Source organism: Clostridium drakei (genome assembly GCF_000633595.2).
Taxonomy (GTDB): domain Bacteria; phylum Bacillota; class Clostridia; order Clostridiales; family Clostridiaceae; genus Clostridium_AM; species Clostridium_AM drakei.
Genome location: NZ_JIBU02000034.1, coordinates 1 through 57,671, shown reverse-complemented (window position 1 = coordinate 57,671; position 57,671 = coordinate 1). Strand labels below are relative to the sequence as shown.

Sequence of the window (57,671 nt, the reverse complement as noted above, 5' to 3'; positions counted from 1 at the left end):
CAACTTTAAACAACCCATTCTTTGTTACAATGAAAGATGGAGCAACTAAAAAGGCAAAAGAATTAGGCTATGATTTAGTAGTTGTTGATTCACAAAATGATGCAACAAAAGAAAGATCAAATGTAGATGATCTTGTACAACAAGGTGTTTCAGCATTAATTATAAATGCTACAGATAGTGATGCAGTTGGAAATTCAATTAAAGTAGCAAATGATAAGAAAATACCAGTTATAACTGTAGATAGACAAGCAAATAGTGGAACAGTTGTTACACATATAGCTTCAGACAATGTTAAGGGTGGAAAAATGGCAGCAGAATTTATACTACAACAATTAGGAGGAAAAGCAAACATAGTTGAACTTCAAGGAGTTCCGGGAGCATCAGCTACAAGAGATAGAGGTAAGGGATTCCATGAAGGTGTTGATGGTAAAGCTAACGTTAAGGTAGTTGCAAGTCAATCAGCAGATTTTGATAGACAAAAGGGATTGAATGTAATGCAAAACATAATGCAGTCTACACCACAGTTTGATGCTGTTTTTGCTCATAATGATGAAATGGCATTAGGTGCAGTTAAAGCATTACAAGGTAAAAAAGTTATAATAGTAGGTTTTGATGGTACTGATGATGCTAAAAAGGCAGTTACAAATGGTGAAATGACAGCTACAGTTGCTCAGCAACCAGATTTAATGGGAAGCTTAGCTATTGAGAATGCAGTAAAAGTTATAAAAGGTGAAAGCGTTCCAAAACAAATACCTGTAGATTTAAAACTTATAAAAAAATAATAAATTAAAATTGAAAATCCAGGATGTAAATCCTGGATTTTATTAACTAAAACTTACTGTCAATTATTAAGTATTAATTGGATTAAAATTGTTTTCTAAATAAAATACAGTTATAATAAAATACAAATTAGTTTTGCAAGGGGTAATTATGAAAAAAGTAACAATGTTGGACATTGCTCAAAAGGCAGGAGTATCTAAGGCAACTGTTTCTATGGTTTTGAATAAAAGAGATGGAAACATAAGTGAGGAAACTAAAAGTAGAATATTAGCTTTAGCCAAAGAAATGAAATATATTCCTAATCATTTAGCGAGAAGTTTAAGTACTAAAAAAACAGATACTATAGGAATAGTTTTACCGGATATAACAAATCCATTTTTTGCATCTATCGCAAGAGCTATTGAAGATAGAGCAAGCTATTTGGGGTATAATGTTATTTTTTGTAATACAGACAATGAAATTAATAAAGAACAAAAATATATAAAGGTTCTCATAAGTAAATTAGTTGATGGAGTTATTTTTATATCTGGAGGAGAAAGTAGTGTCAGTATAGAAATGTTGAAAAATAACAATATACCTTTTGTGCTTGTAGATAGATATATAGATAGTTACAGAGAAGCTTATGGAGTATATTGCTTAAACAAGAATGGAGTTATTCAAGGAATAGATTATTTATATAGTAAGGGGAAAAGAAATATAGCATTTGTAAAAGGACCGGATACATTAGAAATTTCAAATCAGAGATTAGAAGGCTATAAAAATGCTATGAATAAATATAACATATATAATGAAAACCTTATTTTTAAAGGAGCTTTTAATATAGAAGGTGGAATGAAATCTACAAAATTAATGTTAGAAAGTAATGAAAAGATAGATGCTGTATTTTATAGTAATGACATAATGGCTCTAGGTGGAATAAAGGTATTGAAAAGAAGAGGTATTAGCATACCTGAGGAGATAAGTATCATTGGTTTTGATAATATACATATATCACAGGTAATTGAGCCAGAATTAACTACTATAGCTCAGCCTATTTATGAAATGGGAAGAGAGTCTTGTAATTTGTTAATAGATATAATAAACAGCAAATTTATACCAAATAAACAAATTTATTTTGAAACACATTTAATAATAAGAGGTACAACTTAAAGAACCCTACATAAAATTTATGTAGGGTTCTATTTTAGATATCTAATAAATTTTTCTTATAATTAGAATATAATTCTCTTAATTCTTTTATTTTTTCATCAAGCTCTATTTGAAGATTCGAAACTTCATCATATTTCTTTATATCAGTAGCAATCTTTATTCTTGTAAATAAGCTTTGCTTTGAGTATGAATCCTTCATTAAATAGTGTCTCAATTCGTTTATCTTCATCCAATTAGCTACATCAAGGTCTAAAGCTTTATCTATAGAATGAAGAGGCTTACAAGCTCTTATTTCATCTGAATAATTTGATATGATTCTATTATTTATTTCCACGATCCATCTTTTAGTAGTACCAAGCACAAAGCTGTTTATAAGTTTTTCGTTTAAAACACCGCCTTGCATAAGAACTGCTTTTTTATCTGGATATTTGTCAAATGCAGAAAGATTTTCATAAACAGTAGTAGGAGCTTTACCAAAGAATTTCTCTCTTTCTTCATCGGAGAAGTCTTCGAATACATCTTCTTCACTTCTATAAGCTCTTCCTAATTCTAGATATTCAGCGTTATCTTCTGGTTTCTTTGAAAGTTCAGATAAAAGTTCATCTTCAGTTTTTTCACCAGTTACTGCATATCTAATACCATCTAACATAGACATATAAAGTGCAGTTACAGCTAAGTAAGTGTTTGTATGTGGATTTGGAGCTCTAAGCTCAAATCTTGTTGATAATGAGTTTTGTAAGTCTCTTATAACACCTATAAGTACTGTTCTATTTCTAGAAGGAACTTCTACAGAATTACCTATAGAGGTTACGATACAAATTGGAGCTTCAAATCCAGGTTTTAATCGTCTTAAAGAATCGTTAGTAGAAGATACAAATGGATTTACTACTTCATAATTTTTAAGTATTCCCATTATAGAAGCATATCCAAAAATGCTTAAGAAATGTTTCTTTGGTGATGAAAATAAGTTAATTCTCTTTCCATTTTTAAGTTTTAGAGCTATTCCAATATGAGTATGTTCACCACTACCTGCAACACCGTCTATAGGTTTAGCAAGGAATGTAACATCTAATCCATTTTTTCTAAAAGTTTCTTTAACTAGGCTTTTGACTAAAAGTTCATTATCAGCAGCTTGTACCGCAGTAGAATATTTCCAATCTATTTCAAGTTGTTCCATTATGTGAGTAAGTTTTCCTGATTCATCTATTTTTGCTTTTACTCCACCAACTTCTTTATGACCCATTTCAGGTTCCAAACCATATGCATCCATAATAAGCAAAGATTCTTCAAGACATGTTCTTACAACACCTTTTGTCCTAGTCCAATATTGTTCTTTCAATACTTGAGAAGTAGAAAGTTCTTCAACTTCGGCTTTATCGTTAGGTGTTTTAACCCAAAATTCTAATTCCGTAGCACAAGTGGCAACTATGTCTTCTATGTCATCATATTTTATGTCAAAAGCTGCAAGTGAGTTTGGGTGTGTTTTAAATAGGTCTAAAAGAGTTGATTTGAAGTATTCTATAGAATGTTTTAAAATGTGTCTGGAGTCTACAGCAACATTTTCATGATATAAGAAGCAAGGAATTCTTAAAGTTCCAATAGGTTTATTGGTTTCAGCATCTATATGCTCATAGTTATATTCCACATACCAATTTACATCAACATCAGCTAGCATATCTACTTTAGCGTTATTTAAACTTGCTATTCCAGGGAGAACAACAGATGAACCATCAGTTTGAATTGCTCCTTTTAGGAATGTGTCTATATCGTCTAAAAAGACTTTCATGGGAATTTTTTCGTCAGTATCATTTCCTGATAAATCTATGCCTATAAGAGACACAAATTTTATTTCAGGATGAGAAGTTAAGATTGCCTTTAATTCTTTTTCTGAATGATTTTCTTTTGAAATGGTGTAGATTAAATCTTTTATCATATAATTTCCTCCTATAAAAATAAAAAAAGAGTTTTTTTTTACTCTTTTACCTTGTGATTTAAGAAAATGATATTAATAATGTGTTTTTGTGAATTTTTTCATATTCAAGATTTTATAATTAATATGACCAGATGTCAATAGGAAAAATGAAAGTTTATTAAAAAAAAACTTCACTTATTAATTAAAAATTTTTATTCTGTAAAAAATATTACAGTATTTTTTAAAAAAAATCAATTTTATACTAAATTATTGCGAAAATATTAAATGCAATGTATATTTATGCAATGAACTTTCATAATTTGTATAGTTTAATTCTATATTATATAATATTAAGCATATATATTAACTAACTATAATGAAGGTGGTAGAGTGAAAGTGGAATGTAGACCAATAGGTTTTTTTGATTCTGGAGTTGGAGGAATTAGTGTATTAAAAGAAGCAGTAAAACTTTTACCAGGAGAAGATTTTGTTTATTTTGGAGATTCTAATAATGCACCATATGGTATAAAAACTGTAGAGGAAGCTAGTAGATTAACCTTTGAAGCTGTAGAATTTTTAATAAGTAAAAATATTAAGGCAGTAGTAATTGCTTGTAATACAGCAACCAGTGCCGCTATAATAGATTTAAGAAAGAAATATAGTAGTGTAATGCCTGTAATAGGTATAGAGCCAGCATTAAAGCCGGCTGTGGAATTGAGAAGAAAAGGACAAATAGTTGTAATGGCGACACCTATGACTTTGGCTGAGAGAAAATTTAATAATTTAATGAACAGATATAAAAATCAGGTACAAATGTATCCTATGCCATGTCCTGGTCTTGTAGAATTAATAGAACAAGGCATGGTGGAAGGAGAAAATGTAGAGAAATATCTAAGAGATAAAATAGAACCATTAAAAGAAGAAGGAATAGCAGCTATAGTTCTTGGATGTACCCATTATCCTTTTATAAAAAAGATTTTATCTAAGTTACTTAATAATGAAGTTCCAATTATAGATGGAAGCTTAGGAACTGTAAAACAATTGAAAAGAGAACTCATAAAAAACAATTTGACAAGTGAAAAAAAGGAAGGTGGAAAGGTAATTGTGTATAATTCATTAGATAGTGATGAAATTATAAAGTTAAGTTATAAACTATTGGAATGTGAGTAGATAATGTAATATTAATGATAGTTAATATTAATAGTTTTTAAATAAAGTTTTTTATGTGAATAATATTTATGTATTATGATATAATTCAAATAGATGATATATGAAAATCGAAGGGAGATTGCTAAATATGAATCCATCAGTTACGATTAAAATGAAAAATGGGGGAATAATTAAAGCTGAATTATATCCCGAAATTGCACCTAATACTGTAAATAATTTTATAAGTCTTATAAAGAAAGGTTTTTACAATGGAATAGTATTTCATAGAGTTATTCCAGGATTTATGATACAAGGAGGATGTCCATTAGGAGATGGAACAGGAGGTCCAGGATATTCTATAAAAGGCGAATTTGCAAATAATGGATTTAAAAATAATTTAAAACATATCACTGGAGTGCTATCTATGGCTAGAACAATGCAGCCTGATTCAGCAGGAAGCCAATTTTTCCTAATGACAGAAAATGCACCTCATTTAGATGGCCAATATGCTGCATTTGGAAAGGTTACAGAGGGTATGGATGTAGCTCAAGAAATAGTAAATAGCAAAAGAGATTTTAGGGATAAACCTTATGAGGATCAAGTCATTGAGGAAATGACTGTAGAAACTTATGGAGAAGAATATCCAGAACCAGAAAAACTTTAAGTAGTATTATAACATTAATATAATAAGTATGTAAAATCGTGAAAAATATAATACATAAAAGCGGGGTTATAGTATGAGTAGAGTGGGCGAAAAAATAAAGAATATAAGAGATAGTATTGGAATGAGCCAAAAACAATTAGGCAAAAAGTTAGGTGTAAATGAGAGCTTTATTAATGAAGTTGAGAATGGTAGAAAAATTATAAATCAAAATTTAATAGATAGAATTTCTAAAGTATTAGGAAAAGATATAAATGATATTACTATGTCTTTTGAGGAACAGGTATTTCAAGAAGAAAAAGATAAAAAATATCCTGTAACACCTAAGAAAGAAGCCGTAAAAGATGTTTGGAATGAGGCATTTGGATCAGTGTTGAAAAACATACCTATTTATAGGTATGATTTACAAAAAGCCATATCATTTAAACAATTACCTTTAATAAATAATAAAGTAGAGGGATATTCTCAGGATAAGGTATTCTATGTGCAAATAGAAGATGATGATATGTTAGGATTTAGAATATCCAAAGGAGACTTAGCTTTTGCTCATACTACACATGAAGTTGAAAACAATAGTATATGTTTAGTAGAACATGGAAGTAAAAGAGTAATAAGGCAAATAAAAAGATTAGATAATAATAAAGTTCTACTTATTAGTAATAAAGGTAGTTTTAGAAGTGAAACTGCAGAAATAAAGGAAATTAATATAATAGCTAAGTTGGATAGTGTTGAAATAAGGCTTTAGAAAACTGCACTGCATTAGAAAATGCAGTGCAGTTTTTAATTAATAGCCTTTGTAAAAACAATACTGATGTTGTATAATATTTATAATCTTGTTGAAGTGATAAATTTATTTGAAAATTAGCTTTTCATTAGTAATGTAATATGAAACTTTGGTGAATACAAGAAGGAGGATTAAAAATGAAAGGAACAGTAATAGCTACATGGATGAAAACTTGCAGAAAATTATATGGCGATGATAGTGTGAATAAAGCCATGGAGCATGTAGGGTGGAGAGCGTCAAAAATTTTTTTGCCAGCAGAAAATGTAGAGGATACAAAAGTTAAAGAAGTTATTGCTGATATAGCTAAAAGCAATAATATAGATGTTAAGCATTTATGGCGTGAAATAGGGTTAGATAATATAAACGCTTTTTATAAGGATTTTCCAGCATTTTTTCAGCATGAAAATTTATATTCATTTTTGAAATCTATGTTTGATGTACATGTGGTTATGACAAAAAGATTACCAGGTGCTAAACCTCCTCTATTATCAATAAAACCAATATCACAAAGAGAGGCTATATTTGAATATAAATCAGAAAGAGGCATGTTTGACTATCTTAAAGGAATGATAGAAGGTAGTGCTAAATTTTTTAATGAAAAAGTTAAAGTAGATGAGCTTGAAAAGAGTAATAATTATGTAAAATTCAAGTTTACCTTTGAGAAAGATATATACTTTAAAAAAGTATATAAGTTTAATAAAATACTTTCTCTCGGAGTCATGAAAAGTTTAGAATCAAAAACAGCAGTATTTACATTAATAGTTTCTTTAATAACATCTATACCAGTTCTAGGACTTGATAATGTATTTAAGGCTATTATTATTTCAATTATATCTTCTATAGCAGCATATATAGCTGTGTCACTTCTTATGAGGCCAGCTTTAATTATAGAACAAGATATTAAAAATGTTATAAGTAATAATTATATAGAAGAAGGAGATATAGAAACTAATGATCTATTTGAAGATATTTATAAACTTTTAAAAGAGAATAAAAAGGATATAAGTGCAGATTTTGTGGGATTCAAAGGTGTTACTGATGAGATGAATACTTTTATGAATAATATAAGTGTTATATCAGATTCTATGAATCAAGCGTCTAATGAAATATCAGATGTGGTAGAGCAGGTAGCAAGTTCTTCAGTGGATCAAGCAACTAATACAGAAAAAGCTGTTTCTATATTAAATGATAATATACAAGGATTGAAAAATATAGTAACTAGTGAAAATAGTAATAAGTTAGAATTAGAAAAAGCTTTGAATAAAATTAATAATAGTTATGAAAATATTGATGGAACAAGTAAGAATATAATGAGTACTCTTGAAAAATTTCAAGAAGTTAAGGATAAAGGATTTGAACTTGAGGGACGAGCAAAGGATATTACCAACATAGTTTCCATAGTATCTGATATTTCTGAACAAACTAATTTATTAGCATTAAATGCTTCTATTGAGGCTGCGCGTGCTGGAGAATTAGGAAAAGGCTTTGCTGTTGTAGCAGAGGAAGTTGGTGATTTGGCAGAACAATCTAAAAATGCTGTTGAAGAAATAAACTCCAACTTGGTTAGTTTTTCAGAAGAAATAAAAACTTTAGCAGAAAAAATAGGATCTCAGTATAATGTATTACAAGTAGAAACTAAAAACTTGCAAAATGTAAGAGATATAAGTTATGAAGCTACTACTTCGGTACAAACAGTGTCATCGTCTATGATAGAAACTATAGATCGCCTTAATAAGGAAACTGATTCCATAGCAACTATATATGATACAATAGAATCTTTGGCTGCTATTGCTGAAGAAAATTCGGCTTCGTCTCAAGAAGTAAGTGCTAATGTGGCAAATTATACTAATGAAATTAAAAAACTTATATACAATATTCAGCAGTTTAGAACAATTACAGAGCATTTTAAAGTAGAATTAAGCAAATATAAAATTTAAAAGACTTAAACATATTAGAAAGTGGTTGTTTTAATATATAATTATGAATTTCTATACAATTAATAAGATGGACAGCTTTTATATTTTATAAAGCTGTCCATTAAATTTACACGCCGTTTAAATCAAAATCTGGAATGAAACTTTTAGAAGCAGTGTCTTCCTCTTGAATAAATGCATTTTTTATACCTAAGCTTAAGCAATAGTCTATCATGCTATCATAGTGCTTGTAGTTTAAAGACTTATTAATTTCAGGAAATTTATAAGCATTATGCATAGGAACATATTGATTCATTAGGCTTAAATAGACAGAATCTCCAAAGGTACTATATATATAATCTATAATTTTTTTAGAATCAAATAAAAGTCCAGGTAGCATTAAATGTCTTATGATGACTCCTTTTTCAATTAAACCGTCCTTGTTAAATTTTATGTTCCCAACTTGAGAGAACATTTCTTTTACTGCATTTGAAGCATATGCAAAATAGTTTTCAGCGTTAGAATATTTTTGGGAATATTTGTTGTTAAAGTATTTGATATCAGGAAGATACACATCAATATATCCTTCTAGCAATTTTATTGTTTCTATATTTTCATATCCACTAGTATTAAATAAAATAGGAATATTAAGACCTGATGCTTTTGATATTTTTAAAGATTCTATTATTTGAGGAACATAATGTGTTGGAGTAACTAGATTTATATTATGAGCTCCTCTTTTTTGTTGTTCTAAAAATATTTCACTTAACCTTTTTATAGATACTTCTTTACCTATATTTTCAGAACTTATTTCGTGATTCTGGCAAAAGACACATTTTAAACTGCAGTTTGAAAAAAATATAGTACCAGAACCGTTTTTTCCTGATATGCAAGGTTCCTCCCAATTATGCAATGATACTTTTGCAATTTTTATATTTTTTCCTGAATTACAGTATCCTAATTCACCTTTTAATCTATTTATACCACAGTTCCTGGGACATAATTTACAACTTTCAAGAACTTCTAACATTTTATAACACCTCTATAATTAAAGTAATTAATATAAAAACTATTATACTTTATATTTTGTTTTATGTGTATATCTAATGTATAGATTTATTTTTATTTCCCAGGTAAAAAATCAAACATTGAATTGTAAATATAAAACTTACTACTGCAAAAGCAGGGTATAAAATAGATATAAGTTTTACGAATCCAATTTGAGATATAGGTATGGATATAGCAATTATTAAAATTATAGCTTTTTTATAAGAAATATTGAATAATTCTTCAAGGTTTTTGCTTACGCTATAGATATTAGAAACTTCAGTAGAAAACATTTCCAACCAAATTATGATTAATAGCATAATTTGAATAATATTTCCAAAACGATTAGCAATGTACAATAGTGGTATTTCATATTTGAAAATATATGGTATGTTTAAAATTAGTAAGGCATTAATTAAAAATGATAATATTGTGAGCCCTATAGAACCTAGAGCAACACCCAATATTAAAGTTTTTTTGTTTCTTATTTCGGTGCTTAGAGGTACAAGTACTCCACAACAGCATAGAATGTTAAAACCTCCATATATAAGAGAAGATAGTAGCCAATTGTGTTTGTAAGCAGAAATATTTTTTAAATAAGATACATTAATGTCTTTGTAAAATGATACATATAAAATAAATATAGTCACTATAACAATAATTAGAGAAGGTACTATAAAAGAATTTATTTCAATTAATCCCTTAGTTCCTCTTAAAAGGATAACTACTGATATAAATATCATTATAATTATTCCTACCCATTTTGATACATTAAAGTATTGGTTTAGAAGAGAACCACTGCCAGCTAAGATTACAGCAGAGGTGCTTATAAGAAATATAGTTGTAAATAGGTTAGTAACTTGTCCTAGAAAACCTGGACTAACTAATGAAATAAGCCCATCATAAGAGGTTAATTTGTACTTTAAACTTAGCTGAATAACTATGTAACCCATTATTATGTAAATGATACAGCATATAAGTATGCCTAAAAAGCTTTTGTAACCATAAACTGTAAAAAATTGGGTTATTTCTTGCCCGGAAGCTAAACCAGCACCAACAATAGTACCTATAAAAACAGCACTTATTTGTAATACTAAAAATAAGTTTTTCATAAATTATTTAAATCCTCCTGTATAATTGATTAATGTATAAAAAATAAATATTATTTAAGCAAGCTAAAGAGTCTAGATATAATAGTATATAAGTAAATTTTTAAAATAATGATTTATAAATTAAATTTTTATTTTCAGGAAAAACTAAAGATAAATCAGTATCTTATAAAAGATAAGGAGGAGAAAAGATGAAAAGAAGAAATTTCAAAATTATTAGTAAAATTTTAATAATAATTATATTTTCAGTTGTTCCAAATACATTGATTGGATGTTCAAAGAGTAAAAAAAATGAGAATACAGAAAGCAGTAGTAATTTTGACATAAAAGCAGCAGGAAATGTGGCAGATACATACATGAAGTATCTAATGAAGGATGATTTAGAAAATAGCAAAAAGCTTTATTCTAAAGATCTTTCCAAAAGTCCTTCGCCAAAGGAAAATAAAAATTTAAAAATATTAGGTTATAATATATCAGAAACTAATGAGGTAGGTAAAGCTGGCTTATTTAAAGTAAAAGTATCAAGATCAGATTTAACTAGTAGTTATGCTTCTTTAGATGAGTACTCAATAAGAATAGCTAAGGAAGGTAATGATTATAAAATAAAAGAGACAAATAATGTGGTTCAAAAGGAAGTGTTTAGCGAACATAGACAGCTAAGAGTGAAAAATAAAAATAATGCCAATACAAATTTAGTTATAAATATGGATGGACTTCCTAGTTATGTATTTTCCAAAGATGATAAAAGAAATGTAGATAAGATAGAAGTACCTAAAACTAAATTTGGAGTTATCAATTTAGGATATAGTGGAGAAAGTTTAGCAATATCTAGTTATGATAAAGATGCTTATGTGGGTGTAATAAAAATGGATGAAAGCTTGGCAGTGCAAGGTGGAGATAATAAAGATGAAGATCAAAAAGGAGGTGGGAGTGATAAGCAAAATCAAGGTACTAGTGCTATAGGAAGAGAAAAACCTATAGGAAAAGAAATTACATCAATAGATATATTAAAGAATTGTAAAGTGGAATTTATAAATTTTTCACCAGAAGAAAAGTTTATAACGGTACAGTATGCAAAATCACCTTCAGGTAGATGCATAAGAGTTTATAAAATAGATGGAGGAGATATTATACCTTTTAAATTTGAAGAAAAATATCCATTAGATAAAGTAGATGTAGTATTTTCTTCTTATGATAAGGAAAGTTTAAATTTTGATGTTGTACCAAAAGTAGAAGGAGATAAATCAGCTTTAGATGTAATGGGCAAATGGCAACTAAGTTTGAAAGATTTTAAAGCTAAAAAAATGTGATATAATTAAATAAAAAATACTTATGGAGAAAAAATATGCAGTGGGGAGATAAAAGATATTATAGTTTAAATTATTTTTTAAGAAATAAATTTCATTCAAAGGTTTTTAAAATATCATTGGATGCGGGGTTTTCTTGTCCAAATAGAGATGGAAAAATAAGTACTGGAGGATGTGCATTTTGCAGCGAAAGAGGCTCTGGAGATTTTGCAGGAGATAGGCATTTTTCAATAAAAAGTCAGTTTGAAAATATAAAGCAAGTTATGAGCAAAAAGTGGAAAAATGGAAAGTATATAGCTTATTTTCAGGCTTATACTAATACTTATGCACCTATAGAAGTACTAAAAGAAAAGTATTATGAGGCTTTGGATGAAGAAAATGTAGTAGGATTAGCAATAGCAACAAGACCTGACTGTCTTGATGAAGAAGTTTTAGATCTTTTACAGGAATTGAATAAGAAGATTTATACATGGGTTGAGCTAGGACTTCAAACTTCAAAAGAAGATACTGCTCAAAAAATAAATAGAGGATATGAGCTTAAGGTTTTTGAAGAAGCCGTTAAAAATTTAAGGGAAAGAAATATTGATGTAGTGACTCATATTATATTTGGTCTACCAGGAGAAACCAGAAATGATATGTTGCAGACAGTAAATTATGTAAGTTCACAAGATATACAGGGTGTTAAATACCATCTTTTACATCTAATGAAGAATACACCTCTTGTAGACTTTTATAATAGAAGAGAACTTAGATTTTTAGAATATGAAGAATATATAGATATAATATGTTCTGCTATATCAATTACACGACCTGATATAGTTATTCATAGACTTACAGGTGATGCTCCGAGAAATTTACTAATAGGTCCTATGTGGAGTTTGAAAAAGTGGGAAGTTTTAAATGCTATAGATAAAACATTAGAGGAGAGAAATATATATCAAGGATGTCAATACTATTAAATTATTGATTTTTTTACCTACATGATATAGTTTAATTGTGTAGGTAATTTTTTATTAATTTAAAGAAGATAAAATTTCAATGGAGGAATTTAAAATGAAAATTGATTTAATAATTTCTGCAGATGATATAAAAAAAGATAAAGTACTGGGAAAAGCTGTAGTAGTTATAGATATGCTAAGAGCTACATCAGTAATAACAACTGCAATAAATAATGGATGCAAAAGTGTGATACCTGTGCTTACAATAGAAGAAGCTCTAAAAGTAAGCAATGAAGACAGAGATAACTATATACTTGGAGGAGAAAGAAAGGCACTTAAAATAAAGGGTTTTGATTGTGCTAATTCACCTTTAGAATATAAAGAAGACTTAGTTAAAAACAAAATTTTAGTTATGACTACTAGTAATGGGACAAGAGCAATTAAAGGAAGCATAGGTGCTAAAAAAATTCTAATAGGTGCGTTAATAAATGCTAGAGCTGTAGCAAATAAGCTTTTTCAGCTGGATACTGACGTGCAGATAGTGAATGCAGGAACTTATGGTCAGTTTTCTATAGATGATTTTATATGTTCCGGATACATTATAGATTGCTTATTAAAAGCCTCAACAGATATACAACTTACAGATATAGCAAAAACTGCTCATTATGTTTATACTGAAAATAAGGATGTAACTAGTTTTATACATTATGCAAGTCATTATAAAAGAATTAAGGAGTTAAATTTAGAAGATGATTTAAAATATTGCTGCACCAAAGATATAGTTGATATTGTACCTGAATATAGAAATGGTATTATAAAAGTTTACGATGAAATATATAAGGAAAAAACTGTGGTTTAAGAAAAACGCTGCTTCACAATTTAAAAATTATATGATGCTAATGCATTTAAGCAAAATAACTTTAAACTGTATTCGAATAATAATGTAATTAAGTGTGTACATTTGAAGTTACTAGTTTGAATTTTAACTTTTATGCAGTGATATATGATAAGGGTGTCCTCACATTTAGCCATGAGGACACCCTTATCATATATTACGGAATAAAAGTTAAAATCCAAACTTCTACTGTATACTTATTGTATGAACTTATTTTTATACAACTTGAAATATATAAAATTTTAAATAATAAGATTCGTCGGAATTCCAGAGTATTGGATGGTCTGAGGCTTGAGTCCTAAATTCAACTTGTCTTAACATTCTCCTTGCATCTTTTGCCGCATTTGCAATAGTATCTTTAAAAAGTTCAGGAGCCATAAAATGAGAACATGAACAAGTAACTAAAAAGCCACCTGATTTTACCATTTTGATACCCCTTAAATTAATTTCTTTATATCCTCTAACAGCGCTTTTTATAGTTGATCTTGATTTTGTGAAAGCAGGGGGATCAAGTATAACTACATCATATTGTCTTCCTTCATTTGCCCATTGGTGAAGAACATCAAAAGCGTTGTGACATTCGAATCTAACTGTGTCAGATAACTTATTAAGTGCAGCATTTTTAGATGCATCGTCTATAGCAAGTTGTGATATATCAATTCCTAAGACACTTTTAGCACCAGCAATACCTGCATTTAGAGCAAAAGAACCAGTATGAGTAAAGCAATCTAAAACATCAGCATCTTTACAAATTTTATGTATAGCCTGTCGATTTTCTTTTTGATCTAAAAAGAAACCTGTTTTTTGACCATTTTCGATATCAACATAATATTTAACGCCATTTTCAATAATTTTCAATGTAGTATCAAAAGGTTCTGTTAGGAATCCTTTTATTTGTTCCATGCCTTCAAGTTCACGAACTTTTACGTCACTTCTTTCGTAAACACCCTTTGCATCAAAATCTTCTTTGAGCAATTCAACTATAATAGATTTATATTTATCGATTCCAAGAGCTAAAGATTGAATAACATAATAATCTTTATATTTATCAATTATAAGACCAGGTACAAAGTCAGCTTCTCCAAATAGAAATCTGCAGCTTGAAGTGTCTATAATTTTTTTTCTATAAATCCAAGCATTGAATAGCTTTTTTCTAAAAAAGTCTTTATCTATTTCTTCATTTATGTCTCTAGTCATAATTCTTATTGTGATTTTTGATACATCATTTATATAACCTTTACCTATAAAGTTCCCCTTAAAATTGTATACTTCTACAATATCACCATTTTCATAGGTGCCTTCGTAACCTTCTATTTCTGTAGTATATATCCATGGGTGACCATTTTCGGCTTTTCTACCCATACCTTTATATAAATAAAACTTACAAGCCATCAACTTTTTACCTCCCTGATTTTGTTCCTTATGTAGTATACCACAACTGAAAAATTAATAATATACAAAAATGTAACTAAAAATCTTTTGACATAATACACAAGAATAAATTAAACTATTTCTATATGTTTAAATTCGAAAGATTTGAGGAGATGAAAAATGAGTATATTAACTGTTAAAAATTTAAGTCATGGTTTTGGAGATAGAGCCATATTTGAAGATGTATCATTTAGATTATTAAAGGGAGAACATGTAGGACTTATAGGAGCTAATGGAGAAGGTAAGTCAACATTTATGAATATAATTACAGGAAAGCTTATGCCTGATGAGGGAAATATAGAATGGTCCAATAGAGTTAGAGTTGGATATATGGACCAACATGTACAATTACAAAAAGGACACACAATAAGAGATGTATTAAAGCAAGCATTTGACTATCTTTTTGATCTTGAAAAAGAAATGATAGATATAACGGATAAGATGGGAGAAGCATCATCAGAAGAGTTGGAAAAACTTTTAGATCAAATGGGTACTATTCAGGACTTACTTGATAACAACGGATTTTATGTTATAGATGTAAAAGTTGAGGAAGTAGCAGGAGGACTTGGACTTAAAGATGTAGGTCTTGATAAAGATGTATCAGATTTAAGTGGTGGACAAAGAACAAAAGTATTACTTGCAAAATTACTACTTGAAAATCCAGATATATTGCTTTTAGACGAGCCTACAAATTACTTGGATGAACAGCATGTAGAATGGTTGAAAATATACTTACAAAATTATGAGAATGCATTTATTCTTATATCTCATGATATTCCTTTCTTAAACAGTGTAATAAATTTAATATATCATATGGAAAATAAGCAGCTTACAAGATATGTAGGAGATTATGATAATTTCATGAGAGTATATGAAGCAAATAAAAAACAATTGGAAGCAGCTTATGAAAGGCAGCAAAAGGAAATAGCAAAACTTGAAGATTTCGTAGCTAGAAATAAAGCAAGGGTAGCTACTACTGGAATGGCTAGAGCAAGGCAGAAAAAGTTAGATAAAATAGATAGAATAGAAATTGCTAAAGAAAAAGTAAAACCTGAATTTAACTTTAAAGCAGCTAGGGCTTCTGGAAAAGTTATATTTGAAACTACAGATTTAGTAATAGGTTATGAGGAACCTCTTTCAAAACCTTTAAATTTAAGAATGGAGAGAGGAGATAAGATAGCTTTAGTTGGAGCGAATGGATTAGGTAAAAGTACTTTGCTAAAAAGTTTATTAGGGCAGATAAAGTCTATATCAGGAGAAGCTGAGTTAGGAGATTATCAGTATATAGGATATTTTGAACAAGAGAGCAAGGAAGCAAATTATAATACTTGTATAGAAGAATTGTGGCAGGATTTTCCTTCATTCAGTCAATATGAGGTTAGAGCAGCTTTAGCTAAATGCGGACTTACAACTAAACATATAGAAAGTAAGATAATGGTTTTAAGTGGTGGAGAACAAGCAAAGGTAAGATTATGTAAAATTATAAACAGAGAAACTAATATATTAATATTAGACGAGCCTACAAACCATTTGGATGTAGATGCAAAGGAAGAATTAAAAAGAGCGCTAAAAGAATATAAAGGAAGTATTTTATTAGTATGTCATGAGCCAGAATTTTATAGAGATGTGGTTACTGATATATGGAATTGTGAAGAGTGGACAACTAAGATATATTAATTAGTAAATAGGTTAATTTTATGTAAATTTATAGATGCAGTGAGGAGTGTGTGGAATACTCCTCACTTATTTTTATCTTCAAGTCAGTTTACAGAAATGCTAATAAATCTGTCTTTTATCCAGCCTCTATTATTAATATTTCTATTACTTGCAATAGAAATTTCATACCACAATTCATTTTTAATTTTTACACTACATAGTATTTTTACGCTAGTATTTTTCGATAATGAGTTAAGTGTTGCTGAATTATCCATTGGACAAATGTATAATTCACAATTATCGTTAAGGAATGCTTCAGTAAAATTAGGGGTTATATATTGCACAATTAAGTTTGAATCTTTATTCAATTTTGCTTTTTTTGTTAAATTATTATTTTGTTGTTTTAGTAATATTATTTGTTTTTTCTGATTGTATATTTGATTAGTGAAATAATATGCCATAAATAAAGCTCCACCTACAAGAAGTATAAATAGTAAAAGTAACATGAAAAATACTCCTTTCAAAATTTATATACTAATATTATATTCAAAGGTTTAGTAAATCTGTACATAATATTTATTAGTAAAATCCATTCATTACATTTTTATGACTTCTTGATACAATTTGGTAAAATTTATGGAATATTTTATGATATAAATAAGTGAAATAAAATATCATTGTTGTTTAAATTTATAGTAAAGGAGTGATATTATGCAAATAGGTTTTTCAGCACAAAAGGGCACATCAGTTACCAATTTATACAATACTAGTGATAGAAGTAAAGAGCGTAATGCTGATATTGGAAAAACAAAAAAGAAAAGTGCCTTGGAACTACTAATGGAACAAAAATCAAAGTTACAAGATAGTAAAAATGCTATTATGGCAGAAGGAGTAAAAAATGGTGAAGATTCATTATCTATAAAACAAAAAACTGCAGATATTGATAAACAAATTGAAGAAGTTGATAAGCAAATCAGCAAGATTCAGATAGATGATAAGCAAAAAGCTCTTGGTAAAGATAAAATGATCATATAGGGAGTATTTTTATAAAAAAACTGTCGCACTAATTTTTTTGTGTGACAGTCGCTTAATTTTAGACAACTTTATTTAATTCATCATATTTACAAATATAAATATCTGCAGATTTAATTATATCTTTTTTCTGATATTCTGAATAAAGGTCATGGACACCTACTACTTTCATTCCTGCACTTTTAGCACCTTTCACAGCAGGTAGTATGTCTTCAAATACTACACATTGATCAGGTTTTAAGTTTAACTTTTGAGCAGCTAATAAGTATATATCAGGAAAATCTTTACCACGCTGAACTTCATCTGTAGTTATTATACAATCAAAAAAATTATAGATATTATTTTTTTTAAGAGCAGCATCTATAAGAAGAGTACAATTACTTGTAGCTAAAGCTATTTTTACATTTTTTGACTTTAATAATGACAAAAATTCTTTTGCGCCAGGTTTTAAAGTAACATCATGAGAATAATGATATAATGCCATATCATTCCATTCTTTTTGTATTTCCTCTATAGAGTTTGAAATATTAAACTTTTTTTGGAAATAACAAGCGACCTCTGCAAATCCCATATGTTCAATATCTTGCTTTAAATTTTTAGGAACAGTTAAATTTCTTTTAGCTAAATATTCCTCGTCAATTTTACTCCAAACCCACATAGAATCAATAAGTGTACCATCCATATCAAAAATAGCACCTTTAATATTTTTTAGCATACAATCACCTCGTATTTTAGTATAGCATACAGCATAATGAAAATACTATGAAATAAAAAAGGTTAAACTCATATTTTATTACAAGTTTAACCTTTTGATACAAATATTTTAATAGAATATTAAATTAATCAAAGTTTCTTTCAAATATTTCAATTTTATTTTTAGATTTAAAATCTTCAGCAGAATCAATTCCTATTTTTCTTAGTATATCTTTCATACAAGAACTGTCTACAGCTACTTTTATAGCAGAATTTTCAGCAAAAGAATTTACATGTTCTGTGCCTTTATCTTTAGGAATAATAGCCTTAGGGCCACCAACACAGCCACCTATACAGCCCATACCTTCTATAAAATTAGCATTTATTTGTCCAGATTGAGCTTTTTGGAGCATATCTTTACATTCTCTTACGCCATTAGATTGAACAGATTTAAATAATTTATATTTTTCAGGAAATAATCGTTCAGTAGCATCTGATACAGCAATTGAAACACCACCTGTACGCGCATAAAGTCTACCACCTTTTGATGCATATTCAGAAGATAGATCTTCTTCCATAGTTGAAGGATCTATATTTAATGCTTCAAAAATATCCTTTACTTCGGCAAAGGTAAGTACAAAATCTATATCTCCTAATAAGTCTTTTTCCTTGGCTTCGGCTTTTTTTGCTATACAAGGACCTATGAATACAACTTTGCAGTTTGAATTTAGCTTCTTTAAGACTCTACCAGAAGCGATCATAGGTGAAACAGAAGGAGAAACGTGCTTTACCAAGCTGCTATAGACACGTTTAAGCATACCTACCCACATAGGACAACAACAAGAAGTTATCATTAAGTCTTTTTCATTTTTTACATGATGGTTGAATTCTACAGCTTCTTTTAATGTAAGCATATCAGCGAAAAAAGCAACTTCTATCATATCTGTAAAACCAATTTTTTTAAAAGCAGCTCGTAATTGATTTATAGTAACATTTTCTCCAAATTGTCCAGAAATAGCAGGAGCCACTGCAGCTATAACAGGTGAATCACTTTTTAACAAATTTATCAAAGGAATAAATTCCACTTTGTCAAGGATTCCACCTGTAGGACAGGCTTCTACACAAAAACCACAATCTGTGCATCTATCTTTATCTATGTAAGTGCTTTTACTTTCTTTATCAACAAAAATAGCATTGAAAGGACATGAAGCTTGACAGAGAGGTTTTTCAGATGTTTTCACACAATCCATAGAACAATGTTTAATTTTATTAACTACTTTATGAGAGATTTCATAAGATACAATAGCCTTTTTTAAATCGCTAATAAAATCAGCACTATATGACACACTTGTTCCACAAAGTGAAGAAATAACTTTGCAAAGCTCTTCTTTATCTATCTCCTCTTCTGATAAAAGCTCTTTTACCTTTTCCTCAAAAGTATCATCATAGTAAGTGTTTACTATGGTTTTGAATAAGTTGCTATATTTTGCTTTCATATTATCATCTCCTTATAGATTCAATAAATAATATTCTAAGCAATATTATAACATATAATGTAAGTAATACTACAATTACTTACATTATACGACTAATAACTAAGATCAAATTAAAAATTTTTTTTACTATCTCCTTCACCTCTCGTTGGTACAGTAGACATAAAGAAGCCAACTAGTATTGATACTGCAGCAGGAGCTATTATATTTAGATAAGATATGAAACGGGTTTTATAGGATATATAAGCAACAATTGAAGTTAAAACCACTGTTGCGACAAAGATGTATATAACAAATTTAGCAAATGAACTAAAAATTTTTTCATATAATCTATGTCTTACAGGTCCGCTTATTAGACTCCTAAACAAAAAATAAGAAGCAAAAATCAAAATAATATCTACTGAAGCTGATATTAAAAAATTTTTCATATAAAAACACCTCCAACAGGTTATAAGTGTATTATTACCATGTTGAAGGATTTTACACATAATAAAAATTATTTAAGGTATATTTCGCCTATTTTAAATACATCTCCAGCACCAACAGTCAAAATAATATCTCCATTTTTTGCATTTTTATTTAAATAAGAAACGATTTCTTCAAAGCTGTGAAAATTAAAACATGCAGATTTTGTTTCTTTAATTTTATCTGCAAGCATAGAAGAACTTACTGCACCTGTATCTTTTTCCCTAGCAGCATATATGTCTGCTAAAATTAATTCATCAGTATCATTAAAAGCTTCAGTAAACTCTTTAAATAAGCTCAATGTTCTTGAATAAGTATGTGGTTGAAATACACAAAAAATTTTGTTATGTGGGTAATTTTTTGCAGCACTTAAGGTGGCTTTTATCTCAGTTGGATGATGTGCATAGTCATCTATAACTGTAATTCCATTCTTAACTCCTTTAATTTCAAATCTTCTGTGGGTTCCTTTAAAGCTTTCTAATCCTTTAGATATAAATTTTCTTGGGATATCAAGGCTTAATGATACACATATGCTTGCTAGTGCATTTAGAATGTTATGCTTACCAGGAACATTTAAGTTAACGGAAGTTATCATTTCATTTGCAGCATAAACATCAAAAGAAGCACAACCCTTTTCATCAAATTTTACATTTTTAGCTAAAACATTTCCGCTATTCAATCCATAGGTTAATACATTGCAGTCACATTCAGAAATTACCTTACTCATCCTTGGATCTTCGTCATAACATATCAGATAGCCGTTTCTAGGAATTAGTTTGGCAAATTTTATAAATGCATTTTGTATGTCATCTATATCTTTATAAAAATCTAAGTGATCTGCATCTATATTTAAAATTACCCCTATATAAGGGAAAAATTTAAGAAAAGATCCTTTATATTCGCAAGCTTCAGTTAAAAAATACTCGCTGTTGCCAGTGCGAACATTACCATTTATAGCATCTAATTGACCACCTACAAGTATAGTAGGGTCAAGATCTGCATTTAAAAATATATGTGATACCATAGAAGTTGTAGTAGTTTTGCCATGAGTTCCAGCTATAGCTACGTTGAATTTATGTCCTTTCATTAAGTGACCTAAAAATTCAGCACGACTCATTATTGGTATATTTAATTCTTTAGCCTTTAGTAATTCAGGATTATCTTTAGAAACAGCAGCAGTATAAACTACTAGATCTATATCTTCAGATATATTTTCTTTAACCTGTCCTATATTAATTAAACATCCGTTATTTGCTAATTTATTTGTTACTGGGGAAGCTTTTATATCAGAACCAGCTACTTTAAAGTTCTTTTCTAAAAGTATTTCGGCTAATCCGCTCATGCTTATTCCGCCTATACCTATAAAATATATTTTCTTATCTTTGTCTTTTATGAAATCAAATGACAATATAATCATCTCCTTAATAATTAACCTTATTTATTAATTATATACAAAAATAATAAGAAAAAACACAGTTAGTAAATTTTATTTTATGGAATTAATAAATAATTTATATAAAATAAAATTTTCTGTTGTATATCACTAAATATAATGGCATAGTATTGATTAAGTATAGCTTTTAGAATAAAATATGAATAATAGAATATATTTTTTAAAAAATATTCGTAAAATTTATATAGATAATAGGTGATATGATGGAAAAATTTAGTAGGAATCAAAGAGTTGCGGCTATAACTAAAGTGCTAATAGAAAATCCAAACAAGATAATAAACTTAAATCATTTTACAGAAATGTTTAATGCGGCTAAGTCAACAATAAGTGAAGATTTGGTAGTAGTAAAAGATACCTTAAATAAGCTTTCGATGGGTAGAATAGAGACTATATCTGGTGCAGCAGGTGGAGTAAAATATGTATGTGGATTATCTTATGAAAAAAGTAAGGAATTTGCTGAAAAACTATGTATTATTTTGAAAAATAGAGAAAGAATAATACCAGGGAATTTCTTGTATGTAACAGATATAATGTTTAATCCACAGATAATACATACAGCAGCTATAATACTTGCATCAGCCTTTAATGATAGGTGCGTAGACTATGTTGTTACAGTTGAAACTAAAGGAATACCGTTAGCCTACCAGGTAGCAAAAATGCTTGGGGTTCAGTTAGTTGTGGTTAGAAGAGAAACTAAGCTCACAGAGGGATCTACTTTAAGTATAAATTTTGTTTCAGGTTCAAGTGGTAGAATACAAAATATGTCATTATCCAAAAAAGCAATGAAGAAAGGAAGCAAGTGTGTATTTATAGATGATTTTATGAAGGCTGGAGGAACTGCTATGGGTATAGTTGATTTACTTAAGGAATTTGAGAGTGAGCTTTTAGGAATTGGAGTATTAATAGATAATGTAGAAACTCCTAAGAAATTAATTCATGATTACGTATCCATAGTAGATTTTGAGGGAAGTGATGAAAAAGGAGAAGCATTACTATTTCCTTCTAAAATGTTTAAATAGAAATTTGAAAAAATTTATTGATTTTTCAAAAAATAAGAAGGAAAATTATAAGTTATAGAGAATACTATATAAATAAGCATCTTGGAGGTGGATTTTATATGCAAATTACAGACGTTAGAGTAAGAAAAATTGCTGCTGAGGGTAAAATGAAAGCTATTGTTTCAGTAACCTTTGATAATGAATTCGTTGTTCACGATATAAAGGTTATAGAAGGTCAAAATGGGCTTTTTATAGCAATGCCAAGCAGAAAAACTCCTGATGGAGAATTTAAAGACATTGCACATCCAATCAATACTCAAACAAGAGAAAAAATACAAAAATCAATTTTAGACGAATACGAAAAAGTAAAAAGTGAAGAAACAGTTTCTGCCGAAAAAGCAGAAGAATAGTAAAAAGGAGTAGTTACTACTCCTTTTTATTATTGTAAATTTTACATAAAAATTCTGTATAAGGTTGAAAATAAATTTTATATAAAATATAATATTAGAGGATGTTTTATAATTATAAAGTAGAAAAATGTAATTTTATGACCATAAAGAGGTGTTAAAATGTATAAATGTGCTATAATATTAGCAGCTGGAGAAGGAAAAAGGATGAAATCTTCTTTTCCAAAGGTTATTCATAAAGTATGTGGAACAGAAATGGTAAATGTAGTAATAGATGTTATGAGAAATTCAGAAATAAATGAAGTAAATGTAGTAGTTGGAAAAGGTGCGGATAAGGTAAAAGAAGCTACTTCATCAAAAAATGTTATATATTCTTTTCAAGATAAGCAATTAGGTACAGGTCACGCAGTAATGTGTGCTGAGAAATTTTTGGAAGGAAAGAAAGGGACAGTGGCTATATTTACTGGAGATGCTCCTTTAATTACAGAAGATACTGTTAAGAAACTAGTTAGTTTTCATGAAGGTGGAAATTATAAAGCTACTATTTTAACATCTATAGTAGATGATCCTACTGGATATGGCAGAATAGTAAGAGAAAGAAATAATGACGTTTCTAAGATAGTAGAACATAAAGATTGTAATGAAGAAGAACTTAAAATTAATGAAATAAATTCAGCTATGTATTGCTTTGATATACAAGAATTACTCGAAAGTATTAAAAAGTTAAATAATAATAATGCACAAGGAGAATACTATTTAACAGATGTAATTGGAATTTTAAAGAATCAAGGAAAAAAGATAGGTGCGCTTCCTGTGCCGTTTGAAGAAACTATGGGAGTTAACTCTAGAATACAACTTGCAGATGCAGAAAAAGTTATGCGAAGACGAATAAATAGAAAACATATGGAAAATGGAGTTACTTTAATTGATCCTGATAATACATACATAGGTAAAGAAGTGCAAATAGGAAATGATACAATTATATATCCTGGTAATGTTTTACAAGGAAAAACAATTGTAAAAGAAGAATGTATATTATATTCAAATTCAAGAATAGAAGATAGTATTATAGAAAAAGGTGTAACTATTCAAAGCTCCGTAATATTAGAGAGTAAAGTTGGTGAGAGTACCACAGTTGGACCATTTGCATATATAAGACCGCTAACTGTTATAGGTAAATCAGCAAGAATAGGAGATTTTGTTGAAATTAAAAAATCTACTATAGGAGATAATACGAAGGTTTCACATTTAACTTATATTGGAGATGCAGAAGTTGGCAGTGGATGTAATTTTGGATGTGGAACTGTTGTAGTTAACTACGATGGAACAGCTAAGTATAAAACTATAATTGGAGATAATGCATTTATAGGTTGTAACACAAATTTAGTTTCTCCAGTTACAGTAAAAGATAACTCATATATAGCAGCAGGATCTACCATAACAAAAGAAGTTCCTGAGGGTGCTTTGGCAGTTGCAAGAGCTAGACAAAAGAACATAGAAGGTTGGGTAGAGAAAAAAGGGCTAAAGAAATAAATTTTAGGAGGATTATATAATGATAACCCATGGTAAGAACATTAAAATTTTTACAGGTACTTCTCATCCTGAATTAGCTAAAGACATTGCTAATATATTAGGACTATCTGTTGGAAGCGCAAAGGTTTCAACTTTTAGTGATGGTGAAATATCAGTAGATATTAACGAGACAGTAAGAGGAACAGACGTATTTGTAGTACAATCAACTAATAATCCAGTAAACAGTAACTTAATGGAACTTTTAATCATGATTGATGCATTTAAAAGAGCGTCTGCAGGAAGAATAACTGCAGTAGTGCCTTATTATGGTTATGCAAGACAAGATAGAAAAGCAAAGGCAAGAGATCCAATTACAGCAAAATTAGTAGCAGATATTTTAACTGCTGCAGGAGCTGACAGAGTATTAACTATGGATTTACATGCATCTCAAATCCAAGGATATTTTAATATACCACTAGATCATTTATTAGGAGCACCTATTCTAGCAAAATATTTTATACAAAAAGGATTTGCAGATAGAGAAGACATAGTTGTGGTTTCTCCAGACCTTGGAAGTGTAACAAGAGCTAGAAAATTTGCAGATAAATTACATGCACCAATAGCTATAATAGATAAAAGAAGACCAAAGGCTAACGTATCAGAAATAATGAACGTTATTGGTGATATAAAGGATAAAACTGTGATATTAATTGATGACATGATAGATACTGCAGGGACTATAACTAATGGAGCAAATGCCTTAGTAAAATTAGGAGCGAAAGAAGTATATGCTTGCTGTACACATGCTGTTTTATCAGGACCTGCTATAGACAGGATAAAAGAATCTGCTATAAAAGAGTTAGTAATGTTAAATACTATAAACTTATCACAAGATAAAATGTTAGATAAATTTAAGATTTTATCAGTAGCACCTGTATTTGCAGAAGCTATAAAGAGAATATATGAAGATATATCAGTAAGTAAGTTATTTGAAGACTAATAATTAATTAAAAAAGTATGTAGAATTATAATCTACATACTTTTTTAATATAGTAAATTATTTGTAACTTTTTTACGTATATACTATTACTGCTTATAGTATGTGTGGTAAATTTAATAGTAGGTATACTAATATGTAATTTTAGTAGAATACTTAATATTAAAAAGTTTGTATATAATAAATTTAAAATACGAAATTTGATTAAATAAAGGAGATAGTGCAATGGAAGGTTCTATAGGAAAAATATTAATTGTAGATGATGATGAAAACATATGTGAAGTAATAAAGATGTATGTTGAAAACTCAGGTTATAATACTGAAGTTTGTCATGACGGAAGAGAAGCACAGGAAGTATTTTTGGAATATAAACCTGATTTGGTTTTACTAGATATTATGCTGCCTCATGTTGATGGTATAGATGTATTAAAGTGGATAAGAAAAGAATATGAAACACCAGTTATTATGCTGACTGCTAAAGGAGAAACTTTTGATAAGGTACTTGGTTTGGAGCTCGGAGCAGATGATTATATAGTTAAACCTTTTGAGCCTAAAGAATTATTGGCTAGAGTTAAAGCTGTTTTGAGAAGGTACAATGTGGATAATGAAAATAAGGAAGTATTAAGCTTTGAAGATCTAGCAATAGATATAAATTCTTATACTGTAGTTTATAAAGGACAAGAGATAAAAATGCCTCCTAAAGAATTTGAATTGGTATATTATCTGGCAAATAATAAAAATAGGGTATTTACAAGAGAGCAGCTTTTATGTGAAGTATGGGGATATGATTACCCAGGAGATTCAAGAACAGTAGATGTACATGTAAAAAGACTTAGGGAAAAATTGCAAGGAGGATCTAATTGGCAAATAGAAACAGTATGGGGTGTAGGCTATAAGTTTGAGGTGAAATAGTATGAAGGAAGGTTTAGTCTCTAAACTTGCAGCGACATTTATAGTAATAATTTCAATTAGCTTCATTATGACAGCTGCATTTCTGTCATATTGGTTTGAAGGGTACTATTTTGAACAGCGGAAAACACATCTTATGTCAGAGTCCCAGATTATAGGGACTGCAGCTGTTCAATACTTGGATGAAAAAATAACTGCAGATAAATTCAATGATACTTTAGTTTATATTGGTAAGTATTTATCAGCCGATATATGGTTAACAGATAGTTATGGAATTGTTTATGCAGTTTCTGATAATGAACATAAAAATATACTTGGCAAACAAGTGTTAACTAGTGATTTAGAACAATTGAGAGAAAATCATGTTATGGAGAGCAGAGGGAAATATGGGAAATTAATTACAGTTCCGGTTCATACTATTGAAATTCCTATTTTTCATAATGAAATGTTTAAAGGTGTAATAATAATGCATTCATCTTTAAGTGAAATAAAAGGGGCCTTAAAGAGAGTTTATGAAATAATATGGATTTCTGCTATATTTGCTATAATAGTTTCATGTATTGTAATATATTATATTTCACGAAAAATAATAATAAATCCCCTTGCACAAATTAATTATGTGGCAGATAAAATTTCTAAAGGAGAAGTGGATAGGAGGGTTAAAATAAATTCTAAAGATGAAATAGGTGTTCTTGCAAAATCATTTAATTCTATGGCAGATTCTTTAGAAAAAGTAGAAAAAAATAGAAGAGAATTTATTTCAAATGTATCTCATGAAATAAGATCACCTATAACATCTGTTAAAGGTTTTATAGGAGGGATTTTAGATGGAGTTATTCCAAAGGAAAAGGAGAATTATTATCTGTCTATAGCCTATGAAGAAATTCAAAGACTTACAAGACTTGTAAATGACTTATTAGATTTATCATCAATTGAAGCAGGTCAATTTAAGCTAAGAATTGAAGAAATTGATATAAATGAAATTATAAGATTGTGTGTAATAAAATTTGAAACTAAGATAAAGAAAAGAAAGCTTACTGTAGATGTATTAATGCAAGATGATAAGCTTTTAGTAGTTGGAGATAGAGATAGAATAACTCAAGTAGTAACAAATCTTACAGATAATGCAATAAAGTATGTAAATGAAGGCGGAAATGTAAAAATTAGTACCAAGGCAAAAGGAGAGAAGGTAATAGTATCAATATTCAATGATGGACCAGGGATATCAGAAGAAGGACTAAAGCATATATGGGATAGATTTTACAAAGAAGATAAATCTAGAACTTCAAAAGTGAGTACAGGACTTGGTCTTCCTATAGTAAGCTGTATAATTACACAATTAGGAGAAGATATATGGGCAGAAAATCAACAACCTCAAGGAGTTACGTTTACATTTACTCTAAAAAGAATTTAAAAAAATAATAACATTTTGTTCATAGTTATGTAAAAAAAATTTACTAGTATATATATAATGGATTAAATATATTTTTATGAGGTGCAATTTTATGGACGATAATAGAGAAAATAGAATTAAAGATGTGAAATGGCAAAGTGTAGAGAATGCTACAGGTGGAATAAAGTTTACTAATAGTAGAAAAAAAGCTAGGTTGAAAAGTCTAGCAAAAGGAGTTACATTTATATTAATAGCAGCTGTTTCAGGAGGAATATCAGGAGCATATGTATCTAATAAAAGATATTCTGATAAAGGTTATACACAAATAAATCAATCTTTAATTGAACCTAAAAATCAAGATAATCAAACTAAAATTGCAGACACCTCTAAAAATTCTATAACTAAAGTAGCTGAAATGGTAGGACCTACAGTAGTAGGTATAAGCAATAAAGCTGAAGGATATTTTGGATTACAGGATGTAGGAAGTGGTTCAGGAATTATATTTGATCCTAATGGATATATAGTAACTAATAATCATGTAATAGAAGGTGCTTCTAAAATTACTGTTAAGTTTTCAAGTGGGAAAATTTTAGTTGCAAAGCTAGTTAAAGCAGATAGCAGATCAGATTTAGCCATTATAAAAGTTGAAGCACAAAATTTACCTACAGCTAAATTTGGAGATTCATCTAAAGTAAAAGTAGGTGATACAGCTATTGCTATAGGGAATCCGTTAGGCCAAGAGTTTTCTGGTTCTGTTACGGCAGGAATAATAAGTGCTTTAAATAGAAAGATACAGTATGGTGATGCCATATATAAAGTTTTACAAACAGATGCAGCTATAAGTCCAGGAAATAGTGGTGGTCCACTTTGCAATAGTGCAGGTGAAGTTATAGGTATAAATAGCTTAAAATTAGGTGCAGATCAAAATGCAGAGGGTATGGGATTTGCAATATCTATAAATGAAGCAAAGAGCATAATAAACTCACTTATGAGTTATGGTAAGGTTTCAAGACCATTTTTGGGTATATATGGTCAAAGTGTAGTTTCACAGCAAAATAAAGTTCAAGGTGTATATGTTAATGAAGTAGTAAAAGAAAGTGGAGCAGCTTCAGCAGGAATAAAACCAACAGATATCATAGTAGAATTAGATAATAAAAAAATCTTACGATTTGAAGATTTATCTGATGTTTTAGATAAACATAAAATTGGAGATTCTATAAAGTGTAAAGTTTGGAGAAATGGCAAGACTATAGAAGTAAATATAGTTCTTTCCGATGTGAAAGAAAAAAATAAGTAAAGAGACATTTAGTCTCTTTATTATTTATGTCTTTTAGTATAATATATACCTTAGTGAATAATTAGTGTAGGGAAAGTTAGTTAGGAGTGAAAAAATGTTTTTAATAGTTGGCTTAGGCAACATAGGAAAACAGTATGAAAATACTAGACATAATGTAGGGTTTGATATTATAGATTTAGTAAGTGACAAGTATAATATATCTATAAACAGGGAAAAATTTAAAGGAATGTATGGAGAGGGAAGCATAGCTTCTAAAAAAGTTATATTATTAAAACCAAGTACATATATGAATTTAAGTGGAGAAAGTATAAGAGAAGTAGTAAATTTTTATAAGATCAGCAATGAACAAGTAATAATATTATATGATGATATAAGTTTGGAAGTAGGTAGGCTTAGAATAAGAGAAAAGGGAAGTGCTGGTGGGCATAATGGAATAAAAAGCATTATAACTAACTTAGGTACTGATGTTTTTCCAAGAATTAAAGTAGGAGTAGGACAGCCTAAGTCAGAACTAGTATCTCATGTTTTAGGAAGATTTAATATAGAAGACAGAGAAAAGGTTATTAAGGTTTTTGATGTTAGTGTAGATGCTGTAGAACATATAATAAAATATGGAGTAGACGAGGCTATGAATAAATTTAATAGTTTTAAGGTATAGAAACTATACCTTAATTTGACCAAAATTTTTAAAGTTTATAGGGTGGTTGTTAAAATGAGATTAGAAGGGCTTTTAAAACCTCTTAAAAATAGTAGGGAATTTAAAAGTATAATTAATAATATAGAAAAAAGTAAGTTTCCTGTAGGTATATTTGGACTTTCAGAGTCGGCTAGGGGATATTTAATAGATGGAGTGTATGAGGAACTAGACAAGCCTTTTTTAGTACTTACTCATAGTGATGTAGAGGCAAAAAGGTTGTATGAAGATTTATCTTTATATCTTACTAATGTTTATTATTTTCCTACAAAAGAAGTGGTTTTCTATAATATTTATGCAATATCGGGAGATCTTAGATGGGAAAGACTAAAAGTTATTAGGGAAATACTTAAGAGCGGTAAAAAGATTATAGTTACATGTATAGAGACGTTAGCTTCGAGCTATATTCCTGTAAACCTTTATAGAAATTATACCTTTAATATTTCTATAAAGGATATTTTAGATATAGAAGATTTAAAGCAAAAATTAATACAATGTGGATATGAGAAAGTAGAGATTATAGATGGTAAAGGTCAGTTTTCTATAAGAGGGGGGATAATAGATATATATTCTCCTATAGCTGCAGAACCATATAGAATAGAACTTTTTGGTAATGAAGTAGATTCTATTAGAAGTTTTAATTTACAATCACAAAGAAGTGTTGAAAAAGTAAAAAATATAGAAATTTTTCCAGCTAATGAAATAATTTTAGATAATGAAAGTATACAAAAGGGTCTTCAGGGCATGGAAAGTGATTTGAAACTTGTATGTGATAAGCTAAAAAAGAGAAAAGACAATGATGCATTAGAAAATGTTCAGCAAGAAGTTAAAAAAAATTTAGAATCTTTAAGAGAAAACTGGACTTTTGAAACTATAGATAGTTTTTTACCATATTTTTATGATAAGACTTCTTCTTTTTTAGACTATACAGAAGAGTATTTTATAATTTTGGATGATTTACAAAGGTGTAAGGGAAAATTAGACAGTGTTTACTTTGAATTTGAAGAAAATTATAAAAGCTTTTTACAAAGAGGTAATATTTTATCAAAGCAAAGTGAGTTATTGTTAAATAAATCTCATGTGTTTGAATCTTTAGAAGAAAAAGAAGTTATGACTATGGATGCTATACCTAAGTCTACAAAAATACTAGCACCAAGATCTATAATTAATTTTTCTCAAATAACATTGCATAATTATCATGGACAAATGGAGTTGCTCATACAGGATATAAAGGATAAAAAGGGAAAAGGAGTTAAAATAGTTATTCTTTCAGGAACCAGACCAAGAGGAGAAAGATTAGTAAATACTTTGCGAGATAATGATATAGAAAGTTCTTATAAAGATGTAATACATGATATTCAACCAGGAGAAGTTATAATAACCTTTGGAAGTCAGTTGAATGGTTTTGAGTATCCAGAGTTAAAAATATGTGTTATTTCGGATAAAGAGGTTTTTGGAGAGGCAAAAAGGAAATCTGCCAGTAAGGCATCTAAAAAAGGGATAAACAAGATTAAAAGCTTTGCAGAGCTTAAGCCTGGTGACTATGTGGTTCATGCAAATCATGGAATTGGAGTATATAAAGGAATAAAACAACTGGAACTTCAAGGACATAAAAAGGATTATCTTGAGTTAATTTATGAATCTGATGATAAATTGTATGTTCCTGTAGAACAACTGGACATGGTTCAAAAGTACATAGGAACTGAAGGAAAAATACCTAAGATAAATAAATTAGGGAGTGCAGAATGGGCAAAAGCAAAAAAGAAGGTTAAAAAGTCTATAGAGGAAATAGCTGAAGATTTAGTAAAGCTTTATGCTGTTAGATCAACATTAAAGGGGTATAAATATTCAAAAGATACTGTTTGGCAAAAGCAATTTGAAGAAGAGTTTCCTTATGAAGAAACTCCAGATCAAGTTACATCAATAGAAGACATAAAATTAGATATGGAGTCAGATAAACCTATGGACAGACTATTATGTGGTGATGTAGGATATGGAAAAACAGAAGTTGCTGTAAGGGCAGCCTTTAAGGCAGTAATGGATGGAAAGCAAGTAGCGTTTTTAGTTCCAACCACAATACTTGCACAGCAGCACTATAACAATTTTGTACAAAGATTTTCTGATTTTCCTGTAAAGATAGATATGATAAGCAGATTTAGAACGACATCACAGCAAAAATCTAGTATTAAGGCTTTAAAATTAGGAGAAATAGATATACTTATAGGAACACATAGAATTATTCAAAAAGATGTTCAATTTAAAGATTTAGGGCTGTTAATAGTAGATGAAGAGCAAAGATTTGGAGTTACACATAAAGAAAAAATAAAAAAGATGAAAAAAAATATAGATGTATTAACTTTAAGTGCTACACCTATACCTAGAACATTACATATGTCTCTAGTAGGTGTAAGGGATATAAGTGTAATTGAAACGCCTCCAGAAGAAAGATATCCAGTACAAACTTATGTAGTAGAATATAATGATCAGTTAATAAGAGATGCTATATTAAGAGAGTTAAATAGGGGAGGACAGGTTTACTTCGTATATAATAGAGTTGAAAATATTAAAGAAATGGCTTCTTATGTGGCTAAACTAGTTCCAGAAGCGAGAGTAGCTGTTGCACATGGTCAGATGCAAGAAAGAGAGTTAGAAAATATCATAGTGGATTTCATGAAAAATGAGTATGATATTTTGGTGGCTACCACAATAATAGAGACAGGAATGGATATTCAAAATGTAAATACTATGATAATATATGATTCAGATAAAATGGGGTTATCTCAATTGTATCAGCTAAGAGGAAGAGTTGGAAGAACCAATAGGATGGCTTACTGTTACCTTACATACAGAAAAGATAAAATTTTAACAGAAGTAGCTGAAAAAAGGCTTAAGGCTATAAAAGATTTTACAGAATTAGGATCAGGATTTAAAATAGCTCTAAAGGATCTTGAAATAAGAGGAGCGGGAAATATGATGGGTTCGTCTCAACATGGGCATATGGCAGCTGTAGGATATGACTTGTATTGTAGAATGCTAGAGGATACTATAAAGCTTGTAAGAGGAGATATAGATAAAGAACCAGTAGAAACAACTGTAGAATTAAAGGTAGATGCATATATTCCAACAAATTATATAAAAGATGAAGTACAAAAAATAGAGGTATATAAAAGAATTGCAGCTATTGATTGTTATGAAGACATGGAAGATATTGAAGGAGAATTGAAGGATAGATTCTCGGATATTCCACCTTCTATATATAATCTTATGAATATAGCCTATATAAGAAGCATAGGAAAGAAATTAGGAATTCAGGAGATCAAGGAAAAGAAGGATGAAGTTGTATTCAAGTTTGATAACAAAGAAAGAATGGAGGAAAATATGCTTAAAGGGCTTATAAAAGATTATAACAAAAAAATAAGTATAAAGTTATCAGATAATCCTGGATTTGGATATAAAATTAAGGAGGTAAAGAGAGAAAATTTAGTTTATAATATAAAAGAAATTATGGAGTATATGGCTAATATATGTCATAAAAAATAATTTTGTAGTAGGATAGTTTTTGTGTTAAAATTAATTTGTATTGCTAAAAAGCATTAATATGAATGGAGGAATAGGTTGTGAAAAGTGTAAAAAGATTAGTAAGCGCAGTTTTAATATCTGCATTTGCGTTTTCGACAGTTGGTTGTAATATGATAGCTAAAACGCCAGAAGCTATAAAAAATAGTGTTGTGGCAACAGTAAATGGAGAAAAAATCACTAGAGGTGAATTAGATAGTAATCCTAATTTAATGGGAATTGCAGCTCAAATTAAGCAGCAATATGGTGAAGACTATGAGAAAAATGATGATGCAAAAAGCATTTTAAAAGAGCAAAAATCAAAAATACTTGATAGTATGATAGAGTCAAAAGTTATTGAACAAAAGGCTAAAGAATTAAAAGTGCTTCCAGATGATGCAAAGTTAAAAGCTGAAGTTGATAAACAAATTAGTAATATAAAACAACAACAATTTGGAAATGACGCAGCTAAATTTCAAGCAGCTTTAAAACAACAAAGTCTTACAGAAGAAAATTTAAAAAATATGTATTATACTCAAATGAGAAATCAAGAGATAAGCACAAATGTTACGAATAATGTAGGAAAAGATGTTAAAGTTGATGATAAAAGTGTTCAAGATTACTACAAAAATAATCCATACAAGTTTACAGAAAAACCTAATAGAATACATACAGCTCACATATTAGTAAAAACTGAAGAAGAAGCTAAAAAGGTAAAAACTAGATTAGATAAAGGTGAAGATTTTGCTAAAGTTGCAAAAGAAGTTTCAACAGATACAGCTACTAAGGATAAAGGTGGAGATTTAGGATTTGTAAATTATGTAGATTCAGGTTTTGATGCTGCATTTATGGCTGGTGCGATAGCGTTAAAAAAAGGAGCTATATCAGCTCCAGTTAAAAGCCAATTTGGATATCATATAATAAAATGCGTAGAGAAAGAAGAATATCCTGTTAAAAAACTTGATGCAGTGAAGGCTCAAATAAAAACTCAACTTGAAACTGAACAAAAACAAAAGAAATATCAGGATAAAGTAGCTGAGTGGAAAAAGAGTGCTAAAATAAGTAAAAATGAAAAAAATCTTATATAAAAAAAATGAAAAAACACAGTATTTTGTATACTGTGTTTTTTTTTTACACAAGTAAATTCTAATTTAAATAACAATTGTGTATAAAATTTCATATTTAGAAAAATAATATTAACACAAGTTATATTTAAATTAGATTTTAGGAGGTAAGAAATAATGAAAGCAACAGGTATTGTTAGACGTATAGACGATTTAGGTAGAGTAGTCATACCAAAGGAAATAAGGAGGACTCTTAGAATAAGAGAAGGAGATCCATTAGAAATTTTTACAGATAGGGAAGGAGGAGTTATACTTAAAAAATATTCTCCTATTGGAGAATTAAGTGATTTTTCTAAAGGATATGCAGAATCATTACAACAGACTATAGGAAATATAGTTATGATATGTGATAAGGATAGTATAATATCTATAAGTGGTGCAACTAAGAAGGAATACTTGGAGAAAAAAATAAGTGATGATCTTGAAAAAATTATAGAAGATAGAAAGGCTATAAATTTTACAAGTGATAAAGAAAAGCCAGTGGCTTTATATGATGATGAAGAAGTTGAAGGGAAGTATTCAGCACAAGTAATTTCACCAATAATAGCAGAAGGTGATGCAATTGGTGCCGTAATTATAGTATCAAAAGATGAAGGAAAAAAGTTTGGGGATGTTGAAACTAAATTGGCTGAAACTGCATCATCTTTCATAGGAAAGCAAATGGAACAATAAATAATGGCAGCGTATGCTGCCATTATTTATTTGTCTTTTGCTACATAGGTGATTATTGACATAAATATAAAAAATATTCATGTAATTACAGTAATAATACCCTTAAAATTTAAATAATTATAAAAATGTAAAGTATTATTTAGAAAAGTTTGCTCTTACAAAAAGAACAATCGGGGGTATTTTTATGAAAAAGCAATCACTAATTAAAGGAACATTTATCTTAGGACTTGCAGGAATCATATCGAAATTTTTAGGATTATTTTTTAGATGGCCATTGCAAATGCTTATAGGAGACGAGGGAGTAGGATATTATCAAATGTCTTTTCCATTATATATGTTTTTTATTGCAGCAGCATCAGGAATACCTGTAGCTATATCTAAAATGGTATCAGAAAGAAATGCTATAAATGATCATGAAGGGGTAATTCAAGTTTTAAGAAAGGCAATGCTCCTTATGTTTATTTTAGGGGCTGGTTTTACGGCAATATTACTTATTTTTTCTAGACCTATTATAGCATTTTTAAAATGGGATGAAAAATCTTATTATTCATTAGTTTCCATTGCTTTTGCACCAATATTTATATCTGTAATGAGTGCATTTAGAGGATTTTTCCAGGGACTGCAGAATATGAACTATACTGCAATTTCTCAGATAATAGAGCAGATAGGAAGAGTTATAATTGGAGTTGGACTTGCTTATATACTTCTGCCAAAAGGGATAGAATATTCAGCTGGAGGAGCAGCACTTGGAGCAGCTGCAGGAGGACTATTTGCAGGAATTTACTTGTTGGCAAAGTATATAAAAATAAGAAAAGAATTTAAAGTTAATGTAGTGCATGATGATATAGATATCATGAATAAGCTGCTATATATAGCTATACCAGTTTCCTTGGGTGCAGCAGCAAGCAGTATAATGAGTCTTATAGATTCTGCAATAGTTCCACAAAAGTTATTACAGGCAGGATTTAATTATAAACAAGCAACTATATTATATGGACAACTTACAGGAAAAGCTTTTATTATGATAAATGTTCCATTAACACTTTCAGCAGCACTTTGTGCTTCTTTAATGCCTATAATTGCAGAGACATATATATTGAACAGAAGGTTTGAAGTGATGAATAAAGTGGATTTAGCCATAAAGCTTTCAATGGTTATAGCATTGCCATCCTGTTTAGGATTATATAATCTTGCTTATCCAATTTTAAATTTAATATTTCCAGGACAATCTGATGGATTTAAAATATTGCAGTATTCAGCGATATCTGTTCCATTCATAATTTTGGCACAAACTTCCACAGCTATTCTTCAAGGAGTAGGAGAATATATAATGCCAATAGTCAATTTAGCCATTGGATGTGCTATAAAAACAGCAATTACACTGCAAGTAGTTTCTATACCTAGTATTAACATTTATGGTGCTGTAATAGGTAGCATATGTGGATATATCGTAGCTTCTATGTTAAACATGATGTTACTTAAAAGAAAATTGAAGATTAATATAAACTATTTTCAAACAGTTATAAAGCCTGCATTTGCATCTACTTTAATGATAATAATTGTTGTAATTATTTATATGAATGTCTATAATTATACCATAAGCAGTAGAATAGCGTGTCTTGTAGCTATACTTTCAGGTATTATTGTATATAGCATATTTATATTTATATTTAGAATATTTAAATATGATCATGTTAAAAATAGGATTTTTAGAAGATAGAGGTGGAATAATATAAATGATAAAAATAGTTGGTCTAGGTCCTGGAAATAAAGAAGCCATGACTATAGGGACTTTAGAAGTTTTAAAAAATAATGATAAAATTTATTTAAGAACAGAAAAGCATCCTACGGTGCAGTTTTTAAGAGAATATGGTATAAAATTTGAAACTTATGATCATAAATATGAACAAGGTGAAAATTTTGACCAAGTATATGAATCTATAGCTGATGATTTAATCAACAAGGAGCTAAAATATGGTAATATTGTATATGCAGTACCAGGTCATCCATTAGTAGCTGAAAAATCTGTTAATTTATTGATACACCTATGTAAGAAAAAAGGAATAGAAACAGAAATATTTACAGCTGTAAGTTTTATAGATGTTCTTATGGAAAGTTTGAAAATAGATCCTATAGAGGGAATAAAAGTAATAGATGCTTTTGATATGAAAAGCCAAGTTTTAGATAAAAGAGTAGGAACTATAATAACTCAGGTGTATGATAAATTTATAGCTTCTGAGGTTAAATTAGCTTTAATGCAATACTACACTGATGATAGTGAAGTCTATTTTGTAAGAGCAGCTGGAGTTAAAGGATTAGAGAGCATTAGAAAGATGCCATTATATGAAATAGATAGGCAGGAAGATATAGACTATTTAACTTCACTATATATCCCTAAAAATCTGGATATAAGAAAAGATTTTAATGATCTATTAGACATAATAAGCATATTAAGAGCAGAAAATGGATGCCCATGGGATAAGGAACAAACTCATGAAAGTATAAAGAAATGTCTTATAGAAGAGTGCTATGAAGTATTAGAGGCCATAGATGAAAAAGATGATGATAAACTTGTTGAGGAGTTAGGAGATGTATTACTTCAAATAGTTTTCCATTCACAAATTGGTAAGGAAGAAGGATTTTTTAATATTAATGATGTGGTGGAATGTATTTGTAAAAAGATGATTGATAGGCATCCACATGTATTTGGCAATATAGATTTAAGTACATCTGAAGAAGTGTTGGTAAATTGGGATAGCATAAAGAAAAAAGAACAAGGTCTTAATAGTTATACAGAAGAGTTAAAACATGTACCTAAAAATCTACCAGCATTAATGAGAGCAGAAAAAGTTCAAAAAAAGGCAGCAAAGGTTGGGTTTGATTGGGATAAAGTGGAAGATGCATTGGATAAGGTTTTAGAAGAATTTTATGAAGTAAAGAATGTATATAAAGGGAAAGAAAGGGTAAAAATAGTAGAAGAAATAGGGGATTTAATATTTGCTTCGGTAAATATTGCTAGATTCCTTGACATTAACCCCGAATTTGCATTAAATTATACTATAGAGAAATTTATTAAGCGTTTTGCATATATAGAAAAAAAAGCAAAGTCTAAAGGTGTCGATATGATCAATATGACATTAGAACAGATGGATGACCTTTGGGAAGAATCAAAAGTAAAAAATTAAAGTTTTTTTATGCAAAAACGATGAAAAAAAAGGATTTTTCAAATTAATGAAGAATAAGCTAGTATGTAAACTAAAGCATACTCAATATTAAGGAGGTAAAAAAGGTGAACAAATCAGAATTAATTGCAAGTATAGCAGAAAAATCAAAACTAACAAAGAAGGATGTAGAAGTAGTTTTAAAGGGTTTTATAGAAAGCGTTGAAGAAACACTTGAAAAAGGTGATAAAGTTCAACTAGTTGGATTTGGAACATTTGAAACAAGAAAGAGAGCTGCAAGAGTAGGCAGAAATCCAAGAACTAAAGAAGAAATAGAAATACCAGAATCAACAGTTCCAGTATTTAAAGCTGGTAAAGAATTTAAAGATAAAGTAAACAAATAATATTAAAAAAACCTGGGTGTAAATCTGGGTTTTTTGTTTTAAAAGAGGGGAAATTAAAATGAGGTTAGATAAGTATCTTAAAGTTTCGAGAATAATAAAGAGAAGAACAGTGGCAAAAGAGGCTTGTGAAGGGGGAAGAGTAAGTATAAATGATAAAATGGCAAAGCCTAGCACAGAGGTTAAAGAGGGTGATATTATAGAGATTAGATATGCTAGTAAAGCTCTTAAAGCCAAAATTGTAAATATTGCACAGCATGTTACAAAAGAGAATGCACAGGCAATGTACGAAATTATATCTGGACAAGAGGATGAAGAATAGATTAAAGATATAAGCATAATTTCAATCTAGTAATATCCCATTAAATGTAAACATATATTTAAATATAAGTGGAGGGGATGTTATGGAAAAAAAAGAAGTAAAAATAGTGGAAGATAAAAAGAGCATATTGCATATTGAAAATAGAAAAAGGTTAGTATTAAGCGGAGTTGTAGAAGTTATAAGTTTTAATGAAGAACAAATAGTATTAAATACCAACCTAGGTACACTTAATATAAAAGGGAAAGGTCTCAAGATGAACAAGCTAGATGTACAGAACGGAGATGTTACCATAATTGGAATGATAAGTTCCTGCATATATACAAACAATCAAGAAAAAAAACAAAAAGAAAAACTGATATCAAGATTGTTTAAGTAGGAATAAATGATTTTATCAATAACCCAACAATTAAGATGTATTATATTTAGTCTTATTGCAGGAATTATAACAGGAATACTATTTGACTTATATAGAATAATAAGAGGATTAAATAACATAAATAAAATATTAACTTTTGTAGAGGATATTTTGTTTTGGATTTTAGCCTCTATAATTATATTCATATTTTTACTTTTTATAGATTGTTTATATGTAGGTGTATATATATATGCATGGATAACCTTAGGAGCATATTTATATATAAAAATTTTTAGCAGTACTTTCATAAAATTTCAATATAAGCTAATTAAAAATGTGAGAAGAACTTTTAGAGTGTTAAAAAATATAGTATTTTACCCTTTTAGGATAATAATTTATATTATTAAAACAAAAAATAAAAGAAATTATAAAAAATAACTTGAAGAAAATTGAAAATCAAATTAGAATATAAGTAAGGTGTTTTTAAAAATACATTTCTAAAATGGAAATGGTGATGATTATGAAAAAGAAGATAAAATTTAAAAATGTGATTTTATTGTTTATAATTTTTTATGCATGTTATGTTTTTATAAACCAACAGATAACTATGTATAAAATAAAGCAGCAAATATCACAAAAAAGTTTAGAAGAACTGAAGGTTAAAGATCAAAATAAGAAATTACAGGATGAGGTTAAGATGTCTAAATCAGATATGTATATAGAAAAACTGGCAAGAGAAAGATTAGGTCTTATTAAACCAGGCGAAACCCCTGTAATAAATGCAAAGCGTTAAAATTATTTAGTTTCAAATTTAAAATTTACTATATAATATTATTTTTATTAAGGAGGAGTCTTTTTAATATGACCTTAAAGGCAGGAAGCATACTAGAGGGTACAGTGGTTAATATTACTAGTTTTGGAGCTTTTGTAGAAATCGATGGGAAAACCGGCTTAGTTCACATATCTGAGGTATCAGATACTTATGTGAAAAATATAAGAGATTACTTGAAAGAAAAAGATAAAGTAAAGGTTAAAGTAATTTCAGTTGATGAAAATGGAAAGATAAGTTTATCAATAAAGCAGGCTACACCAGAGAAAAAAAGTGTAAAACCAGTAGAAATTGATTGGAACAAGGATAAGACTAGGAATTTACAAGGAGGATTTGAAGATAGGTTATCTAAGTTTTTAAAAGATAGTGAAGAAAGATTTCAAGATCTAAAAAAACACCAGGATTCAAAAGGTAGAGGTTACAGAAAACAGTCCAATTAATAATAATTTATTTTGAATATGAAGAGGCTATAAATAGCCTCTTTTATGTTAAATAATTTATTTAAATAAAAATGTATAAAATAGTTGACAATGATATGTATATCATATATAATAAGTTATGTTGTCAGGTTGTCAGGTATTTAAATAACTGATTTTCAGATATTTAAGTAAATGATAGAAAATGCTGGAGTGGCGGAACTGGCAGACGCACAGGACTTAAAATCCTGCGGGCTTTAAAACCCGTACCGGTTCGATTCCGGTCTTCAGCACCAATATCGCGGGGTGGAGCAGTTGGTAGCTCGTCGGGCTCATAACCCGAAGGTCGTAGGTTCAAGTCCTACCTCCGCAACCAAATTAAATAATAAGGCGGAATAGCTCAGCTGGCTAGAGCATTCGGTTCATACCCGAAGTGTCGTAGGTTCAAGTCCTATTTCCGCTACCACATAAATTTTAAGATGCTGGAGTGGCGGAACTGGCAGACGCACAGGACTTAAAATCCTGCGGGCTTTAAAACCCGTACCGGTTCGATTCCGGTCTTCAGCACCAATATCGCGGGGTGGAGCAGTTGGTAGCTCGTCGGGCTCATAACCCGAAGGTCGTAGGTTCAAGTCCTACCTCCGCAACCAAATTGAATAATATGGCGGAATAGCTCAGTTGGCTAGAGCATTCGGTTCATACCCGAAGTGTCGTAGGTTCAAGTCCTATTTCCGCTACCAGTACCTGTGGTGTATACCACAGGTTTTTTAGTTTTTTGAAAAAAGTTATTTTCCAAATAATTTTCAACTTATTTCTTCAAAATTTCGCTATAACTGTCTAAAGAAAATTTTTTAAAAGAAACTTAGGATTAAATGTCCTAAAAAAAATAAATAGACATATCACCTTATGACATTTATTTCCAAAAGACTTTGCTATAATAAAAGCAGTAATTTATAAGGTGGGTGGTATTAATGCAGTACGGAGTTGAACTTTTTCCGTATAAGAGGGTTAAGGATTCAAAAGATGAATTAAAAAAACAAAAGATTAAAAGTTTGCCTCGACTAATTAAATTTGTTACTTATTTTATAGCTGCATTTTTAATTAGTCGAGTGCTCATGATAAATTTGATGGCTCCATTCGGTATAGCTTTTTTGATTGCAGTTATGACTTGTGAAGAAGATAAAGTTATATTGATATCAGCAATTGGAAGCATACTAGGATATATTTCTCTTTATAGTAGTGTAAAAAGTTTGCCTGTATACATTATAACTTCTGGAACTCTTATAGCTATTAACTACATACTAAAAACAGTCGAACAAAACAAAAAAATAGTGATGATATTTTTTACCTTGCTTATAGAAATTTCTTTTTATAAGTTATTAATACTTAAAATAACTTTAGGTATGTCATTTTTACTTTCTTTTTTTGAAGTAAGTGCTATATTCCCAGTATATTTTATTATTAATTATTCTATAATATGCTTCAAACAATATAAAACAAGGCATTTATATAGTAGTGAGGAAATAATAAGTATGGCAGTTACTATATCTTTAGTAGTAGCAGGAACTTGGGGAAGTAATATAAGAGGAGTATCTTTAAGAAATATTATAGCTTTAGCATTTATACTTATAGTAGGATATACAAAGGGAAGTTCATCAGGAGCAGCATCAGGGGTGGCAATGGGAACTATAATAGGGATAACGTCTAATAATATGATAGCTTTTGTAGGAGTATATGGCGTATGTGGACTTATATCTGGCATATTCAGAGAAACGGGTAAATGGATGAGTGGATTAGCTTATCTTTTGGCGTTTGCTGTATTAAAAATGTACTCTGATATAGGAACTCAATTTAAATTAATAGAGGTAATTATAAGTGCCATATTTTTTTTGATGGTACCTGGAAAAATTTTGAAAAAAATTGAAATAGAATTGGATTGGGAGAGGAAGCAGGAACATTTTAAAGAAAATTATGCAGAAAAGATTAAAGGATTATTAGTAAATAAGCTAGAGAACTTTTCTGAAGTATTATTTGATATGTCAGGAATTTTAGCAAATTTGGTATATAACGATAAATTGCTTATGAAAAATAAAAGTAGTGCATTAGTAGAAAATCTTGCAGATCGGGTTTGTAGTACATGCTCTATGCAGTCTATGTGCTGGAAAAGGGAAAATTATTATACTTATAATGCTTTTAGTGAATTAATACAGAATTATCAGGATAATAGAAAACAAGTTCCACATGAAATAGAAAGGAAGTGTGTGAAAAGATCTGCTATTATAAAAAATACTGAAGAAATTGTTAATAATTATATAATTAATGAAATGTGGAGGAATAGATTAAGTGAATGCAGGCAGCTACTATCTAATCAAGTGGAGAACGTAGGAAACTCTGTGTCAGAAATTATAGATGAATTTAATTATAATGTAAAATTTAATACTGAAACTGAAAATACCATAAGAAGAGTTTTAAATAAGAATGGTATACATTATAGAGATGTATTCTGTTATAATAACAAAAATAACAGATTGATAGTTAATTTATCTATGGATGCATGTGGAGGAAAACAAATTTGTATAAAACACGTACTTCCATTGGTAAATGGAGTAACAGGAAAATGTATGTGTGTTAGTGAAGATGGATGCAATTTAAATTCTGAATTTGAGGTATGTACTGTTACCTTTGAAGAAACGCCTAAATATCATGTAGCAGCTTATACAAGTAAGTGCTGCAAGGATGGAGAAAAATATAGTGGTGATAGTCAGAGCTTTGGAAAATTACCAGATGGAACTTATTTGACTATTATAAGTGACGGCATGGGTTCAGGACCACAGGCTGGCCAGGAAAGCAGTGCGGCAGTAAAGTTGATAGAAAGATTTTCTAAATCAGGTTTTAACAAATTAACTGCTATAAATATAATAAATTCTATAATGACTATGAAATTTTCTGAAGAAGAAAAGTTCTCAACGCTAGATTTAAGTAGCATAGATTTATATAAAGGAGAGGCTGATTTTATGAAAGTAGGGGCTGTAGCTAGTTTTATAAAAAAAGGAGAAGATATTGATGTAATAAAGTCGAAAACTTTGCCAATTGGTGTATTAGATAAACCAGATATAGATATAGTAAGAAAAAAAGTTGAAAATGGTGATGTCATTGTTATGTTAAGTGATGGAGTATTAGATTATGAAAATGAACAAGCTGGTAAATATGAATGGATAGTAGATTTTTTAAAAAATAATAATTGCAATGACCCTAGACAATTAAGTGAGGAAATTATAAGTAATGCAAAAAAATTAAGTAAAGGAAAAATAAAAGATGACATGACAGTCATTGTAGAGAAGGTATATAGTTTGTATTAAAAATTATAATGGCTTAAGTTTAGAGTGTTATGCATTCTAAATTTAAGCCATTGAAAATTTGAATTGAAGTTTGCTTTAAAGTTAAGTAATATATTACTTATAAAACAAAATTTTCTTTAGGAAGTGTTAAAATTGATAAAGACTGTTTTAAAAACTATAAATAGGCATAGAATGTTTAATAAAGGCGACAAAGTAATAGTTGCAGTATCTGGTGGACCGGATTCTATGAGTTTGCTGCATATATTGTATTCTTTAAAAGAAGAACTTGATATAGAATTATATGCAGCACATGTAAATCATTGTTTAAGAGGAAATGAATCAGATAGAGATGAAGAATATGTAAAGGAATTTTGTAAAAAATTAAATATAGAATTCAGGAGCAAATCAGTAGATATAAATAGAATTATGAAAATGCAAAATATTTCATGCGAAAGTGCAGGAAGAAATGCTAGATATGATTTTTTTAATGATTTAAAAAAAGAATTAAATGCGCATAAAATAGCTATAGCTCATAATGCAAATGACCAAGCAGAAACTATACTAATGAGGATTATGAGAGGAACGGGTTTGGAAGGACTAGTAGGAATAAAGGCGGTAAGAGATAACATATTTGTAAGGCCTTTAATAGATGTTACAAGGCATGAAATTGAGGAATATTGTTGCAAAGAAAATATTAATCCGAGAATAGATAAAACAAATTTAGAAACTATATATTCTAGAAATAGAGTAAGATTAGAACTTATACCTTATATACAAGAGAATTTTAATGAAGATATTATAAAAGTTCTCAATAGATTATCAAATACTATAAAAATAGATAACGAATATTTAGAAACAATTGCTAAAGAAAAATTTAAAAAATATTGTGATATACAGGGAGAAAAGGTTATAATATCAAAGGAGGCATTTTTAGAAAATGAAGCTATAATTACTAGAATCATAAGAAAAGCTTTGTATGAAGTAACTGGAAGTTTAAACAACTTTGAAAAAATTCACATTAATGACATAATTAATATTCAATTAGGATCCACAGGAAAAAACATTGATCTTCCAAATCATGTTGTAGTATCAAATAGATATGGAAATATATACATATTAAAGAAAGTTAAAAAAAATAAAGAGGTTAGCAAGGAAGAATATAGTATACATAGTGGGAATAATGATGTAAAGGAATATAACTTACGAGTAATAACCAGAATTATTGATCCTAAGGAAAAGGTAAATTTTAAAAATAATAGCTTAATAAAATATTTTGATTATAATAAGTTCCAGAAAAAAGTAACTATAAGGCATAGAAAAGCAGGTGACAAATTTATACCTTTAGGGATGAGTGGAAGCAAGAAGTTAAAAGATTTCTTTATGGATGAAAAGGTAGCTAAGGATCAAAGAGACTATATTCCTATTATATGTTTTGATGATGAAATTGCATGGATAGTAGGATATAGAGTAAGTGAACTTTTTAAAGTTGATGAAAATACAAAAAATATATTAGAGATAAAAATTGAAAGAGAGGAAACAAAAATATGAGCAGTATGCAAGAGGACATAAAAGAAATCTTATTTCCAGAGGAAGAATTAAGGAAAAAGATAAAAGAAATTGGAACACGAATAAGTAAAGATTATGAAGGCAAAGAATTAATGTTAGTAGGAATATTGAAAGGATCTGTACCATTCATGGCAGATTTATTAAAGGAAGTTACAATTCCGTGTACTATGGACTTTATGGCAGTTTCAAGTTATGCTAATTCCACAAAAAGTTCAGGAGTAGTAAGAATTTTAAAAGATTTAGATTTTGAAATAGAAGGTAAACATGTTCTTATAGTAGAAGATATAATAGATTCAGGTACAACTTTATCATATCTAATTGAGTATCTGAAAGGTAGGGGAGCTGAAAGCATAGAAATAGCTTGCCTTTTGAGTAAGCCAGAAAGGAGAAAGGTTGAAATTAATGTTAAATACACAGGATACATAGTTCCAGATTACTTCCTAGTGGGTTATGGACTCGATTATGCAGAAAAGTATAGAAACTTACCTTATGTAGGTATACTAAAAGAGGAAGTTTATAAATAATTAACTAAATTTATTGTAAAGGAATTTTCCTTGTGATACAATTTTACAGTATAAACTTAAAAGAGAGGGGGGCCTGTAATGAAAAAATTTTCAAGTGCAACGGCCTGGGTTATAGTGTTTGTATTAGTTATTCTCGCAGCATTAATGCTTGCTAGGACAAATGAAAGTTCAACAACTATTAATTTTAATGATTTTCAAAAATATTGGATAGATAACAATGTAAAGAGCTTTCAAGTAAAGGAAGACAAGATGACTGTAGATGGTACTTTGAAAGATGGTAGTGCATATGAAACAATAGTTCCATCTGAAAGACTATTTCAGTTCATTGCTGAGCATCCTAAAAATGGAGATGTTAAGGAAGTTTATGTTAAACCTGCGTCAATTCCTATGTGGGTACAGTATTTACCAACGATACTTTTAATATTAATGCTTGTAGCTTTTTGGTTTATGTTTATGCAGCAATCTCAAGGTGGTGGTGGGAATCGAAATGTAATGAATTTCGGTAAGAGTAGAGCCAAAATGGCCACGCCTGATAAAAAGAAAGTAACTTTTGCTGACGTGGCAGGAGCTGACGAAGAAAAAGCGGAACTTGCTGAAATTGTAGATTTTTTAAAATTACCTAAGAGATATATAGAAATGGGGGCTAGAATTCCTAAAGGGGTATTACTTGTAGGACCTCCAGGAACAGGAAAAACCCTTCTTGCTAAGGCTATAGCAGGGGAAGCTGGAGTACCGTTTTTTAGTATATCAGGGTCAGACTTCGTTGAAATGTTTGTTGGAGTTGGTGCATCTAGAGTTAGAGATTTATTTGAGCAGGCTAAGAAAAATTCACCATGCATTATATTTATAGATGAAATAGATGCAGTTGGAAGACAAAGAGGAGCAGGTCTTGGTGGAGGACATGATGAAAGAGAACAAACTTTAAATCAGTTATTAGTTGAAATGGATGGTTTTGGTGCAAATGAAGGTATAATAATGATTGCCGCAACAAATAGACCTGATATTTTAGATCCTGCACTTTTAAGACCAGGTAGATTTGATAGACAAATATTAGTTGGAGCTCCAGATGTTAAAGGAAGAGAAGAAATTTTAAAGGTTCATTGTAAAAATAAGCATTTAGCCCCAGAAGTTAAGCTTGATGTACTTGCAAAAAGGACTCCAGGATTTACAGGAGCTGATTTAGAGAACTTAATGAATGAATCTGCTCTATTAGCAGTTAGGAAAGATAAAAAAGAAATAGATATGGAAGAATTAGAAGAAGCAGTAACTAGAGTTATAGCTGGACCTGAAAAGAAGAGTAGAGTAATTGATGAAGAAGATAGAAGGCTTACAGCATACCATGAAGCAGGTCATGCTGTGGTTATGAAGTTATTACCTACGGCAGATCCAGTTCATCAAATTAGTATAATACCAAGAGGAATGGCTGGAGGATATACTATGCATCTTCCAGAAAAAGATAGTTCTTATATGTCCAAAACTAAACTTGAAGATGAAATAGTAGGATTGCTTGGAGGTAGAGTAGCAGAAAAACTTATAATTGGAGACATAAGTACTGGCGCCAAAAATGATATAGATAGAGCAACTACTATAGCTAAGAAAATGGTTATGGATTATGGTATGAGTGGATTAGGACCAATAGCTTTTGGTTCAGGACATGATGAGGTGTTTTTAGGTAGGGATTTAGGAAAAGGAAGAAGTTTTAGTGAAGAAGTAGCTTTTGAAATAGACAAAGAAATAAGAAAACTTATAGAAGAAGGATATAATAAGGCAGAAAATCTTCTTACTGAAAATATGAATAAACTTCATGCTGTTGCTAAGTCTCTTTTAGAAAAAGAAAAACTTGAAGCAAATGAATTTGAAGAAATATTTGAGCAAGCATAAAATGACAATTTAATGAAATTAATAAAATAGAGGTTAATAGCCTCTATTTTGTTTTAAATATATATTAAAAGTTTATTAACAATGATATAATAATTATATGTTTTTAAACTTTGAAAATAAAAATTACGATGAAATGAGATGGTTTTATGGAGTTTAATGTAAAAGAAGGAATGGTATCTACAAGAGAAATATATGTAACAGAAAATAATGTAGCAAGTAAATTAGGATCGGGAAATATAGATGTGTTTTCAACACCTTCTATGATAGCACTTATGGAAAATACATCTAAGAGCTGTGTAGATTTGCATCTTCCATTTGGATATACTACAGTAGGAATAGAAGTTAATGTAAAGCATATCAAAGCATCATCTATTGGAATGAAAATAAGATGTGAAGCATCTTTAGTAAAAGTAGATAAAAAGAAACTAGTGTTTAATGTAGAAGCATGGGATGAAAAAGGAAAGATAGGAGAAGGAAATCACATAAGATGTATAGTAAATAGTGAGGAATTCATGAAAAAAGTACAAGAATAGTTTCAAGAATCAAACATATCTTGACAAATAAAATTTAACTGATAAAATTAAGTTGTTAAATTGACAAAATAGATTATACTAAGGGGCAGCTTTAAAGCTGCTCTTTAATTATGTATATACACTTTTTAGTAGAAAGGAGCGGTGTGTGAAGTGATTTTAGTTTTAGATGTTGGAAACACAAATATAGTTTTAGGAGTATACGAAGATAAGGAACTTATCGCATGCTGGAGATTATCCACAGATTCAGAGAGAACGTCTGATGAATATGGTATTCAGGTTGTCGATTTGTTTTTACATAATAAATTAGACCCATCGGATGTTGAAGGAGTTATAATATCTTCAGTTGTTCCTAATATTATGTATTCATTAGAACATATGATATTCAAATATTTTGAAATTATACCAATAATAGTTGGACCAGGTGTAAAAACAGGTATAAACATTAAGTATGATAACCCTAAGGAGGTAGGTGCAGATAGAATTGTTAATGCTGTTGCTATAAGAGAAATATACAAGAGAGCTGCTATAATTATAGATTTTGGCACAGCCACTACTTTTTGTGCTTTGACTGCAAAGGGAGATTATTTAGGAGGCACTATCTGTCCTGGAATAAAAATATCTTCTGAAGCGCTATTTGAACGGGCAGCTAAGCTTCCAAGAATAGAATTAGTAAAACCCGCTGGTGTAATATGTAAAAATACAGTTGCTAGTATGCAAGCCGGTATAGTTTATGGATACATAGGCCAAGTTGATTACATAATCAGTAAAATGAAAAAAGAAATGATTGAACTTGGCGAAGAAGAACCACTTGTAGTTGCAACAGGAGGATTGGCAAAGCTTATTAATGAAGAATCAAAGTTCATGGATTTAATAGATCCAACTTTAACGCTTAAGGGTCTCAGAATAATCTATGAAAAAAATAAAGAACAGGTGTAATTAATGAGAATAAAAAATTTGGAGTTTAAAAAAAATGTATTTTTAGCTCCAATGGCTGGTGTGACAGATATAGCCTTTAGAGAGCTATGTAAAGATATGGGATGTGAGCTTGTTTATACAGAAATGATAAGTGCTAAAGCATTATTATATGGTAGTAAAAATACAAAAGATATGCTAGTGATATCTAAACAAGAAGCCCCTGTAGCAGTTCAGATTTTTGGTAATGATCCACTTGTAATGGCAAAAGCTTGTGATTTTTTTAATGGTAATGAAGATATTTGTTTGGTGGATATAAATATGGGATGTCCTGCTCCTAAAATAGTTAAAAATGGAGAAGGGTCTGCTTTGATGAAAGATCCTAAATTGGCAGCGCAAATAATAAGGGAAATAAAAAAAGCCTCATCAAAACCTGTAACCGCTAAATTCAGAAAAGGATTTAATTCTGACGACATTAATGCTGTAGAGTTTGCAAAAGAATTAGAGCAAGCAGGTGTGGATGCGGTTACTATTCATGGAAGAACTAGAGAGCAAATGTATGAAGGTAATGCAGATTGGGATATGATAAAGAAGGTAAAGGAATCAGTTTCTATTCCTGTTGTAGGAAATGGAGATGTTGTAACCCCAGAGGATGCAATAAATATTTTTAGAACTACCAATTGTGATGCAATAATGATTGGTAGAGGAGCTATGGGTAATCCATGGATATTTAATCAGATTGAGGAAAAAATTAAAAATATAAATATAACTTATCCTTCTAAAGAAGATAGAATAGATATGTGTATAGAACATTATAGAAGAGCTATTTCTTATGAAGGAGAGGCAAAGGCTGTAAGAGAAATGAGAAAACATGTAGGATGGTACTTAAAGGGTTTAAGTAAAAATAAAGAAATAAAAGATGCTGTAAATTATGAAAAATCAAGCGAAAAAGTAATCTCAATTTTAAAAGAATACAAAAGCTATATTAAAAGTACAAGTAATTTTTGATAGAAAAGCAGAATAAGCTATAATGTAAACAATTTTTCAGGAAAATTATTAAGTAAGTGGTACATGTTAACTCTAATATAAAAAATTTTTATGAGAATAATAAAATTTAACAATGATATTTTATTATTTAGTTATTATTTGACAACATGTATAAGGTAAATGGAAGTGTAAATGTTGACATTGGAATAAGCCTGTTTTATAATTACTTAAATGATTATTAAGGTGATTTTTAATATAAATGCATAAATGTTGAAAAATGCTATTATAGAAGGTTTCTTAGTAAATTATTAAAAGGGGATAGTAATATGATTGAATCAAAAAAGAAGTATATAATGACTTATGAAGGTGTAAAGAAATTAGAAAAAGAACTTGAATATTTAAAGACAGTTAAAAGGAAAGAAATAACAGAAAAAATAAAAGTTGCACTTTCATTTGGTGATCTAAGCGAAAATTCAGAATATGATGAAGCTAAAAATGAACAAGCATTTGTTGAAGGAAGAATAATTCAACTTGAAAATATGTTAAAAAATGCTACTATAGTAGATGAGAGTGAAATTCCATTGGATGTGGTAAGTGTAGGTTCTATTGTTAAAGTTAAGGATTATGAGTTTGATGAAGAAGTGGAATATACTATAGTTGGTTCAGCAGAAGCAGATCCTATGAACAATAGAATATCTAATGAATCACCAGTTGGAAGAGGACTTGTAGGAAAAAAAATAGGGGATATAATTGAAGTGCAAGTGCCAGATGGAGTAAGTAAGTACGAAATACTTGGCATAAGAAGATAAATTGGAGGTCGTATAAATGGCAAATGATGAAAAGAATTTAAACCAATTACAAGAAGATTTTAATCAACTTATAAAGGAGAGAAGGGAAAAGTTTTTTAAACTTCAAGAACAGGGAAAAGATCCTTTTGATGTATATAAAGTAGAAAGAACACATGTTTCTAATCAAATAAAAGATAACTATGAAGAACTTGAAGGTAAAAGTGTTACTGTTGCAGGAAGACTTATGTCAAAAAGAGTTCATGGAAAAGCTGGATTTTCAGATCTTCATGATAGATATGGAAAAATACAATTATACATAAAGATAAATGACGTTGGAGAAGAAAGACTTAAAGAATATAAGTCATTTGATATAGGAGACATTTTATCTATAACAGGAAATGTATTTAAGACTAAAACAGGAGAGGTTACTCTTCATATTACAGATTTTCAACTTTTAGCTAAATCCTTAAGACCATTACCAGAAAAGTGGCATGGCTTAAAAGATCCTGATTTAAGATATAGACAAAGGTATGTAGACTTAATAGTGAATCAAGATGTTAAGGATACATTTATAAAAAGAACTAAAATAATAAAAGCTATAAGAACTTTTTTAGATGATAAAGAATATCTCGAAGTAGAAACACCTATTCTTTCAACTATTGCAGGTGGTGCTGCTGCAAAACCTTTTATTACACACCATAATGCATTAAGTTTAGATATGTATTTAAGAATAGCTACAGAATTATATTTAAAAAGACTTATAGTTGGTGGATTTGAAAGAGTATATGAAATAGGTAGAAACTTTAGAAATGAGGGTATGGATGTAAGACATAACCCAGAATTTACTTGCATGGAATTATATCAAGCTTTTGCAGATTATAATGACATGATGGAACTAACTGAAAATATGGTAGCTTTCGTATGCGAAAAAGTGTTAGGAACTACAAAAGTAACTTATGAAGATACAGAAATAGATTTTACACCACCATGGAGAAGAATAACTATGGTAGATGCAGTTAAAGAATATACAGGAGTAGACTTTAATGTTATAAATGATGATGATGAAGCAAGGGGAATTGCAAAAGAAAAACATATAAATATGAAAAAACAATTAAAGGACTGCACAAAAGGAGATATACTTATTGCATTGTTTGAAGAATTTTGTGAAGATAAGTTAATGCAGCCTACATTTGTTTGCGATTACCCAGTAGAAAACTCACCTCTTACAAAGAAAAAGAGAGGAAATGCAGCATTTACTGAAAGATTTGAAGGCTTTGTATATGGTAGAGAGGTATGTAATGCATATTCAGAACTTAATGATCCTATAGTTCAAAAAGATAGATTCCTTCAACAATTAAGAGAAAGAGAACTTGGTGATGATGAAGCTTACATGATGGACAATGATTTTATAAATGCATTAGAAATAGGAATGCCTCCAACAGGGGGGCTTGGTATAGGTATAGATAGATTGATAATGTTCCTAACTAATACTTCTTCTATAAGGGATGTTATATTGTTCCCAACAATGAAACCAGAACAACAATAAATAATGAATTATTAATCCTAAGTATTTATACTTAGGATTAATGTTTTCTATGTATTAAGTTAAATATTCATACTAAGGATTAATAATAAATCCTTAATAAAATTGATAAATGAACATGAAATCTAAATAAAATTTAAAAAAGTGCAAATAAAATTTAAAAAACTATTGCATTTTAGAAAAAACTTGGTATAATAATAAATGTAGTTAAGACATTCCGCGATAGCTCAATGGTGGAGCACTCGGCTGTTAACCGATAGGTTGAAGGTTCGAATCCTTTTCGCGGAGCCATTTTTTTATTTAAATGTATTTTACGTTTTTAAGAATTAAATATTTTGTAATGACGAAGAACAGTAATAATGAAAATCTTTTAAGAGAGATTGTGATAGGTGAAAACAATTAAGGTTTAATTATGAAGGAGCTTCTGAGCAAGGATTGATAAAGCAGGGCTTGTGCCAAGAAGGGTGGAACCGCGGAAATAAGTTTTCGTCCCTTTAAGGTGGAGGGTCTTTTTTTATTATATTAATACTTTCACAATGATAAAGAAAAGTAGTGAATAAAAACTTATTTAAGAGAGATTGTGGATAGGTGGAAACAATTAAAGTTTTATTTATGAAGGGAACTTTTGAGTGGAATTTTTTTAGAGCAGGGCTTATGCCAAGAAGAGTGGAACCGCGGAAATAAATTTTCGTCTCTTCAAAGGTAGAGTCTTTTTTTGTACCTTAATTTTTAATTAGAAAATAATACATAAGTGTGATTATGCAAGTATTAATAGGGTTTATTTAGTTAATAGTATTATAAAAATAAAATAAGAAATTTTAGGAGGTAATTATAATGGCAGTAAAAAAGACTATGGATAAAGTAGTAGCTTTAGCCAAAAGTAGAGGTTTTGTATATCCAGGTTCAGAAATATACGGAGGTCTTGCAAATACATGGGACTATGGTCCTTTAGGCGTAGAATTAAAAAACAATGTAAAAAAAGCTTGGTGGCAGAAATTTATTCATGAAAGCAAACATAATGTGGGAATAGATTCAGCTATTCTTATGAACAGCGAAGTTTGGGTTGCATCAGGTCATATTGGTAATTTTACAGATCCACTTATGGATTGCAAAGAATGTAAATCAAGATTTAGAGCAGATAAAATAGTTGAAGAGCATATGACTGAAAATGGAGTGGAAAAAGCTAGCGCAGATGGTTGGAGTAATGAAAAGTTAAAACAATATATAGTAGATAATGAGATAGAATGTCCCAATTGTGGTAAAAAGAATTTTACTGATATAAGACAGTTTAATCTTATGTTCAAGACATACCAGGGAGTAACAGAAGATTCTAAGTCTGAAATACATTTAAGACCAGAGACAGCTCAAGGAATATTTGTTAACTTCAAAAATGTTCAAAGAACTTCAAGAAAGAAGGTACCATTTGGAATAGGTCAGATAGGAAAATCTTTTAGAAATGAAATAACTCCAGGTAACTTTACATTTAGAACTAGAGAATTCGAACAAATGGAGCTTGAGTTTTTCTGTAAACCAGGTACAGATTTAGAATGGCATAGTTATTGGAAAGAACAGTGCTGGAACTTCTTGTTGAATCTTGGTATTGAAGAAAAAAATATAAGATTTAGAGATCATGATAAAGAAGAACTTTCACATTACAGTAATGCAACTTCAGATATAGAATACTTATTCCCATTTGGATGGGGAGAGCTATGGGGAGTAGCTGATAGAACCGATTATGATTTAACACAACATCAAAATCACTCTGGTAAGGATATGTCATATCTTGATCCAGTTACACATGAAAAATATATACCTTATTGTATAGAGCCTTCTGTGGGAGCAGATAGAGCAGTGCTGGCATTTTTAGTTGATGCATATGATGAAGAAGAACTTGAAGGAGGGGATTCAAGAACAGTGATGCATTTTCACCCAGCTATTGCACCAGTAAAGGCTGCTATACTTCCATTAACTAAAAAATTATCAGAAAAAGCTGAAGAAGTTTATGATGAATTAAGAAAAGATTTTAATGTAGAATATGATGAAGCAGGAAGTATAGGAAAAAGATATAGAAGACAAGATGAAGCAGGAACTCCTTATTGTATAACTATAGACTTTGATACATTAGAAGATAGTACAGTAACAGTAAGAGATAGAGATACTATGGATCAATTTAGAATGAAAATAGAGGATCTTAAAAACTTTATAAAGGCAAAAATGGAATTTTAATTTATAAAAAGAGTATATATTTCATCAATAGGTGAAATATATACTCTTTTAATGCTTGTTAAAAAAGAGGCATTTCAATTTTTAAATTATATCTCTACAAATAAAAAAATACCGGATAAAAATCCGGTAAAGTAGGGTTTAATCATGGGGATATGTTATATGTTTAATTAAAACTTGGGGAATTATATCAATATTCCTTACGGCACTTGTTAAGTATATCACAAGGGGATATAAATTTTCAATACTTAATAATAAAGTTTATAAATTAAATATCTTCTGACAATTTTGACTATATTCAACAAATAATTTGTTTTTTATTTGACACATGTTTACAAAATAAGTTATTTAGTTGATTTAATGTTAATAATGAAATGATTTTAATTTTATGATAAAGTGGTATAATTAAATAGTAAATTATAAGAAAATTATTTAAAGATAGTTTTATTGTGGAGGGCTTTAATAATGAAAAAGGATTTTGCAGATTTTAAAAAATTTATAAAGGATAAAAATACAGCTGTGGTTGGTATAGGTATAAGCAATAAGCCTTTGATAAATTTTTTATTGAGATTAGGAGCAAAAGTTAGTGCTTTTGATAAAAAAAATGAAGAACAATTAGGAGATACTGCTAATGAATTGAGGGAAAAAGGAGTTAAACTTATATTAGGTGAAAATTACATGGATAGTTTAAGTGGATTTGATGTGATATTTAAAACTCCATCTATGAGAATAGATGCTCCAGCGCTTGTAAATGCAAAAAATCAAGGAGCTTATATAACTTCTGAAATGGAAGAATTTATAAAGTATTGTCCTGCTAAAATATATGGTGTTACTGGTAGTGATGGTAAGACAACAACTACTACACTAATATATAATATACTAAATCAGCAGGGATATAAAACTTGGGTAGGTGGTAATATAGGAACACCTCTATTTTCAGAAATAGAAAAAATGAAAAGTGATGATAAAGTAGTACTGGAGTTATCAAGTTTTCAACTTATGACTATGAATGTTTCTCCAGAAGTTGCGGTTGTTACAAATTTAAGCCCAAATCATTTAGATATACATAAAGATATGCAAGAGTATATAGATTCAAAAAAGAATATTTTTAAGTATCAAGAATCAGAAAATTTATTGGTGTTAAATAGAGATAATAAGTTAACCAACTCTATGTTTAATGAAGGTAAAGGAAGAATATTGGGATTTAGCATAAAAGAGAAAGTTAAAGATGGAGCTTATTTTGAAGAAGACAAATTATACATAAAAGAAAAGGAAGTTTGTAAGCTAAATGAAATTCAGATAAAAGGAATGCATAATATAGAAAATTTACTTGCTGCTTTTTGTGCAGTTAGTGATGATGTTAATATAGAAAACATGAGAAAAACAGCTACAAGCTTTACAGGAGTAGAGCATAGATGCGAATTTATAAGAGAAATAGATGGAATAAAATACTATAATGATTCAATAGCTACAAGTCCAAGTAGAACTTTAGCAGGACTTAAAGCATTTGAAAAACCAGTAATTTTAATAGCAGGTGGATATGATAAAAAAATTCCTTTAGATGTATTAGCAGAAGAAGGATATGAAGATATAAAAGCATTAATACTAGTTGGAGCAACTAAAGATAAAATAAAAAATGCATTTTTGAAAGTTATGAAGAATAAAGATATAGATATACCTATAGTAATTGAGGAAAGCTTAGAAAAGGCACTTTCAAGTGCTAGAGGCTTTGCTAAGAAAGGGGATATAATAACTCTTTCTCCTGCCTGTGCTAGTTTCGATATGTTTCCTAACTTTGAAGCTAGAGGTAATAGGTTTAAAGATTTAGTTAAAGAATTATAAAAAGCAAATGATTATAGTTGCTTAATATTAGTGTTTAAAGTAAGTTTCAACTGTAGCTAATAAAGTAGACTTCAGTTGAAACTTATTTGCATATGTGATTGCTACCATTGCTAATACCAACATCATCTTTAAGTTGTACTTGTGTCTAAAAACCACTTGATTTTTGAAAATAACATGTCCTGGTGTATCTATATGCAAATAATTTAATTATAACTAGCATTTATGAGGAAAACATGAATAATTCAATTTAATTAAGAGAATAATGTTTGATGATGTGAAAAATCATGATATAATAACACATGTCGCTTGAGAGAGCAGACAGTTATTTAGAAAATGAAACATAAAAAATATGTTGACAACTTCTTAAGTAACATGGTATCATGTTAAAGCTGAGTTGTTCAGCAAGCTTAACAAAAAAAGAATTTGAAAAAATTCTTGACAAGGCTGAGCAAACATGATAAGATATAAAAGCCGTAGAGGTATGGCAAGGTCTTTGAAAATTAAACAGAGTGAAAGTAAGATATAAATCTTATTTTAAATAAGCCAGTATTAGTTAAACTAACAAGTTTAACGTCAATAATTTGAGTACAGATTAAACTTTAAAATTGAGAGTTTGATCCTGGCT

At 29.4% G+C, this 57,671-nt stretch carries 50 protein-coding genes and 7 tRNA genes (1 of these 57 running past the window's edge); 48 read left to right on the top strand and 9 right to left on the bottom strand.

Features of this window, described 5'->3' with window-relative positions:
• Together rbsB and EG57_RS0217305 are read left to right on the top strand one after the other, a co-directional pair.
• Positions 1–782: the 3' portion of a ribose ABC transporter substrate-binding protein RbsB gene (rbsB, locus tag EG57_RS0217310; protein WP_032078410.1), read on the top strand. Its footprint begins 139 nt before the window's first position; only the last 782 of its 921 coding nucleotides appear in the window; its start codon lies beyond the left edge, outside the window; the stop codon is at positions 780–782.
• Positions 783–930: 148 nt separating this feature from the next.
• Positions 931–1,929 carry a LacI family DNA-binding transcriptional regulator gene (locus tag EG57_RS0217305; protein ID WP_032078409.1) on the top strand — a complete coding sequence of 333 codons (999 nt, stop codon included), beginning with the start codon at positions 931–933 and terminating at the stop codon, positions 1,927–1,929.
• Between the two features lie 34 nt (positions 1,930–1,963).
• On the opposite strand, the gene EG57_RS0217300 is transcribed toward EG57_RS0217305, so the two are convergent.
• Entirely contained in the window at positions 1,964–3,862 is a 1,899-nt protein-coding gene (locus EG57_RS0217300; protein WP_032078408.1) for a type I glutamate--ammonia ligase, read from the bottom strand.
• A 369-nt stretch (positions 3,863–4,231) separates the two neighbouring features.
• Here EG57_RS0217300 and murI point away from each other — a divergent pair, with 369 nt between their 5' ends.
• From murI to EG57_RS0217280, 4 genes are all read left to right on the top strand, one after another.
• Complete coding sequence (murI, locus tag EG57_RS0217295) at positions 4,232–5,011, top strand: glutamate racemase (protein ID WP_032078407.1); 780 nt, start codon at positions 4,232–4,234, stop codon at positions 5,009–5,011.
• A gap of 127 nt (positions 5,012–5,138) precedes the next feature.
• Positions 5,139–5,654, top strand: a complete 516-nt coding sequence (locus EG57_RS0217290; RefSeq protein ID WP_032078406.1) for a peptidylprolyl isomerase — start codon at positions 5,139–5,141, stop codon at positions 5,652–5,654.
• A gap of 73 nt (positions 5,655–5,727) precedes the next feature.
• Positions 5,728–6,396 carry a helix-turn-helix transcriptional regulator gene (locus EG57_RS0217285; RefSeq protein WP_032078405.1) on the top strand — a complete coding sequence of 223 codons (669 nt, stop codon included), beginning with the start codon at positions 5,728–5,730 and terminating at the stop codon, positions 6,394–6,396.
• A gap of 176 nt (positions 6,397–6,572) precedes the next feature.
• The gene (locus EG57_RS0217280; RefSeq protein ID WP_032078404.1) at positions 6,573–8,372 is read left to right on the top strand and encodes a heme NO-binding domain-containing protein; all 1,800 of its coding nucleotides are present in this window, start codon (positions 6,573–6,575) and stop codon (positions 8,370–8,372) included.
• 106 nt (positions 8,373–8,478) lie between these two features.
• Here the strand turns inward: EG57_RS0217280 and EG57_RS0217275 are convergent, their stop codons facing one another.
• The gene (locus tag EG57_RS0217275) at positions 8,479–9,378 is read right to left on the bottom strand and encodes a radical SAM protein (protein WP_032078403.1); all 900 of its coding nucleotides are present in this window, start codon (positions 9,376–9,378) and stop codon (positions 8,479–8,481) included.
• A 73-nt stretch (positions 9,379–9,451) separates the two neighbouring features.
• Entirely contained in the window at positions 9,452–10,507 is a 1,056-nt protein-coding gene (locus tag EG57_RS0217270; protein WP_032078402.1) for a YkvI family membrane protein, read from the bottom strand.
• Between the two features lie 188 nt (positions 10,508–10,695).
• Between EG57_RS0217270 and EG57_RS0217265 the strand changes: the two genes are divergently transcribed.
• From EG57_RS0217265 to EG57_RS0217255, 3 genes are all read left to right on the top strand, one after another.
• Positions 10,696–11,814, top strand: a complete 1,119-nt coding sequence (locus tag EG57_RS0217265) for a hypothetical protein (RefSeq protein WP_032078401.1) — start codon at positions 10,696–10,698, stop codon at positions 11,812–11,814.
• A gap of 35 nt (positions 11,815–11,849) precedes the next feature.
• On the top strand, positions 11,850–12,770 hold the full coding sequence (gene mnmL / locus EG57_RS0217260) for a tRNA modification radical SAM protein MnmL/YtqA (RefSeq protein WP_032078400.1): 921 nt from the start codon (positions 11,850–11,852) through the stop codon (positions 12,768–12,770).
• Between the two features lie 94 nt (positions 12,771–12,864).
• Positions 12,865–13,608 (top strand): 2-phosphosulfolactate phosphatase family protein, encoded by a 744-nt coding sequence (locus EG57_RS0217255; RefSeq protein WP_032078399.1) that lies wholly within the window; start codon positions 12,865–12,867, stop codon positions 13,606–13,608.
• Positions 13,609–13,860: 252 nt separating this feature from the next.
• On the opposite strand, the gene EG57_RS0217250 is transcribed toward EG57_RS0217255, so the two are convergent.
• The gene (locus EG57_RS0217250) at positions 13,861–15,036 is read right to left on the bottom strand and encodes a class I SAM-dependent rRNA methyltransferase (protein ID WP_032078398.1); all 1,176 of its coding nucleotides are present in this window, start codon (positions 15,034–15,036) and stop codon (positions 13,861–13,863) included.
• A 159-nt stretch (positions 15,037–15,195) separates the two neighbouring features.
• On the opposite strand from EG57_RS0217250, the gene abc-f reads away from it, so the two are divergent.
• On the top strand, positions 15,196–16,752 hold the full coding sequence (gene abc-f / locus EG57_RS0217245; RefSeq protein ID WP_032078397.1) for a ribosomal protection-like ABC-F family protein: 1,557 nt from the start codon (positions 15,196–15,198) through the stop codon (positions 16,750–16,752).
• 83 nt (positions 16,753–16,835) lie between these two features.
• On the opposite strand, the gene EG57_RS0217240 is transcribed toward abc-f, so the two are convergent.
• Positions 16,836–17,237, bottom strand: a complete 402-nt coding sequence (locus tag EG57_RS0217240) for a hypothetical protein (RefSeq protein ID WP_032078396.1) — start codon at positions 17,235–17,237, stop codon at positions 16,836–16,838.
• Positions 17,238–17,442: 205 nt separating this feature from the next.
• Between EG57_RS0217240 and EG57_RS0217235 the strand changes: the two genes are divergently transcribed.
• Positions 17,443–17,766 (top strand): hypothetical protein, encoded by a 324-nt coding sequence (locus EG57_RS0217235; RefSeq protein ID WP_052037990.1) that lies wholly within the window; start codon positions 17,443–17,445, stop codon positions 17,764–17,766.
• Positions 17,767–17,824: 58 nt separating this feature from the next.
• On the opposite strand, the gene EG57_RS0217230 is transcribed toward EG57_RS0217235, so the two are convergent.
• From EG57_RS0217230 to murC, 4 genes are all read right to left on the bottom strand, one after another.
• A complete protein-coding gene (locus tag EG57_RS0217230; RefSeq protein ID WP_032078395.1) occupies positions 17,825–18,478 on the bottom strand; it encodes an HAD family hydrolase in 654 nt (217 codons plus the stop codon).
• A gap of 124 nt (positions 18,479–18,602) precedes the next feature.
• Positions 18,603–19,952 carry a [Fe-Fe] hydrogenase large subunit C-terminal domain-containing protein gene (locus tag EG57_RS0217225; protein ID WP_032078394.1) on the bottom strand — a complete coding sequence of 450 codons (1,350 nt, stop codon included), beginning with the start codon at positions 19,950–19,952 and terminating at the stop codon, positions 18,603–18,605.
• Between the two features lie 110 nt (positions 19,953–20,062).
• Complete coding sequence (locus EG57_RS0217220) at positions 20,063–20,377, bottom strand: hypothetical protein (RefSeq protein WP_032078393.1); 315 nt, start codon at positions 20,375–20,377, stop codon at positions 20,063–20,065.
• A gap of 68 nt (positions 20,378–20,445) precedes the next feature.
• A complete protein-coding gene (murC, locus tag EG57_RS0217215) occupies positions 20,446–21,822 on the bottom strand; it encodes a UDP-N-acetylmuramate--L-alanine ligase (protein WP_032078392.1) in 1,377 nt (458 codons plus the stop codon).
• A gap of 248 nt (positions 21,823–22,070) precedes the next feature.
• Here murC and purR point away from each other — a divergent pair, with 248 nt between their 5' ends.
• From purR to murD, 37 genes are all read left to right on the top strand, one after another.
• Positions 22,071–22,886, top strand: coding sequence for a pur operon repressor (gene purR, locus EG57_RS0217210; protein ID WP_032078391.1), 816 nt, complete (start codon positions 22,071–22,073; stop codon positions 22,884–22,886).
• Between the two features lie 98 nt (positions 22,887–22,984).
• Positions 22,985–23,275, top strand: coding sequence for a septation regulator SpoVG (gene spoVG, locus EG57_RS0217205; RefSeq protein WP_032078390.1), 291 nt, complete (start codon positions 22,985–22,987; stop codon positions 23,273–23,275).
• Between the two features lie 159 nt (positions 23,276–23,434).
• Positions 23,435–24,805 carry a bifunctional UDP-N-acetylglucosamine diphosphorylase/glucosamine-1-phosphate N-acetyltransferase GlmU gene (gene glmU / locus EG57_RS0217200; protein WP_032078389.1) on the top strand — a complete coding sequence of 457 codons (1,371 nt, stop codon included), beginning with the start codon at positions 23,435–23,437 and terminating at the stop codon, positions 24,803–24,805.
• 19 nt (positions 24,806–24,824) lie between these two features.
• A complete protein-coding gene (locus EG57_RS0217195) occupies positions 24,825–25,784 on the top strand; it encodes a ribose-phosphate diphosphokinase (protein WP_029161137.1) in 960 nt (319 codons plus the stop codon).
• A gap of 222 nt (positions 25,785–26,006) precedes the next feature.
• On the top strand, positions 26,007–26,693 hold the full coding sequence (locus tag EG57_RS0217190) for a response regulator transcription factor (protein WP_032078388.1): 687 nt from the start codon (positions 26,007–26,009) through the stop codon (positions 26,691–26,693).
• Between the two features lies 1 nt (position 26,694).
• Positions 26,695–28,104, top strand: a complete 1,410-nt coding sequence (locus tag EG57_RS0217185) for a HAMP domain-containing sensor histidine kinase (RefSeq protein WP_032078387.1) — start codon at positions 26,695–26,697, stop codon at positions 28,102–28,104.
• Positions 28,105–28,195: 91 nt separating this feature from the next.
• Positions 28,196–29,380 (top strand): S1C family serine protease, encoded by a 1,185-nt coding sequence (locus EG57_RS0217180; protein WP_032078386.1) that lies wholly within the window; start codon positions 28,196–28,198, stop codon positions 29,378–29,380.
• A gap of 94 nt (positions 29,381–29,474) precedes the next feature.
• Positions 29,475–30,038 (top strand): aminoacyl-tRNA hydrolase, encoded by a 564-nt coding sequence (pth, locus tag EG57_RS0217175; protein ID WP_032078385.1) that lies wholly within the window; start codon positions 29,475–29,477, stop codon positions 30,036–30,038.
• 54 nt (positions 30,039–30,092) lie between these two features.
• Complete coding sequence (mfd, locus tag EG57_RS0217170; protein WP_032078384.1) at positions 30,093–33,614, top strand: transcription-repair coupling factor; 3,522 nt, start codon at positions 30,093–30,095, stop codon at positions 33,612–33,614.
• Between the two features lie 77 nt (positions 33,615–33,691).
• Entirely contained in the window at positions 33,692–34,717 is a 1,026-nt protein-coding gene (locus EG57_RS0217165) for a peptidylprolyl isomerase (RefSeq protein ID WP_032078383.1), read from the top strand.
• Between the two features lie 153 nt (positions 34,718–34,870).
• On the top strand, positions 34,871–35,425 hold the full coding sequence (gene spoVT, locus EG57_RS0217160) for a stage V sporulation protein T (protein WP_032078382.1): 555 nt from the start codon (positions 34,871–34,873) through the stop codon (positions 35,423–35,425).
• Between the two features lie 184 nt (positions 35,426–35,609).
• Positions 35,610–37,145, top strand: a complete 1,536-nt coding sequence (locus EG57_RS0217155; protein WP_032078381.1) for a putative polysaccharide biosynthesis protein — start codon at positions 35,610–35,612, stop codon at positions 37,143–37,145.
• A gap of 16 nt (positions 37,146–37,161) precedes the next feature.
• Positions 37,162–38,610: a bifunctional methyltransferase/pyrophosphohydrolase YabN gene (yabN, locus tag EG57_RS0217150; RefSeq protein WP_032078380.1), complete on the top strand. Its 1,449-nt coding sequence runs from the start codon at positions 37,162–37,164 to the stop codon at positions 38,608–38,610.
• 86 nt (positions 38,611–38,696) lie between these two features.
• Positions 38,697–38,990, top strand: coding sequence for an HU family DNA-binding protein (locus tag EG57_RS0217145; RefSeq protein ID WP_158407996.1), 294 nt, complete (start codon positions 38,697–38,699; stop codon positions 38,988–38,990).
• A gap of 58 nt (positions 38,991–39,048) precedes the next feature.
• Complete coding sequence (locus EG57_RS0217140; RefSeq protein WP_032078379.1) at positions 39,049–39,309, top strand: RNA-binding S4 domain-containing protein; 261 nt, start codon at positions 39,049–39,051, stop codon at positions 39,307–39,309.
• Positions 39,310–39,391: 82 nt separating this feature from the next.
• Positions 39,392–39,685: a sporulation protein YabP gene (gene yabP / locus EG57_RS0217135; RefSeq protein WP_029161148.1), complete on the top strand. Its 294-nt coding sequence runs from the start codon at positions 39,392–39,394 to the stop codon at positions 39,683–39,685.
• A 6-nt stretch (positions 39,686–39,691) separates the two neighbouring features.
• Positions 39,692–40,102 (top strand): spore cortex biosynthesis protein YabQ, encoded by a 411-nt coding sequence (gene yabQ, locus EG57_RS0217130; protein ID WP_032078378.1) that lies wholly within the window; start codon positions 39,692–39,694, stop codon positions 40,100–40,102.
• A gap of 82 nt (positions 40,103–40,184) precedes the next feature.
• Positions 40,185–40,457, top strand: coding sequence for an FtsB family cell division protein (locus tag EG57_RS0217125; RefSeq protein ID WP_032078377.1), 273 nt, complete (start codon positions 40,185–40,187; stop codon positions 40,455–40,457).
• Between the two features lie 68 nt (positions 40,458–40,525).
• Positions 40,526–40,933, top strand: coding sequence for a S1 domain-containing RNA-binding protein (locus EG57_RS0217120; protein WP_032078376.1), 408 nt, complete (start codon positions 40,526–40,528; stop codon positions 40,931–40,933).
• A 183-nt stretch (positions 40,934–41,116) separates the two neighbouring features.
• Positions 41,117–41,205: transfer RNA gene (locus EG57_RS0217115), tRNA-Leu, on the top strand.
• Positions 41,206–41,209: 4 nt separating this feature from the next.
• A tRNA-Met gene (locus tag EG57_RS0217110) sits at positions 41,210–41,285 on the top strand.
• A gap of 13 nt (positions 41,286–41,298) precedes the next feature.
• Positions 41,299–41,375: transfer RNA gene (locus tag EG57_RS0217105), tRNA-Met, on the top strand.
• Between the two features lie 15 nt (positions 41,376–41,390).
• Positions 41,391–41,479: transfer RNA gene (locus tag EG57_RS0217100), tRNA-Leu, on the top strand.
• Positions 41,480–41,483: 4 nt separating this feature from the next.
• Positions 41,484–41,559 (top strand) — tRNA-Met (locus EG57_RS0217095).
• 13 nt (positions 41,560–41,572) lie between these two features.
• Positions 41,573–41,649: transfer RNA gene (locus tag EG57_RS0217090), tRNA-Met, on the top strand.
• A gap of 231 nt (positions 41,650–41,880) precedes the next feature.
• On the top strand, positions 41,881–44,268 hold the full coding sequence (spoIIE, locus tag EG57_RS0217085) for a stage II sporulation protein E (RefSeq protein WP_032078375.1): 2,388 nt from the start codon (positions 41,881–41,883) through the stop codon (positions 44,266–44,268).
• A gap of 132 nt (positions 44,269–44,400) precedes the next feature.
• Positions 44,401–45,795, top strand: a complete 1,395-nt coding sequence (tilS, locus tag EG57_RS0217080; RefSeq protein WP_032078374.1) for a tRNA lysidine(34) synthetase TilS — start codon at positions 44,401–44,403, stop codon at positions 45,793–45,795.
• Positions 45,792–46,337: a hypoxanthine phosphoribosyltransferase gene (hpt, locus tag EG57_RS0217075; protein WP_029163499.1), complete on the top strand. Its 546-nt coding sequence runs from the start codon at positions 45,792–45,794 to the stop codon at positions 46,335–46,337. Before tilS ends, hpt begins: the two co-directional genes overlap by 4 nt.
• Before the next feature lie 78 nt (positions 46,338–46,415).
• Positions 46,416–48,218 (top strand): ATP-dependent zinc metalloprotease FtsH, encoded by a 1,803-nt coding sequence (ftsH, locus tag EG57_RS0217070; RefSeq protein ID WP_032078373.1) that lies wholly within the window; start codon positions 46,416–46,418, stop codon positions 48,216–48,218.
• A gap of 146 nt (positions 48,219–48,364) precedes the next feature.
• Positions 48,365–48,751, top strand: a complete 387-nt coding sequence (locus EG57_RS0217065; protein WP_032078372.1) for a thioesterase family protein — start codon at positions 48,365–48,367, stop codon at positions 48,749–48,751.
• 150 nt (positions 48,752–48,901) lie between these two features.
• Positions 48,902–49,687 carry a type III pantothenate kinase gene (locus EG57_RS0217060; protein ID WP_032078371.1) on the top strand — a complete coding sequence of 262 codons (786 nt, stop codon included), beginning with the start codon at positions 48,902–48,904 and terminating at the stop codon, positions 49,685–49,687.
• A gap of 3 nt (positions 49,688–49,690) precedes the next feature.
• A complete protein-coding gene (gene dusB / locus EG57_RS0217055; protein ID WP_032078370.1) occupies positions 49,691–50,671 on the top strand; it encodes a tRNA dihydrouridine synthase DusB in 981 nt (326 codons plus the stop codon).
• Positions 50,672–50,976: 305 nt separating this feature from the next.
• Positions 50,977–51,459 carry a transcription elongation factor GreA gene (gene greA / locus EG57_RS0217050; protein ID WP_032078369.1) on the top strand — a complete coding sequence of 161 codons (483 nt, stop codon included), beginning with the start codon at positions 50,977–50,979 and terminating at the stop codon, positions 51,457–51,459.
• A 16-nt stretch (positions 51,460–51,475) separates the two neighbouring features.
• Positions 51,476–52,984: a lysine--tRNA ligase gene (gene lysS, locus EG57_RS0217045; RefSeq protein ID WP_032078368.1), complete on the top strand. Its 1,509-nt coding sequence runs from the start codon at positions 51,476–51,478 to the stop codon at positions 52,982–52,984.
• Between the two features lie 213 nt (positions 52,985–53,197).
• Positions 53,198–53,272: transfer RNA gene (locus EG57_RS0217040), tRNA-Asn, on the top strand.
• A gap of 543 nt (positions 53,273–53,815) precedes the next feature.
• Positions 53,816–55,207 carry a glycine--tRNA ligase gene (locus EG57_RS0217035; protein WP_032078367.1) on the top strand — a complete coding sequence of 464 codons (1,392 nt, stop codon included), beginning with the start codon at positions 53,816–53,818 and terminating at the stop codon, positions 55,205–55,207.
• Positions 55,208–55,669: 462 nt separating this feature from the next.
• Positions 55,670–57,046, top strand: coding sequence for a UDP-N-acetylmuramoyl-L-alanine--D-glutamate ligase (murD, locus tag EG57_RS0217030; protein WP_032078366.1), 1,377 nt, complete (start codon positions 55,670–55,672; stop codon positions 57,044–57,046).
• Positions 57,047–57,671: the final 625 nt, after the last annotated feature.

Coding starts and splice junctions, on each gene's coding strand:
- EG57_RS0217305 (WP_032078409.1), top strand. CDS start 931: ATGAAAAAAGTAACAATGTTGGACATTGCTCAAAAGGCAGGAGTATCT.
- EG57_RS0217300 (WP_032078408.1), bottom strand. CDS start 3,862: ATGATAAAAGATTTAATCTACACCATTTCAAAAGAAAATCATTCAGAA.
- EG57_RS0217290 (WP_032078406.1), top strand. CDS start 5,139: ATGAATCCATCAGTTACGATTAAAATGAAAAATGGGGGAATAATTAAA.
- EG57_RS0217285 (WP_032078405.1), top strand. CDS start 5,728: ATGAGTAGAGTGGGCGAAAAAATAAAGAATATAAGAGATAGTATTGGA.
- EG57_RS0217280 (WP_032078404.1), top strand. CDS start 6,573: ATGAAAGGAACAGTAATAGCTACATGGATGAAAACTTGCAGAAAATTA.
- EG57_RS0217275 (WP_032078403.1), bottom strand. CDS start 9,378: ATGTTAGAAGTTCTTGAAAGTTGTAAATTATGTCCCAGGAACTGTGGT.
- EG57_RS0217270 (WP_032078402.1), bottom strand. CDS start 10,507: ATGAAAAACTTATTTTTAGTATTACAAATAAGTGCTGTTTTTATAGGT.
- EG57_RS0217265 (WP_032078401.1), top strand. CDS start 10,696: ATGAAAAGAAGAAATTTCAAAATTATTAGTAAAATTTTAATAATAATT.
- mnmL (WP_032078400.1), top strand. CDS start 11,850: ATGCAGTGGGGAGATAAAAGATATTATAGTTTAAATTATTTTTTAAGA.
- EG57_RS0217255 (WP_032078399.1), top strand. CDS start 12,865: ATGAAAATTGATTTAATAATTTCTGCAGATGATATAAAAAAAGATAAA.
- EG57_RS0217250 (WP_032078398.1), bottom strand. CDS start 15,036: ATGGCTTGTAAGTTTTATTTATATAAAGGTATGGGTAGAAAAGCCGAA.
- abc-f (WP_032078397.1), top strand. CDS start 15,196: ATGAGTATATTAACTGTTAAAAATTTAAGTCATGGTTTTGGAGATAGA.
- EG57_RS0217240 (WP_032078396.1), bottom strand. CDS start 17,237: ATGTTACTTTTACTATTTATACTTCTTGTAGGTGGAGCTTTATTTATG.
- EG57_RS0217235 (WP_052037990.1), top strand. CDS start 17,443: ATGCAAATAGGTTTTTCAGCACAAAAGGGCACATCAGTTACCAATTTA.
- EG57_RS0217230 (WP_032078395.1), bottom strand. CDS start 18,478: ATGCTAAAAAATATTAAAGGTGCTATTTTTGATATGGATGGTACACTT.
- EG57_RS0217225 (WP_032078394.1), bottom strand. CDS start 19,952: ATGAAAGCAAAATATAGCAACTTATTCAAAACCATAGTAAACACTTAC.
- EG57_RS0217220 (WP_032078393.1), bottom strand. CDS start 20,377: ATGAAAAATTTTTTAATATCAGCTTCAGTAGATATTATTTTGATTTTT.
- purR (WP_032078391.1), top strand. CDS start 22,071: ATGGAAAAATTTAGTAGGAATCAAAGAGTTGCGGCTATAACTAAAGTG.
- spoVG (WP_032078390.1), top strand. CDS start 22,985: ATGCAAATTACAGACGTTAGAGTAAGAAAAATTGCTGCTGAGGGTAAA.
- glmU (WP_032078389.1), top strand. CDS start 23,435: ATGTATAAATGTGCTATAATATTAGCAGCTGGAGAAGGAAAAAGGATG.
- EG57_RS0217195 (WP_029161137.1), top strand. CDS start 24,825: ATGATAACCCATGGTAAGAACATTAAAATTTTTACAGGTACTTCTCAT.
- EG57_RS0217190 (WP_032078388.1), top strand. CDS start 26,007: ATGGAAGGTTCTATAGGAAAAATATTAATTGTAGATGATGATGAAAAC.
- EG57_RS0217185 (WP_032078387.1), top strand. CDS start 26,695: ATGAAGGAAGGTTTAGTCTCTAAACTTGCAGCGACATTTATAGTAATA.
- EG57_RS0217180 (WP_032078386.1), top strand. CDS start 28,196: ATGGACGATAATAGAGAAAATAGAATTAAAGATGTGAAATGGCAAAGT.
- pth (WP_032078385.1), top strand. CDS start 29,475: ATGTTTTTAATAGTTGGCTTAGGCAACATAGGAAAACAGTATGAAAAT.
- mfd (WP_032078384.1), top strand. CDS start 30,093: ATGAGATTAGAAGGGCTTTTAAAACCTCTTAAAAATAGTAGGGAATTT.
- spoVT (WP_032078382.1), top strand. CDS start 34,871: ATGAAAGCAACAGGTATTGTTAGACGTATAGACGATTTAGGTAGAGTA.
- EG57_RS0217155 (WP_032078381.1), top strand. CDS start 35,610: ATGAAAAAGCAATCACTAATTAAAGGAACATTTATCTTAGGACTTGCA.
- yabN (WP_032078380.1), top strand. CDS start 37,162: ATGATAAAAATAGTTGGTCTAGGTCCTGGAAATAAAGAAGCCATGACT.
- EG57_RS0217140 (WP_032078379.1), top strand. CDS start 39,049: ATGAGGTTAGATAAGTATCTTAAAGTTTCGAGAATAATAAAGAGAAGA.
- yabP (WP_029161148.1), top strand. CDS start 39,392: ATGGAAAAAAAAGAAGTAAAAATAGTGGAAGATAAAAAGAGCATATTG.
- yabQ (WP_032078378.1), top strand. CDS start 39,692: ATGATTTTATCAATAACCCAACAATTAAGATGTATTATATTTAGTCTT.
- EG57_RS0217125 (WP_032078377.1), top strand. CDS start 40,185: ATGAAAAAGAAGATAAAATTTAAAAATGTGATTTTATTGTTTATAATT.
- EG57_RS0217120 (WP_032078376.1), top strand. CDS start 40,526: ATGACCTTAAAGGCAGGAAGCATACTAGAGGGTACAGTGGTTAATATT.
- spoIIE (WP_032078375.1), top strand. CDS start 41,881: ATGCAGTACGGAGTTGAACTTTTTCCGTATAAGAGGGTTAAGGATTCA.
- hpt (WP_029163499.1), top strand. CDS start 45,792: ATGAGCAGTATGCAAGAGGACATAAAAGAAATCTTATTTCCAGAGGAA.
- ftsH (WP_032078373.1), top strand. CDS start 46,416: ATGAAAAAATTTTCAAGTGCAACGGCCTGGGTTATAGTGTTTGTATTA.
- EG57_RS0217065 (WP_032078372.1), top strand. CDS start 48,365: ATGGAGTTTAATGTAAAAGAAGGAATGGTATCTACAAGAGAAATATAT.
- dusB (WP_032078370.1), top strand. CDS start 49,691: ATGAGAATAAAAAATTTGGAGTTTAAAAAAAATGTATTTTTAGCTCCA.
- greA (WP_032078369.1), top strand. CDS start 50,977: ATGATTGAATCAAAAAAGAAGTATATAATGACTTATGAAGGTGTAAAG.
- lysS (WP_032078368.1), top strand. CDS start 51,476: ATGGCAAATGATGAAAAGAATTTAAACCAATTACAAGAAGATTTTAAT.
- EG57_RS0217035 (WP_032078367.1), top strand. CDS start 53,816: ATGGCAGTAAAAAAGACTATGGATAAAGTAGTAGCTTTAGCCAAAAGT.
- murD (WP_032078366.1), top strand. CDS start 55,670: ATGAAAAAGGATTTTGCAGATTTTAAAAAATTTATAAAGGATAAAAAT.